Annotated in this window: 39 protein-coding genes (1 of these 39 running past the window's edge); 13 read left to right on the top strand and 26 right to left on the bottom strand. The window is 54.0% G+C overall.

What is annotated here, in order from left to right; translation table 11 throughout:
• The 12 genes from sdaAB to B1748_RS31850 form a co-directional block, all read right to left on the bottom strand.
• A protein-coding gene (gene sdaAB / locus B1748_RS31905; RefSeq protein ID WP_087572011.1) for an L-serine ammonia-lyase, iron-sulfur-dependent subunit beta crosses the window boundary here: on the bottom strand, nt 1-117 show its beginning. It extends 564 nt beyond the left edge of the window; only the first 117 of its 681 coding nucleotides appear in the window; it begins with the start codon at nt 115-117; its stop codon lies off the left edge, out of view.
• A gap of 37 nt (nt 118-154) precedes the next feature.
• The gene (locus B1748_RS31900; RefSeq protein WP_179215923.1) at nt 155-4,834 is read right to left on the bottom strand and encodes a DUF4962 domain-containing protein; all 4,680 of its coding nucleotides are present in this window, start codon (nt 4,832-4,834) and stop codon (nt 155-157) included.
• Nucleotides 4,831-5,916: a M14 family zinc carboxypeptidase gene (locus B1748_RS31895; protein WP_087572009.1), complete on the bottom strand. Its 1,086-nt coding sequence runs from the start codon at nt 5,914-5,916 to the stop codon at nt 4,831-4,833. The genes B1748_RS31900 and B1748_RS31895 overlap by 4 nt, the downstream gene beginning before the upstream one ends.
• A gap of 16 nt (nt 5,917-5,932) precedes the next feature.
• A complete protein-coding gene (locus tag B1748_RS31890) occupies nt 5,933-6,802 on the bottom strand; it encodes a carbohydrate ABC transporter permease (RefSeq protein ID WP_087572008.1) in 870 nt (289 codons plus the stop codon).
• 16 nt (nt 6,803-6,818) lie between these two features.
• A complete protein-coding gene (locus tag B1748_RS31885; protein WP_087572007.1) occupies nt 6,819-7,739 on the bottom strand; it encodes an ABC transporter permease in 921 nt (306 codons plus the stop codon).
• Nucleotides 7,740-7,826: 87 nt separating this feature from the next.
• Nucleotides 7,827-9,350, bottom strand: a complete 1,524-nt coding sequence (locus tag B1748_RS31880) for an extracellular solute-binding protein (RefSeq protein ID WP_087572006.1) — start codon at nt 9,348-9,350, stop codon at nt 7,827-7,829.
• A gap of 144 nt (nt 9,351-9,494) precedes the next feature.
• Nucleotides 9,495-11,732 (bottom strand): AraC family transcriptional regulator, encoded by a 2,238-nt coding sequence (locus B1748_RS31875; protein WP_087572005.1) that lies wholly within the window; start codon nt 11,730-11,732, stop codon nt 9,495-9,497.
• Nucleotides 11,733-12,133: 401 nt separating this feature from the next.
• Nucleotides 12,134-12,457 (bottom strand): type II toxin-antitoxin system PemK/MazF family toxin, encoded by a 324-nt coding sequence (locus B1748_RS31870; protein WP_087572004.1) that lies wholly within the window; start codon nt 12,455-12,457, stop codon nt 12,134-12,136.
• Entirely contained in the window at nt 12,458-12,697 is a 240-nt protein-coding gene (locus tag B1748_RS31865) for an AbrB/MazE/SpoVT family DNA-binding domain-containing protein (protein ID WP_087572017.1), read from the bottom strand.
• Between the two features lie 440 nt (nt 12,698-13,137).
• Nucleotides 13,138-14,256, bottom strand: a complete 1,119-nt coding sequence (locus B1748_RS31860) for a TolB family protein (protein ID WP_087572003.1) — start codon at nt 14,254-14,256, stop codon at nt 13,138-13,140.
• An 80-nt stretch (nt 14,257-14,336) separates the two neighbouring features.
• Nucleotides 14,337-15,797, bottom strand: coding sequence for a sensor histidine kinase (locus B1748_RS31855; RefSeq protein ID WP_179215922.1), 1,461 nt, complete (start codon nt 15,795-15,797; stop codon nt 14,337-14,339).
• Nucleotides 15,787-16,482 (bottom strand): response regulator transcription factor, encoded by a 696-nt coding sequence (locus B1748_RS31850; RefSeq protein ID WP_087572016.1) that lies wholly within the window; start codon nt 16,480-16,482, stop codon nt 15,787-15,789. Before B1748_RS31850 ends, B1748_RS31855 begins: the two co-directional genes overlap by 11 nt.
• A gap of 263 nt (nt 16,483-16,745) precedes the next feature.
• Between B1748_RS31850 and B1748_RS31845 the strand changes: the two genes are divergently transcribed.
• On the top strand, nt 16,746-17,360 hold the full coding sequence (locus B1748_RS31845; protein ID WP_087572001.1) for a TetR/AcrR family transcriptional regulator: 615 nt from the start codon (nt 16,746-16,748) through the stop codon (nt 17,358-17,360).
• Nucleotides 17,361-17,457: 97 nt separating this feature from the next.
• A complete protein-coding gene (locus B1748_RS31840; RefSeq protein ID WP_087572000.1) occupies nt 17,458-19,866 on the top strand; it encodes an MMPL family transporter in 2,409 nt (802 codons plus the stop codon).
• 185 nt (nt 19,867-20,051) lie between these two features.
• On the opposite strand, the gene B1748_RS31835 is transcribed toward B1748_RS31840, so the two are convergent.
• The 5 genes from B1748_RS31835 to B1748_RS31815 form a co-directional block, all read right to left on the bottom strand.
• The gene (locus B1748_RS31835) at nt 20,052-21,335 is read right to left on the bottom strand and encodes a DHHW family protein (RefSeq protein ID WP_087571999.1); all 1,284 of its coding nucleotides are present in this window, start codon (nt 21,333-21,335) and stop codon (nt 20,052-20,054) included.
• 41 nt (nt 21,336-21,376) lie between these two features.
• Entirely contained in the window at nt 21,377-22,783 is a 1,407-nt protein-coding gene (locus B1748_RS31830; protein WP_087571998.1) for an MBOAT family O-acyltransferase, read from the bottom strand.
• A 179-nt stretch (nt 22,784-22,962) separates the two neighbouring features.
• Complete coding sequence (locus tag B1748_RS31825) at nt 22,963-23,982, bottom strand: zinc-binding alcohol dehydrogenase family protein (RefSeq protein ID WP_087571997.1); 1,020 nt, start codon at nt 23,980-23,982, stop codon at nt 22,963-22,965.
• Nucleotides 23,983-23,990: 8 nt separating this feature from the next.
• Nucleotides 23,991-24,953 (bottom strand): aldo/keto reductase, encoded by a 963-nt coding sequence (locus tag B1748_RS31820; RefSeq protein ID WP_087571996.1) that lies wholly within the window; start codon nt 24,951-24,953, stop codon nt 23,991-23,993.
• Nucleotides 24,950-25,801 carry an amidohydrolase family protein gene (locus tag B1748_RS31815; RefSeq protein ID WP_087571995.1) on the bottom strand — a complete coding sequence of 284 codons (852 nt, stop codon included), beginning with the start codon at nt 25,799-25,801 and terminating at the stop codon, nt 24,950-24,952. Before B1748_RS31815 ends, B1748_RS31820 begins: the two co-directional genes overlap by 4 nt.
• Before the next feature lie 128 nt (nt 25,802-25,929).
• Between B1748_RS31815 and B1748_RS31810 the strand changes: the two genes are divergently transcribed.
• Nucleotides 25,930-26,796, top strand: a complete 867-nt coding sequence (locus tag B1748_RS31810; protein ID WP_087571994.1) for an AraC family transcriptional regulator — start codon at nt 25,930-25,932, stop codon at nt 26,794-26,796.
• 48 nt (nt 26,797-26,844) lie between these two features.
• A complete protein-coding gene (locus B1748_RS31805) occupies nt 26,845-27,741 on the top strand; it encodes an AraC family transcriptional regulator (protein WP_087571993.1) in 897 nt (298 codons plus the stop codon).
• 69 nt (nt 27,742-27,810) lie between these two features.
• Here the strand turns inward: B1748_RS31805 and B1748_RS31800 are convergent, their stop codons facing one another.
• From B1748_RS31800 to B1748_RS31790, 3 genes are all read right to left on the bottom strand, one after another.
• Nucleotides 27,811-28,488, bottom strand: coding sequence for a DUF4166 domain-containing protein (locus B1748_RS31800; protein ID WP_087571992.1), 678 nt, complete (start codon nt 28,486-28,488; stop codon nt 27,811-27,813).
• Nucleotides 28,472-29,425, bottom strand: coding sequence for a DoxX-like family protein (locus B1748_RS31795; RefSeq protein WP_087571991.1), 954 nt, complete (start codon nt 29,423-29,425; stop codon nt 28,472-28,474). The genes B1748_RS31800 and B1748_RS31795 overlap by 17 nt, the downstream gene beginning before the upstream one ends.
• Before the next feature lie 140 nt (nt 29,426-29,565).
• Entirely contained in the window at nt 29,566-30,471 is a 906-nt protein-coding gene (locus B1748_RS31790; RefSeq protein ID WP_087571990.1) for an AraC family transcriptional regulator, read from the bottom strand.
• A gap of 151 nt (nt 30,472-30,622) precedes the next feature.
• Here B1748_RS31790 and B1748_RS31785 point away from each other — a divergent pair, with 151 nt between their 5' ends.
• Nucleotides 30,623-31,534 (top strand): DMT family transporter, encoded by a 912-nt coding sequence (locus tag B1748_RS31785; protein ID WP_087571989.1) that lies wholly within the window; start codon nt 30,623-30,625, stop codon nt 31,532-31,534.
• The gene (csaA, locus tag B1748_RS31780; RefSeq protein WP_087571988.1) at nt 31,521-31,853 is read left to right on the top strand and encodes a chaperone CsaA; all 333 of its coding nucleotides are present in this window, start codon (nt 31,521-31,523) and stop codon (nt 31,851-31,853) included. The genes B1748_RS31785 and csaA overlap by 14 nt, the downstream gene beginning before the upstream one ends.
• A gap of 400 nt (nt 31,854-32,253) precedes the next feature.
• On the opposite strand, the gene B1748_RS31775 is transcribed toward csaA, so the two are convergent.
• The 3 genes from B1748_RS31775 to B1748_RS31765 all read right to left on the bottom strand — a co-directional run bounded on the left by B1748_RS31775 (nt 32,254) and on the right by B1748_RS31765 (nt 39,335).
• The gene (locus B1748_RS31775) at nt 32,254-36,942 is read right to left on the bottom strand and encodes a hypothetical protein (RefSeq protein ID WP_087571987.1); all 4,689 of its coding nucleotides are present in this window, start codon (nt 36,940-36,942) and stop codon (nt 32,254-32,256) included.
• Nucleotides 36,943-37,330: 388 nt separating this feature from the next.
• Nucleotides 37,331-37,993 carry a response regulator transcription factor gene (locus tag B1748_RS31770; protein ID WP_087571986.1) on the bottom strand — a complete coding sequence of 221 codons (663 nt, stop codon included), beginning with the start codon at nt 37,991-37,993 and terminating at the stop codon, nt 37,331-37,333.
• A gap of 1 nt (nt 37,994) precedes the next feature.
• On the bottom strand, nt 37,995-39,335 hold the full coding sequence (locus tag B1748_RS31765; protein ID WP_087571985.1) for a sensor histidine kinase: 1,341 nt from the start codon (nt 39,333-39,335) through the stop codon (nt 37,995-37,997).
• A 183-nt stretch (nt 39,336-39,518) separates the two neighbouring features.
• On the opposite strand from B1748_RS31765, the gene B1748_RS31760 reads away from it, so the two are divergent.
• Nucleotides 39,519-41,894: an alpha-L-rhamnosidase-related protein gene (locus B1748_RS31760; RefSeq protein WP_087571984.1), complete on the top strand. Its 2,376-nt coding sequence runs from the start codon at nt 39,519-39,521 to the stop codon at nt 41,892-41,894.
• Between the two features lie 152 nt (nt 41,895-42,046).
• On the opposite strand, the gene B1748_RS31755 is transcribed toward B1748_RS31760, so the two are convergent.
• Nucleotides 42,047-43,201: a glycoside hydrolase family 88 protein gene (locus B1748_RS31755; protein ID WP_179215921.1), complete on the bottom strand. Its 1,155-nt coding sequence runs from the start codon at nt 43,199-43,201 to the stop codon at nt 42,047-42,049.
• Nucleotides 43,202-43,452: 251 nt separating this feature from the next.
• On the opposite strand from B1748_RS31755, the gene B1748_RS31750 reads away from it, so the two are divergent.
• The 6 genes from B1748_RS31750 to B1748_RS31725 all read left to right on the top strand — a co-directional run bounded on the left by B1748_RS31750 (nt 43,453) and on the right by B1748_RS31725 (nt 56,911).
• Nucleotides 43,453-45,678: a helix-turn-helix domain-containing protein gene (locus tag B1748_RS31750; RefSeq protein WP_179215920.1), complete on the top strand. Its 2,226-nt coding sequence runs from the start codon at nt 43,453-43,455 to the stop codon at nt 45,676-45,678.
• A gap of 200 nt (nt 45,679-45,878) precedes the next feature.
• Complete coding sequence (locus tag B1748_RS31745) at nt 45,879-46,796, top strand: ABC transporter permease (RefSeq protein WP_306299352.1); 918 nt, start codon at nt 45,879-45,881, stop codon at nt 46,794-46,796.
• 16 nt (nt 46,797-46,812) lie between these two features.
• Nucleotides 46,813-47,688, top strand: coding sequence for a carbohydrate ABC transporter permease (locus tag B1748_RS31740; protein ID WP_087571980.1), 876 nt, complete (start codon nt 46,813-46,815; stop codon nt 47,686-47,688).
• Between the two features lie 129 nt (nt 47,689-47,817).
• A complete protein-coding gene (locus tag B1748_RS31735; protein WP_179215919.1) occupies nt 47,818-49,497 on the top strand; it encodes an extracellular solute-binding protein in 1,680 nt (559 codons plus the stop codon).
• A 232-nt stretch (nt 49,498-49,729) separates the two neighbouring features.
• Nucleotides 49,730-55,579, top strand: coding sequence for a polysaccharide lyase family 8 super-sandwich domain-containing protein (locus tag B1748_RS31730; protein ID WP_179215918.1), 5,850 nt, complete (start codon nt 49,730-49,732; stop codon nt 55,577-55,579).
• Nucleotides 55,580-55,717: 138 nt separating this feature from the next.
• A complete protein-coding gene (locus tag B1748_RS31725; RefSeq protein ID WP_087571977.1) occupies nt 55,718-56,911 on the top strand; it encodes an S-layer homology domain-containing protein in 1,194 nt (397 codons plus the stop codon).
• Between the two features lie 30 nt (nt 56,912-56,941).
• Here B1748_RS31725 and B1748_RS31720 read toward each other — a convergent pair whose 3' ends face one another.
• Complete coding sequence (locus tag B1748_RS31720; RefSeq protein ID WP_087571976.1) at nt 56,942-57,313, bottom strand: hypothetical protein; 372 nt, start codon at nt 57,311-57,313, stop codon at nt 56,942-56,944.
• Between the two features lie 164 nt (nt 57,314-57,477).
• Nucleotides 57,478-57,671 (bottom strand): zinc ribbon domain-containing protein (locus B1748_RS31715; RefSeq protein WP_143810420.1); only part of this gene is annotated, 194 nt, incomplete at its 5' end.

Genomic DNA, 57,671 nt, shown 5'->3' with positions numbered 1-57,671 from the left:
TTGCCTGCCGAACAGTTGCCGGGCCGTGCGCCCAATGCGCACCGCGCCGGCGGTATGCGAGCTGGAGGGTCCTACCATGCTGGGACCGATAATCGAGAAGACGTCCTTGAAACGCATAATCCCCTATTCCCTCTCTTTGCCTGCTGGCTCACATCTATGGCTGCTCATACATAAACACATAGTCAAATAAATACGTTCCGGTATAGCGGGTCGCATTCATCCGGAATCCGTTAACCGAAGCAAAACTATTATTGTCGAGAAAAGGGATGTCCTTGACCTGATAAACCCCTTGCTGCCGATCCAGTATGCCCGGAGCGTCGACCGCTCCTTCATAGTTTTTGAGAGATTCCGCCTGTACGGTCAAATCGTAAGTGTGCGCAGTTGTATCTACGTCCATACGGACCGTAACCCATTCATCGACCGGTAATTTAAACAAGGTGCCAGAAGACGGAATGGCCCGGAATACCGTCCCGCCATTCACCGTATCCCAATACGCAAAACCACCGTTCGACAGCCCCGTAAATTTGGCTGCAGCCTGTGTGCCGCTCAGGAAATCGATATTGTAATTGCCTGATGCGTGATTCGCTTGCAAAAACTTGAATTTTGTTTCCATCGTCACGATTCCGCTAAGCGTTGCCCGTCCGCTGCTCACAATTTGGGGGAGCGCTTCATATTCATTCGCCGGGTTGTAGCGGCCATCGTACAATCGCAGAGCACGGTTTCCGACGTACGATTGCTCCACATTCTCGACCGTTACCTCGGCTCCCGTTCCCGTTGCGACTGTATAGCCATAGGCGCCACCGGAGAAAGGCCCTGTCGGCCAATCATCATAGAAATCGAAAATGCCATTATACGGATTTGTTGCAGGCGTATCAAAGTTGAGCGATGGGCCTCCCGTCGAAATATTGCCACTTCCGTCCATGGCCTCCACGGAAAACGTATAGCTGGCGGACGGCGTCAAATTCATTACATCGTAAACGGAATTCGAAACTGTGGCGATCAGTTGTTTTCCCGCTGATCCGGTATGTTGATAAACATGGTAAGACAAGGAGGCCATATCGCCGTCCTCGGCACCGGACCAGTTCAGTCTCGCCATCGTCGGCAATAATAGATCCGTTTCAAGCACGGCGCCGGCTCCCCATACAGGCGGAGCTGTATCTTCCGTGACGATTTCAATATTTGTTGCCGCCGAACGATTGCCGCTTGTGTCAACCGCATAGATGGCGACAGCATAGCGTCTTCCCGGATCCAGACCGGTTATGGTGTACACTCCGGTATCAGCCGTCACTTGTCCATGTGCGGTTCCATCCAGCATGATCACATAATGAGAAACCGCAACGTTGTCGCTCGCACTGTCCCAGCTTATGGTAGCTTCTTCGTTTTCGGCGGATTCCACTAGAACATTGCCTGGCGTTGACGGCGGAATGACATCCGATGAAGAAGGCGCCAAGCCGATCCAATCCAAATTCATTTGCCCGAACGTATGAGTTAATTCCAATTCAATCGGCCCCGCCGTCAACTCTTTGTTCAGGCGAACCCTCAATCCTCGCCAGCTCTCCGGCGTCGTTCCGTAATCGGCGGTCGGCTCCGCTTCAAAATAATAACGCTCTCCGTCAATCTCCGTATAACGGGAAGTTTTTTCTCCCGGCTTGAGATCGTAACCGGCTACATATTTAAGCACCAAATCGTAGACGCCATTTTGCGGCACCTCCAGCTTCCAACGAATCCGCTGGCCTGGCATAAGCCAATTGCCCATGCCTGCTCCGCCCGACAGAAAAGACCGCGTCGTATAGATGGAAGTATCTCCGCCGCTTGTTGCCGTAAAGGTCTCCGCTTCTTTCCAAACAGCCGTATGATCCCTTAACAGATCATAGTTTTCGTAAACGACCGTTTCCAGCGGCGCACCAAAACTTTCCGTTTCCAGCTCAAGCGCTCCCACGGATTCTCCAAGCAGCATAATTGCGGCACCTTCCTGCAAATAAACCAATTCCGGCCTTCCAAAGCTTTCAAAAATCAAGGTATCCGGCGCATCGACCAGCCGATAAAAGCCTGCATCGACATCAATCATCCCCCAGGAGACCGTTCGCCCGTACAAATCTTTGGCCGACTTGAGTTCAATATTGCGGCTTACCCCGTTGACGACCACCTCCAGCGAGCGGTCGGGCAGCGGACGGGATAGCTGATCCGTGCTTAGCTTGAACTGATGATCCCCGTTTTCTATCGTCACTTTCAACTTGTTGTCATTCTGTTTCCAATACACGCCGTATTGATTAAGCGCCTTGTTCCGGTTTCTGTTCGGCAACGCACTGCCGTCCGTATGCCGTAAGCTTACGGAATCGGGAGCGTATAATTCGACTGTAGCGGCTTCCGCAACCGAAATAGACAAATCGCTGGCGTCGTAAGCAACTGTTACCGGCTTGTCACTGGCGATCAATTCGATTCCCTCATGATGCAAACTTGTTCCTTCCACTAACAGCACGCTTCCGTCATCCCGAACAGACGCAGCAACCCCGTCAAACTCCACGTCTCCGGCGTCCACAATTCCCGTCTCCGTCAAACGAACGTAAACCGTGGTTCCTTCTTCAAAATCAAGCTGTACGTAATTTCCATGTACGGATGACTGGACGGTAGGTGCGGGACTGTCCAGCCGATAAGGCTGCAGGCTCGAAACAAGCGTTGTGGCCGTAATTTCTTCGGTTGCGAACATGGCATGCTGCTGATCCGGCTTTGCGGCAAAACGTCCGCCAGGGCGCACCTCGACGCCGGCATGATTAAGAAAACGATCGGTGACAGTTGCAGTCAATTCGCCGGGCGAATGAAAGCGCAGCTTGAGCCCGGCTTTTCCTTTGGTCGCCAGCGCTCCTTTGCCGTCAGGATCAAGCGTAAGCCGATCGTCGGCATGGAAGTTGAATTCGAATTGGGTACCGTTGCTATCGTTTGTTTCCAACTGATCGATGACGACAAAATGATCCGGCCTCACATACACAATGTGGCGTTTCGCCTTTTCTAACGTTCCCTTGTACGCGGCAGTTGCGTCCCCGCTTGTTGCATCAAATGCAGGATGGGTGACAAAGCCCGTAATACGGCCATCTGCATCAATATCGTGTACGGGCTGGCCTTGCTTGCCATCGAACGTGATGGCGTTATGCGCCAAGGTTTGCCTCGTAAACCCGCCATGATGAGAGGTATTGTATTCATCATAATACCCGCTATCCACAGCAAGCGATTCTCCATATGCGTCAATAATAAAGCTGTTCTGATCTGCATGGCTATGATTAAAGCTGCCATAAGGACTCGATTTGAAATATAACGAAATCCGTTCCGGATCATATAGTTCGGAATGCATAGACACCCAGCCGGTATCATCAAACTTCGCCGCCTTGGGCCAGGTGATGGGCGGAACCGCTTCCAAATCGTCGCTTCCAAAAAAATAATCATACATATCGCCAAGCGGCGGAGTGCCTACTGCCCGTGCTCCCCATTGCAGCACCGGGTCATCCAGCATATCTGCCAAGCGGTTCAACAGAGAGACATTGTAACCTCCGGGCTTGGCTTCGCTGTCGTCCCCAAATGTCCCGCGCGGCGAGCCATGCGGAAACATATAAAGCGGAAAACGCCCTTCGTTCCGCGAATACGCTTTTTCGTACAAATTAAATCCGGTTGCCGACAACAAAACATCCATAAAATCTTTGTTAAAAATGCTTGATACGCGCCAATAACCTGTGCCTTGCGCCCAACCTCCTTCTTCTCCTCCCCAGGTCGGCAACAAATTGATATAGGAAGGTACGACGGCGTCAAACCAGGCTTGCGCCTCCGGCAAATCATGCAAGAGCGCAACGGCCATTACGCCAAGAAAACCGTATGAAGTCCAGCCATGCGCGTTGTAGGGAAAATCAACAATCGGCGTCCCGCCTTCAACCAGGTCGGCAAACATGATATTTCCCCGAACTTTCAGCATATTAAGAATTGTCGTTTTGTCGGCTGGCGAAAGTATATCGTAAATCCAGTCATACACCATCGCCGATCGAAAGCTAATTACCCGATGCACTTGATCCGTGCTCGAATAACCAGTTGCGCCGTATGGATCCCACGATGCAATATTAAGCAGCTGCGCCCGCGCGCTCTGACCGTACGCTTCTTCCCCGGTGATCAAATAAATAAAAGCGGTGTCAAGCATCCGATTCGCATCGCGAGTGCCGTCGTTTCGGGTAGCCGCCGTTGGCTCCGGCGGCAGCGGCAAATTCATGTAAGTATTCGCGTTAGCCAGCTTGTTCTCATAAACGGCCGCTCCGGTGCCGTCAGCCAATGATCTAAACGCCTCCAAGGTGTCTGCCGTCGCCCAAACACGCGGATGTCCGGTCGGTACCAATTGACGTAATTGATCTACAGGCAATACCGGGAACGGTACGGCATCTTGGGTAATCCGAAATTGACGCGGCTCCGTCCAGACGGAATAAACGCCGTCTTTTTCGTAACGTACTCGCCAATGCCACGTTCCGTTACGGAAAGTAAATGGGAAGTTATAATAGTTTACACTCAGCTCCTGTTCGTAATTGACAATCGCAAAACTCTCATGTTCGCTAACCTGCAACTCATATTTGTCCGCATCCCGAATGTACGGCCAACTGAAATCCGGCGGATTTTGTGTCGTCACCAGTTGATCGGCAGGGCGAAAAGGAACAACAATGCCCGAACCATCGGGCCAAGTCCATGACGTTTGTTGCTGCGAACTTGCGCTCGATGCTTCTGCCAATGGAGAAACAAGCAAAGTAAAGAGGATTGCAAACGCAACGACAACCGCGGATCCTTGCCGCTGAAAGCGATGCCCATTCATTCCCATTCCCTCCTATTTCGCAATAGATAATCGACCGCGCCTTCCAATAGCCCCAGATGAAGATCGTGAAGTTGCTCATAGGTATGCGGATTTTCCGCTATGCCATGCGGCGATTCAAACGTGCAAGGCAATGTGGCTCCTACGTGATAACACATGCTCGTCAAGTTAAAGGGCGCCACACTGTCCGGCGATTCGCCTTCTGCCTGAACCGGCGGCACGCTTCCCGGACGCGCACCCCGCCTCAACATCGCAGGATACGCAAAATCGCGGGCAAACGCCTGCTGCGCTTGCTGCGTAAACACCGGCACATAGTTTAGCGGCATAAACGCCGGGGAAGCCAACTGGTAGCTATGCAAATTTAGCAGCAAATCCGGACCTTCCGACGCAACAGCCGAAAGAAGCGCCTGCGTAACAGCGCTCATCGGAGCCGGCCACTCATCATGCATCAGATTGATGCCGGCATCATCGAAATAAGCGCCTAGCAAGCCAACATCCCCTTTCATAGGATGTACCCCTTTGGAAGGACGCCAGGTATAAGACGTCCCGTCCTGACGCGTACCTTGCCCGTATTTGGTCATCTCGGCTTGCGGCCATCCGCACCAGCCCGCATGCGGCACCCGGCGACGCCCATCCGGATTGAGCAGCGGGAAGATAACGATGCGCAGCGCTTCAAGCCTCCGCTGCAATTCCCGGCAATCCCGGCCGAGCAAATCGCGTCCTTGCTCAATAATTTCCATTAGCTGCAGAGCGGCAATCATGCCTTCCACTTCATGCCCATGGATGCCCGCCAATATCATCAATACCGGAAAGCGCCGTTCCCGCTTGCGAATGTACGCGTCCTCCGACCCGGACCCGATCGCGGAATTAAAATTTGCGCGGCCGCGCAGCTCCGGTTCACTTTGACCATAAGAAACTCGATAAATGGCGCTCCCGCCGGAAGAGACAGCCAATTGCGCCGTCTCGCCGCGGCGAACGCGCTGCTGCACGTAATACTCAATGTTCTCGGTCGCGGTCCGCCACCACGCTGGCGGCTCTTTGGGCTCTATGGCGCTTTTAGGCAGATTTCCGTTAATAGACGACATAAATACGCCTCCCTCGTTACCCTTTGATTGAACCAATCATAATGCCGCTGACAAAATACTTCTGAACAAACGGGTATACCAGCATAATCGGCAACGTGGAAACGATAATAGTGGCATACTTCAATGCCTCGGGCAATACGGCCTCCGCATCGCTTCCTCTAGTGATGTTGTCCCCCAAGTCCAGGCCCAACATAACGATGTTCCGCAGGAACACTTGCAACGGAAACAAAGATTCGCTGCGCAAATACAACAAGGCAGAGAAGAAATTGTTCCATATTCCCACTCCGTAAAACAGGCCGATCGTAGCCAGAGACGGCAGCGATACGGGCAAAACAAGGCGGATGAAAATGCCGATATCATTTAGCCCGTCCATTTTCCCGGATTCGATCATTTCATTAGGAATGGCCTGAAAAAATGTGCGCATCAGAATGAGATACCATACGCTGATCGCGCCAGGCAAAAGCATTGCCCACATCGTATCGACAAGACCGTAGCTGCGCACAACAAGGAAGGTCGGGATCATGCCGCCATTAAACAGCATCGTCACCAGCAGCAAAACCATGATCGGCTTGTTAAAGACCATATGGCGGCGCGATAGCGCATAGCCGGCCATCGTTGTTAGCATCAGCGACAAAGCCGTTCCGGCCACCACGTAAATCAGCGTGTTTTTGTATCCGATCGCTATGCGCTTGTCGTTCAGCACTTGCACATAGCTGTCCAGATTAAAACCTTTGGGCCACAGCGATACTTCGCCTCGCAGGACATAGCCGGTTCCGCTCAGCGAAACATTGATCATGTACAGAAACGGCAACAATGTCACGGCAACAACAAGCATCAGTAAAAACGTTCGCACCATGGTGTACGGGTTGAATCTGTATATTTTCATACCTGGTTCCCCTTCATTACCATAAACTATTTTCGGTCAATCGGCGGCTAATCGAATTTGCAACGAGCACAAATACCAGACTGACCAGCCCCATGCAAATATCCACTGCCGTTCCGTAGCTGAAATTACCGCCTATAATGCCCATCCGGTATACATAGGTGGTAATAATATCCGCTGTTTCATACGTAGTTGGATTGTAAAGCAAAAAAACCTTCTCAAAGCCGATTTCCAATATGCTGCCAACGTTTAGAATGAGCAAAATCACAATGGCTGGCACAAGCCCCGGCAACGTAACATGCCATGTTTGCTTCCAGCGGTTTGCGCCGTCCATTTCAGCAGCCTCATACAATTGGGGATCAATCGTAGTTAACGCCGCTAAATAAATAATGGAGCCCCATCCGATGCCTTGCCATACATCCGAGGCGACATAAATGGTTCGAAACCATTCCGCCTGCATAAGAAAATTGATCGGCTTGAGACCGAACGCTTGCAGCAATTGATTGATGGGCCCGCTTGTCGGGGAAAGAAACATAACGACCATTCCGCTTACAACAACGGTTGAAATAAAATGCGGCAAATAACTCACCGTCTGCACGAAACGTTTGAATGCCTTTTTTCTGACTTCATTTAAAAGCAATGCAAGAATAATCGGAGCCGGAAATCCGAACAACAGCTTGTATCCTCCGAGCAGAAACGTATTTCGAATGATTTCATAGGCATCCGGATTGCTGAAAAACTGTTGAAAATAACGCAGCCCCACCCAATCACTGCCCCAAACACCCTTGCTTAAGTTGTAGCGCTTAAAAGCAACAACGATGCCAAACATCGGAATATACTTGAATAACAGCAAATACAATAAGGTCGGTGCCACCAGCAACAATAAATATTTATCACGGATTACTCGTCTTACCACAGCAAGATGCCTTATTTCTGTCATGATATCGCTCCTCGACTTTCACGCTTCGGCCATTGCGGATTGCCCGATAATTTGCCTCGCAACCCGCATGGCGAACAGAACGGAAACTTAGCTGCTTTGCCGGTTCCAAGCCCGTTCATAGATGTCTACAACTTCCTGTAGATTCAGCTTCTGCATTTCCTGCACATACTGATCCCATTCGCTCAAGGGCCTGCTTCCAATAATAAACCGACTGATGTTTTCATCGAGATGCTTTTGCAAGTTGGGCAAATATTGAGCAAGCAGCTCCTCTTCCTCCAACGTAAAGTTAGGCGGCAAATGCATCGCCGGATCCTCATATTGCTCGCTCAACATATAGCTGTCCTTCTCCTTTTCGTCCACTAACGCCAGCAGCGCATCCGGATCAAAGCGGATAAAAGAACCGTCGGTCATAATGCCGTAATCCACTCGCAAATCGGTAAATTGTGCGATCCCGTCAACAAAAGTTTTTTGACCGTCGACAAGCTCGTAAGTGACGCCTTCCTTGCCCCAGCTTAACAACTGCATGCCTTCATCCGAATACATAAAATCGATTAATTGCAAAGCGCCTTCCAGGTTGCTTGCCTGCGCGTTGATCCCAAAGCCGCTAAGCGAAAAATGGTTGGGGATATAGGGTTTGCTCTCAGATCCCGCTATCGGAATCAAATACTCCCAATATCCTGCGGTGCCTTGATTGTTGACGATTTCTTTCTGACCGATAAACTGAATGGCGATAAAGCCCTGATTGTTGTTGATATAGCGCAGCCAAGCATTATAGTCCATCGACAGCCAGTCCGGAGGAATCAGCTCATCCTCGGCGAATCGGTTCATCCATTCGACCAAAGTTTTGAACGAATCTTCGGTTGGTCCGTATCGCACTTCTCCCGTGTCCAGATCGCGGTAAACACGGTTGGTTGTTCCGAAGGACGGGGCCATTACGGCCAACGTGCTTAATCCATGACGGAACATAAGCGGATACGAGTCCGGGTATAGTTCCTTCAGCTGCTTGCTGACTTCATACAATTCTTCCCAGTTGGTCGGTTGTTTCAGTTGATGCTGTTCAAAAATGTCCTGGCGGTTAAACCAAATCCGATAATCGGTAATTTGCGAGCCAAACCGCGGAACCAGGTAAATTTCCCCTCCTGGCATCGTCACAGCTTCTTTGAGTTGCGGATTCTCCTCAAAAAACTTGACCAGGTTAGGGAGCTTATCCAAATGCTCCGCGACATTAAGAAATGCTCCGTCTCTACCAAGGGTGTTGATATCCGTGCTGCCAAATGCAACATCGGCCAAGGTCTGAGAAGCTACCGCCAAATTTAAAGCCTCCTGCCGACCTCCAACCGCCAAATCCGCTTTTACGCGTATGCCGGTCTCTTCTTCAATCCAGTCCCATATCGGCCAATTCTCCTGAAACGGCCAAGCCTGATTGCTTTCCATAAATACGCTGACCATTTGCGCTTTTTTTGTTCCCCCGGATTCGCTTGTTGCCGTTGGCGTGTTTGCCTCCTCCTGTCGATTCTGATTGCCGCTACTGCATGCCGTTACAACCAAAACGACTGTCAGCAAAAACAGCCCCGCTGCCCAACCCTTTTTTCTCATCGCGTTTGTTGCCAATTGTTACTCCTCCTTTTTTAAAATCGCCTTCGTTAACAACTCTAGCGACAAGTCCGCTTCCATGAAATCGGCAGTTTTTTATCTCTATCGCCGTTTCGCAGATCAATCAGGCTCAGATAAAAAAAGTGACACACGCATTGAAATTTAGGAATTCTCCCTCGATCCGTCCGCTTGCTCATGCATTTGTCGACGGTAATCTCCCGGCGTCAAGCCCGTCCACTTTTTAAACATGCGGAAAAAAGAATTGCTGCTCGTATAACCGACCCTTTCTCCAATTTCCTGCACCTTCAGCTCCGTCAGTTGCAAAAGTTCCTTCGCTTTCTCAATACGTACTTGATTCAGATATTCCAAAAAGTTCATTCCGCTTTTCCTCTTGAAATAAACCGACAAATAACCCGAAGACAGCTTAAGCCGCTCTGCCATTCGCTCCAGCGTCAATTCTGCAGCGTAATTCTCCTGAATATAATGAAACACTTCTTGCAAAATCGGATCGAAATCGTCCTTCCGTTTCTCGCAAATAGATTGCAGCGAATCCAGCCATCTCGAAAAAAAATGCAAATAATCGTTTTGCTCATAACATTCGCTTAATTGTTCCTCCACCCCGTACAACGCCTCTAATTCCAGCCCTTGCGCCAGCATGCTTCGATTGACGCGCTGCACCAGACTGAAGGAAAAATCCCTGTAATGTCGGGCGTTTGCCTGATGGCGTTCCAAATAAGCAATCATTTTATACGTCCATTTACGGATTCCAGTAATATCGCCGCTTTGTAGAAACACATGGAGCTCCTGATCCTGCTGAAAGGTATACGGAATTTCTTGCCATTGCTGCTCCTCGTCACGCAAAATCTGCGTTCCCAGGCCAAGTTGACGCATAGCGGCGATTTGACGGATCCGCTCATAGGCATAGCTCACTTCACTGAAATAGCGATATTGTTTTCCCAACACGATCGTGATGAGATACGCATCCCGATCCAGATCGAATATATGCTTCAAACCTTCAAGTTTCTCATAGTAATCCTGCTTATCCTCCGTGGCGAATATCAGAGATACAACTTGGTTGGACTCAACCTGAAATGTCAAATGACGTTCTCCCCAAGTATCGAATTGACAAGCAATAAATTCACGGATGTAGTAAATAGGTTTAGCTTCATCCTGAGCAATCTGTTCGGCGAATTCCTGGCGATATTCAATTTCGAACAAAAGAATGTGAAACGGCTCGTCGATCAACTGCATATCCTGCAAGGCCGAAAAATCATCATGAATGCGCCTCGCCTTGTTCGCAAAAGCGTGGGATGCCAGCCGTGACTGCTGTGATTGCAAATCTTGCTGGATTTGCAATACTCGATTTCCGATCAAACTGAATTCCATGATGCCGCTATCCTTTAATTGCAACGCCTCTCTTGATTTCAGGGCTTCCACAATACTTTTTACAGGTTGATGAAAGCGGCGGCTAAACCAGAAGGATATCGTTAACCCTATTAATAGAGACAGAAAAATCATGCCCGCGATAAAGAGATTGATTTGCTTCATTTCCGAACTCAACCAAGCGCTTGGCACAACATGCACATAGGTCAGTCCGCTAAATTCGCCTTTTTGATGAAAAAAATAACGATCCCCGTCTTCCAAATAATCATCGGCCTTCAGCAATTCGGCAAACAATTCCGTCGACATATCAAAATTCGAGAAGATAATTTCGCCGTTTCCATCGACAATCATTAGTCGATCGTTGATCGAGGTTTGGTAATGATTGAGCATTTTTTGAGTGTCGAAAAAAGCAATGCCGTACATCTGCGGATACAAATGATTTTTAACCAGCATAGGTACCAAACTTTTATCCGCTTTGATTAACTGATCGCCTCGTTTGGAGTCAAAGTTTGCCGCGGGAAGGATATCAAAAAAATGGGTAGCCCCAGCATACTTTTCCCAAGACGGGTAGTCATATTGCTGATGGATCATGTGATGGGCAAACATATCTCTTGCATCCTTCACTCCCCCGATTTCCACGGCCATCATATGCTTGGAGTAAATTACGATCAGGTTTTCCAGATAAGACTCCTGTTGGAGCAAAACCATTTCACTAATCGAGCGGTACAACTTGTGCGCGGAATAATAATCGAATTTTTGCTCACGGTAAAGTTGAACCGCGGTCGGATTGGATAACAAATCTCCCACTAGCGTTTTCACGGCTTCCTGCCAGTTTCGCTCATATTGAGTGACCGTCGTCTGTAAATTCACTGCATTATATTGCAGTATCCTTTGCTTAGTCTGGTGTTTGAAAATCTGCAGAACGCTTCCGTTCATTACAGTAAGGACAATGATGACCAATAGGAAGCTCAAAAGTAATTTAGCAAACAACGAATTAAAAAATATGTGCTTTTTCATCTGCTCCCCCCATTCTAACTCCTTCCTTGACAGCAACTCTCACAAAAGTTCTATCTATCTTAGTGTACTTATAAATGCGCGTAAACACCCAGTTATTTAGATAACTGTCACTTTTGTATGTCCATCGATGTTCGATCGCAGATCAATACTATAAAGTTAAAACAATACCTCTAATACCACTGTAAGACGAGCAAAGAGCCATCCCTCGCAGGATGGCCCTTCCGTGTCACCGTATCACTCTACCGAACCTTTTTAACAGGTATCCACTACTCGACATCAACTATTAGGCGCAGCATCAGCGTTGGATGCCAACCATGGATTCATCTCCCTCCTTCAAGAGGAGGGAGAATTCTCGAATTGATCTGTTAGAACGGCGAATTTATCTACAAAATGGAGCCAACTTACAAAAAAGTGCGTATTTTATCCAGGCACTCATTGACTACTTCTTCGGGAGCTTTACCGACGACATCTATACGCCGTGCTCGCCAATCGAGATTTTTGACCTGGTCCGTCAAAATCACCCCGTTAAATACCAATCCCTCAGGCAACATCACTTCATACCCCCATCCTCTTACCGTATGAGTGATTGGACAAACAGAAACAAAACCAGTCGTTTCATTAAATGGTTTTGGAGACAAAACGATTGCAGATCTTCTCCCAGCTTGTTCATGACCGGTTTGGGGATTGAAGTTTATCCATACCAGATCTCCTCGATCCGCACTCATCTACATCATTTCCTTCCCTTCTATACCGAGATCAATTTCGTCGTGTCGATTTTCCGGCTTGCATTGCGCCAACAACTCTTCCAATGTGGGCTTTTTCTTTTTTGGTATCACGATGAGCGTGTGATCATCACCCACAATCAAATCAACTTCCGATCCCTGGCCTATCGCTATCCTTTCAGCTATTTGGCTAGGAATTCGAATACCTAGACTGTTCCCCCACTTTTGCACGGTCGTCGACATGGAGACATCCTCCTTTTTTTGATTTCTTTCTTGCATTCTATCACACCTCCAGCTCAATGTATATACTAGTATATACACCTAAATAAAAACTGATACCATAATAGATGAGTCATTTATCCCCATATTTTTGATAATCATTAACGGCCCTATTCTTCTGGTATAATATTCAATAAAAAAAAGAAAAAACGAGGTGTTCAAGATCATGTCGGAAGACGTTCTTATCGGGGTTGACGGGGGCGGAACTCATACAAGGGTCAGGAGCAATTTTATGTACAATGGACCAATTGAATAAACCGATCACCGAAGAGGTACTGCACAATTTACGGAGCAGCACCCATGTACGAAAATAATGTTGTGGTCGGGGTGTAGATGCTGCACCCCGACCACTGCTCTCGCCAGGCGATCACGAAGTTCGTAGACTCCGTTTCCCCGTATTATTATTAGTGCGACGTACGAATCTCGACGACGCTGCTTTCGTAGCCGCTGCCGTTCCACACCGAGTAAGACAACGCGTCGCCGGACGGGCTCCACGAGGTGTTTGCCACGTTTTCGACGTCGGCCGCGATCCGGGTTACCTCGTCGGACAGCAAATCGTGAACGTACAGGCCCTTGACTGTCGCGCCGCTCACCTCGGCTTGCATGCCGTATGCAATCAGCCGCTGATCCGCCGACCAGGAGATTCCGCCAAGCTCCGCTCCTTCCGCAATCGTCTTCGCGTTGCCTCCGTCCAGATCGCAGAGCAACAGCTTCACCTTGGAGCCTTCGTATTGTTCCACCAGCAGCTGCTTCCCATCAGGCGAAGGAATGACGTTGCTCACGGCGCCCAATCCCATGTCCTTGATCGCTTTGGTGTCCAGATCCAGCACTCTTAACGTCTCATTCGCATTGGAGTTGTACAAGACCTTGCTGCCCAGCTTGGCGACGAGGAACAATGCTCCTTCTTCCTCCAGCTCCGGCATCTTTGCAATGTCTCCGCCCTTGGTAGCCGTGAAGGCCCCGCCGGCGTACGAGGCGCCAATGACGCTGCCATCGTCCGTCCACCTGGCGCTCATAGCCCCTCCGATGGGTTCGCCGGATAGACGGAACGACTTCAACGTCTCCAGGTCCATGACATAAAAAACGGGATCGCCAAGCGTGTACTCTTGGTAGATCAGTTGTTTTTTGTCCGGCGACAAGCTGGCCGCTCCCAAAAAGACGTTCTCCTGTTCTTTCAGCGGCACGAGTTCTTTCGTCTTCAGATTAAACTTGTACAGACTGCGCGGGTAGGAATCCGACAGCTCCGACAGCTCCATCTTCGCCAACTTCTCGTTTTCCCTGGATATAATGACCGTGTCCTCGTCCACCCAGCCGAATATATCCACCTTCTCGTATCGCTGTATGCCCCCTATCGCAATGGCCGGTCCGGCCGCTGGAGTCTTGCCCCCATTATCGATGACGGTGATGGTTTTCCCTGGCTCCCGAATGATCTCGCGGTTTCCTCCGTCATCCTCGCTGCAAGCGGTTATTGTAAGCAGCAATGCGGGTACGCATGCCATGATGGCTAATTTTGTTTTGTTCAATGTGATCGCCTCCTTGATGCTTACAATACCAACCATTTGTTGCAAATGAACGAAGAGTTGTTTCCAAGTTGTAAACAATCTTATCGGGTTTGAATCGGGAACGCGATTCGAAACGTCGTGCCGCTGCCATCCGACTTCGCGATGGAGATGGCGCCTCCCTGCGTCTCGGCATAACGCTTCGCGAGCGACAGGCCTAGCCCCGCGCCGCCATGCTCCCTTGATCGGTTTTTGTCCACTGTATAAAACGCTTCGAAAATTTTATCCGCTACCCCTTCCGGAATGCCGATTCCCGTATCGGAAATTTCGATGACGACCTCATTGTCCAAGGCGACGTTGCTGACGCGGATGCGGCCGTTTGCCTTGTTGTATTTGATCGCGTTGTCCAGCAGGTTCGCCAGCACGATATTCATGTAATCCTTGTCGGCTTCTATATAAGCTTCGCGCAAGTCCGTCGTAAGCGTAAGCCCGAACTTGTCCATCTTTCCCTTAAGGCCGTCCAGCACCGACCCAATCGTTGAGGCAACCTCGAGCCGTTCCTTGCTGTATTCAAAATCGTACTTCTCCATCGCCGATAATTGCAGCACTTTCTCCACCATCTCGTAGAGCCTCTGCGTCTCGCCCGCAATGTGGGTTTTGGCCGTGGTCAGCAGCTCCTCGTCGTCGGGATACATGTCGAGCAGATCAAGGTAAGCTTTAATGGAAGTCAACGGCGTCTTGAACTCATGAGTAACGTTGCCGATAAATTCCTTCTGCTGACGGTCCAGCTCCGACAGCTTGCGAACCGCAAGCGACAGCTTCTCCCGCTCCTGGTCCTTATCCCGCATCGTGAGCATAAGACGTTCGCTCATGGCGGCAATGCCGGCTCCAAGCTCGCCGATCTCGTCCCTGCGTTTGATGACCGGTACCCCGAACTGTCCCTCCCGAATACGGCCTACCGTATCGTTAAGCCTGATGATGCCCCGAGCGAACGAGTTGAAATACAAGTAAGCCAATAAAAAGCTAAGCACGAATACGCCGGCTCCGATATAGATGAACAACTGCTTGATTTCGTCATAAAAGGCTTGATGGTCGCCGAGGGAATAATAGAACTGGACGACGCCGACCTGCTCGCCCAACACCCGCAAAGGGGTCAAATAATACATGGAGTCCCCTTCCACCAAGTAAGCCGTCTTGTTCTCCAGCGCATAAGCCAGCGTCTGCTTGACGCTCACGGATGGCGGAGTCGCGGTCCTCCTGCTTGTAACGGAGCCGCTCCCATCGTACAAGACGACCGGTTGCCCGCTGACCAGCTTCTCCAGTTGCTCGCCGAACTCCGCGCCTTTGGTTTTTAGATAAGTCTCGGGCACTTTGCTGGATGCCGCCATGATGGACTGGTAGAGATAGACGTTCGCCGTGTCGGCTTGCTGCGCGAGGAGCCCCTCCGTCTGCGCGCGCTGATTCCGTTCGATTCCCTGCAAGACCAGTAGGCTGAGCACGATTACCGTAAGCAACAGGAGACCGGCGAGGAACAGACTGAACTTCAGCTTGATGCTAATTCTCACTGTATCCTCCGGACGCCTTGTAGCCGATGCCGTGCACGGTTTGGATGATCTCGCCATGATCCGGTCCCAGCTTCTTGCGAAGCCGTTGCACATGGATATCCACCGTACGCGTACCGCCGTAATAGTCCATTCCCCACACCAGGTCCAGCAATTGCTCCCTTGCGTACACTCTGTCGGGATTCGAGACCAACAGCGCCATCAAATCAAATTCCTTGGGCGTCAGCTCCAGCTTCTGTTCTCCCGCGACAACCGATCTTCTTGCGACATGCACCTTCACTCCGCCAAGCTGGGTCTCTCCCGGCTCCTTCTTCTCGCCGACGGCCTGCATCCGCCTCAGCAGGGACTTGAGCCGCGCGAGCAGCTCCCGCATATCGAAGGGTTTCGTCATGTAATCGTCAGCCCCGAGCTCCAGCCCTAGCACCTTGTTTACGATGTCTTCCTTGGCCGTCAGCATGATGACGCCGATCTGTCCCTTATCCTGCAGCTTCTTTAGCACGTCGTAGCCGTCCATGCCGGGCAGCATCACATCCAGAATAATGGCGTCGGGCCGAGTTTCGCTTAACCGTTTCGCCGCCAGATCCCCGCGATCGATGACCTCCACCGTATACCCTTCGCGCTTTAAGGCATAGGCGATAGCATCCGCGATCGCTTTTTCGTCCTCGATGACCATGATTGATTCATGCATGGCATTGTCACCTGCCCCATGTCGTTATCGTCTGCTTCTATTATAAGGGGTTTCCGGCTGGAACCAAAATCCATCTTAGCAGATAAACGTATACTCTCGACAATGTGTCAGAGGCTAGAACAATGAGGCTTGGATCGTGAAACGTTCACAATATATTAAATATTTGCCCATTGTGCAATATTGCTCATTGAGCAAACTCGATGTTATATTGGATTCAGACTTCTATGAGATGGGCGCTTGATGAGCGGAGGTGACTGAAAAGAATGAACAAATCAAATTTGCGCGAAATCAAAAAAGAAGCGACGGGGCACGCTCTGGCGGAAGCCGCATTTCAGCTGGCGCTGGAACGCGGGATGGACGGCTTCGTCGTGGAGGATATCGTCCAGCGGGCCGGATACTCCCGCCGCACGTTCGCGAACTATTTCTCCTGCAAGGAAGAAGCAGTCGCTACGGCGTCGGTGCCGTATCACGACATCAGCGAATTCTACGAGCTGCTGAACCGGATGCCCGACTCCACTTCGCCCATCGACGCCATGTACCAGTTCGTGAAGATGCAGCTGGCGGAGGAATCCTTGCGCCGAATGAAGCAGCTCTTTACCCTGTCCAAAAGTTACCCCAACCTGAAACCCTACACCCTGGGCGCTGTTCACCTCTTGCAGCGGGAAGCCCAGAATCTCTTGACCGGCTTGTTCAGGGAGACGCATCCTCCCGACTATACTTACTTGCTCGCCGGCTCCGTATGCTCCACCATTGTGCCGCTGCTGGACGGGACGCTTCGCGTATTGCTGCCGGGAGAATCGCCCGACAACGATCCCGAAGCGCAATCCTTCGACGAATACTTCGATACGGCGTTCCGTTACTTGCGGAATGGCTTCTAACGAGGTAGTCCAAAGGTTATTGAACCGAATAACGTTTGACGTATTCGGATGAAATCTATTCAGCTCAAACTCAGCTATTAAAGGAGACACTAACTGCATGTCCAAATTATTGTATCGTATCGGCAAATCCGCCTTTGGCAAGCCTTGGGCGTTTATCGCGGCATGGATTCTGATCATCGGCATCGTCGGCGCCATGCTCGGCATCAACGGCATGAGCGTCAGCTCCGAGATGAAGATTGAAGGCACGGAGTCGCAGAAGGTGCTCGACAAGCTGGAGCAAGAGCTGCCGGAGGCGTCCGGCGGCCAAGCCAGCGTTCTCTTCACCGCGCCTGAAGGCGAGAGACTCGACACGCCGGAACGCATCGCGACGATTACCGAGACCGTGGGCAAGGTGTACGAGCTCGAGTACATTATTAATCCCGCCGAGCTGGCGGCCGCAGCCGGCGCGGACCTGAGCGCAGGGCAAGCCGCGCAAGGCGGTGCCCAGGCGGGGGCCGCTCAAGGCGCAGATGCCGGCGCAGCTGATGCGGCGCAAAATGCTGCTCAGGGCGCTGACGCCGGCGCTGCGGCAGGAGCGGCCGATGCGGCTAATTCTGCAGGCGGCGAACTCCCTCCTTACATGCCGCTCATGATCAACGGGATGCCTGTACCAGGCGTGTTGATCGCAACGGACGGAAGCATCGCCCTGTTCCAATTCCAATTCACCGTGCAGCAGAACTCGCTGCCGCAAGGCGTAACGGATACGGTGGTCGAAGCCGTTACCGAATCCGTCGACGGAAGCGGCATTACCGCGCTGCCAAGCGACTCGCTAAAGGCTGTCGAGGTCCCTATCGGCATTAATGAAGTGTTCGGGCTTCTGATCGCCGCCGTCGTTCTCGTTATGACGCTGGGCTCGCTCGTCGCTGCCGGCCTGCCTATCATCACCGCGCTCTTTGGCGTAGGGATCGGCGTCGGAGGCGCGTTCGCCCTCTCCACCTTTGTGACGATGACATCGTTCACGCCTGTTCTGGCCCTCATGATCGGACTGGCGGTTGGCATCGACTATGCGCTCTTTATCGTAAACAGACAGCGCCGACTCATCTTCGACCAAGGCCTGACAGCCCGCGAAGCCGCCGGCCGCGCGGTCGGAACGGCAGGCAGCGCCGTTTTCTTCGCCGGTCTGACGGTTATCATCGCCTTGTGCGGCCTGCTCGTTATCGGCATTTCCTTCCTCAGCATGATGGCTCTCGTCGCTTCGGTTACGGTGCTTCTCAGCGTGCTGATCGCTCTTACGCTGTTGCCGGCATTGCTTGGTCTGATCGGCGAACGTATCTGCTCCGATAAGGCACGCGAGAAAAACCGTTCCAAAGCGGCAGCCAAACAACATGGCGTCGCCGACGCATGGGTAAAAGGCATCGTGAAGTTCCGCTGGCCGGTAATCCTTGCGGTAATCGTCTTGCTGGGCGCAGCGGCGATCCCGGCAGCGAAGATGGAGCTGGGCATTCCGTCCGGCGCCAGCGCGAACCTGGATACATCCGCCCGCCAGAGCTACGATGCGATTTCGGCCGGTTTCGGAGAAGGCTTTAACGGCCCTCTGCTCATCGTCGCCGAGCCAAAGGATTCCGCAGGCGTCATCGCTCCGGAGGTGCTCGGGGGCATCGTGCAGGAAATTCAGAAAAACGAAAACGTATCCGTCGTGCAGCCGATGGGGATGAACGCGGAGGGCAACATCGCCATTCTCAGCCTGATTCCGAAGACGGGTCCTACGGACACGGCGACGAAGGACCTCGTGCAGGAGCTTCGCGCAAAAGATTCCGCAATCGCCGCCAACTACGGAGTAACGCTCGGAGTTACGGGCTTCACCGCCATTAACATCGACATGTCCAGCAGGCTTGCGGAAGTATTCCCGACCTACATCGGCGTTATCGTGATCCTGTCGTTGATCATTCTGCTGCTCGTCTTCCGTTCCATTCTCGTTCCGATCAAAGCGACGGTCGGCTTCTTGCTTAGCGTGCTTGCCACGTTCGGCATTACGACCGCCGTATTCCAATGGGGATGGGCGAGCAATCTGTTCGGCGTGGATACCGGCGGACCGCTTATGAGCTTCATTCCGATTCTCGTGACAGGTATTCTGTACGGACTCGCGATGGACTATCAGGTGTTCCTCGTCTCCTCCATGCGCGAATCGTACGTGCATGGCCATCGCGGCAGAAACAGCGTCATCCATGGCTACGACCAAGCCAGCCGAGTCGTTGTCGCGGCCGCCGTCATCATGGTTGCCGTATTCGCCGGCTTCGTCCTGACGCATGATATTATGATCAAACAGATCGGCTTCGCGCTCGCGCTTGGCATTCTGATCGACGCGTTCTTCGTTCGTATGGCGCTGGTGCCGGCCGTCATGGCCATCTTCGGCGACAAAGCCTGGTGGCTGCCGAAGTGGCTCGACCGCCTGCTGCCGAACCTCGACGTCGAAGGAGACAAGCTGATCGCCGAGCTGCAAGCCAAAGAGGGATCCAAAGCTCACTAGGCAGCTCGCAGACGCCGACCGTTCAAGGACTGGCGGCATAATAAGCTGCGGGTATGGCATTTCAACCGGTAAAGACGGTCAATCGGGCTCCCCCAAAGCGCACAAAGAAGCTTCCACCCAAAATCGGATGGAAGCTTCTTTTTTATTCTACTAACTATCAAGGCAGAACCACTCGCGGGGCCCAATCATTCCGCTTTCTTCTCGAAAGCGTAATTGCCACTAAACAGATTATCGTCGTGAAAGGCGATAATAAGCATATCGTAATGCTCTTGGGTGAGCACATCCCGCAAACTGAACTCCGTATAATACCGATTGTCCAGAACGGTCAGCTTGTTGAAGTGTTGGGCCAAGTATGGCGTAAGCGGGTTCATAAACGAATCCTTCAGCAGCAGGACATTCAAATCATTATTCGCTTGCGAATTCTCATATACGATTTTCTGGCGGTCGCCCCCGAAGATCGCCCCGTAAGTATAGGTGCTTCGACCCCGCTTGAATCCGTAAAACTCGTCAAACGATTTGATCGTCTGTGAACCGTCCTTGTTAATGACCTCGAAATGCGAGAAGGAGAAGGGGATTCGAGGCTCGTAAATGATCGTTCGGTCGGCTTTCTTCGGATTGATCATTTCGTTGATCTGGATGTTATAGCTGCCCTCGAACGCGCCGTCCGTTAATTGAGAGATGTGGATATCGTCCAACGCCATAGGCTCATCCGAGAAGATAGGCGACCTGCCCGAGATTTGTTCAATCATTTCCTGATAAGCGGTGAAGGCGCCTCTTACATTCCAATGGTGGTCGGTTTCCAAGTACATCTCCTCCAGCTCCGCCTTCTTAAACGTATCGAACTTGTTCCCGATATCCACGACATTCACCGAAGAATCCAGCTTGGATAAAAAATACTGTTTGGACATGCTGTAAGCATCGGTTTTCAAATATGCGGGATACAGATGCATTAATGCTTTCGTTCTCGACGGATTGAAGACGAAATACGTTTCGGTTCCTTGCTCTACAGCAAATTTCACCGCTTCGTTCAATTTTGCGGTCGCGGAGTCAATCTGTTTGGTAAAGACGTTTTTGCTGGGAACAGGAAATATCCACTTCTTGTTGATCAGCACAAGCTTCGACACAATACGTGAATCCGTCACAATCGTCCCATTCTCCGAATTCGGCGAAGGGGCAGGACGGAGCAAATTTTCGAACAGCATCGCGTTGAACACCTTGGAGTTTTGCTGCCGTTGATACATCTTCACCATCTCGTCGCGAAGCACAATCTGGTCGTTCGCATATTGATTCATATCCTCGAAGAAGCTTCGCGAGAAGAGCAAAGAGGCTCTGAACGCCGGCAACTTACTTAACGTTCTCTTCTCGCTAGCCGAGAAGCTGTTGTCCGGCATGACCACGCTGGCTATAGAAAATCCGAATATTATGGTAAGGAAGGCTCCGATATAGACACTTGCTAACTTTCTGTTCAAGTTGATACTCCCTAATAACTTTGATTTTGTTGGACATCACGCTAAAATCTGAAATACAAGAACGGATTGTACGTCGAATTAACCAGATACAATATCACTTGCGCAAATAAGAAAAAGCAGAAAATCAATGAAACAACTTCGCGTACAATGCCCATCGAAGGATGAAGCTTCCGTTTCTGCAACAGCGGATATACCGGCATGGCTACAATAACCGCAATAGCGAAATAGAACCAGTTCAAAGACAGCAGCGACAATGCCTGGGCATCAAAAATCTCTTTGCCGCGAGAAGAAAACATTGCGGCCAGGTAATCTGTTGCGTAGCTGAAATTGTCGGCTCGGAAGAACACCCAGCCAATCATCACAAGCAGCAGCACCAGCACATGATTGAACGGATAGAGCTTGGACAGCCACTTCTCCAGATAGAATTTCTCCAAAGCGATAAGCGCCCCGTAATAGATGCCCCAAGCCATGAAAGTCCAGCTGGCTCCATGCCAGAACCCCGTCAAAGCCCACACGATCAGTAGATTGCGGCACAGCTTCCACTTCGACACTCGGCTTCCACCCAGCGGGATGTAGACGTAGTCCCTGAACCAACTGCCGAGAGAGATATGCCAACGCCGCCAGAACTCCGAGATGCTTTTGGCGATATAGGGATAGTTGAAATTCTCTTTGAACTCGAATCCAAACATTTTGCCCAGACCGATCGCCATATCGCTGTAGCCCGAGAAATCAAAATAAATCTGCAGCGTATACGCTATAATGCCAATCCACGCACTGCCTGTGGAAAGGTCGGATGTCGATGTCATAAATATCGTGTCCGCTACGGCGCCGAGCGGGTTGGCCAGCAGAATTTTTTTGGACAAACCCAGAATAAACCGTTGGATGCCTTGGGCGAATTGAGTGGAGGAGAAGACGCGGCGGCTCAACTGCTTGGCGACATCGTTGTAACGGATTATCGGACCCGCTACTAGCTGCGGGAAAAAGGTAATATATAACGATAATTTGAACAAATTCCGCTGGGCTTGCTCTTGTCTGCGATAAATATCAATGAGATAGCTCAGCGCATGAAACGTATAAAAGGAAATACCGATCGGAAGCGGAATCGTTTGTAGATGAAAATCCGTATGCAAGGCGGCATTGACCGCATCAACGACGAAGTTGGCATATTTGAAAAAACCCAAAAGCCCGATATTGACCGCAATGGCGGTAGCAAGTATATAAACCCTCTTCTTATCGCTGTTCTCCGACCGATCTATCCAAATGCCATAGCCGTAGTTGATAAGAATGGATGCGATCATGAGAAATACATATCGAGGCTCGCCCCAGGCGTAGAAGATCAAGCTGAAAATCAATAGAATGATATTTTTATATTTGAACGGAAAAGCGAAGTACAAGACCAGAACAAGGGGCAGAAAATAAAATAAAAAGATGACTGAACTGAAAACCAAGACGTGCTTCCCCCTAGATTGAATAAATCATTAATTGTCAACTTCCTGACGATCCCAAGTGTAAGAAGGTTGCGGCCAAACCTCAACTTCCGAACCTGGCAAGAAGACATCGGACAAATAAACCGAGCTTGCCCGGATGATATCCGTGCAAGCTCGGTTTTTATTGGGTCATAACAGCGTTATACTTCTACAACGGCCTTGATTACCTTCGACGCCGGATCCAGCCAATCGCCAAACGCTTCGATCATACCTTCCAACGACGAACGATGCGTAATAAAGCGGCCCATGTCCAGATAACCTTGCCCGACAACGTCGAGCACATGCTGAAAGTCGGCCGCCGTCGCGTTGCGGCTGCCCATCAGCGTCAGCTCCCGCTTGTGGAATTCGGGATCCGAGAAGGCGATCTCGCCTTTTACAAGACCGACGAATACCAGCTTGCCGCCATTGGAGACCAGCTCGAACGCCTTCTCCATGGACTTAGAATTGCCCGTAGCGTCGAATACAACGGCGGGATATTCGCCGTCCGTAAGCGCGGCTAGCCGCTCCTTCGCGTTCGGCGCCAACGCGTCGATCCGCTCGTCGGCCCCCGCCCACGAGGCGCAGAAGTCCAGCCGCTCCCGCGAGATGTCCATCGCGATGACGCGGGCGCCTGCATGTTTGGCGAAAGCCATGACGCCCAGCCCAATGGGGCCGGAGCCGATAACGAGCACCGTGTCGGACGGCCTGACGCCGCCTCGTCTGACCGCGTGCGCTCCTATGGCTAGCGGCTCTACTAGAGCAGCTTCGTCCAGCGACAAAGAATTCACGTTCAGCAGATGGGACACCGGCACGGAGATGCGTTCCCTCATTCCGCCATCCTGATGTACGCCGATGACGCGCATCTCCGCGCAGCAATTCGTCTGACCGCTTCGGCAAGCCCGGCACTTGCCGCAATGCAAGTACGGAATGATCGCCACGCGATCGCCTGCCGACAATCCGCGGTCGTTTCCGCCTATGGCTTCAATAACGCCGGACAGCTCGTGACCCAGTATACGCGGGTACTGGAAGAAGGGCTGTTTCCCCTTAAACGCATGATAATCCGTGCCGCAGATGCCGATCCTCCGAATGGCGACGATGGCATGTCCTTCCGTCAGCTCCGGCTCGGGCAGATCGTCCCTCATGCGGAACGACTCCATTTCCTCGCATACGATTCCCTTCATCTATGTCCCTACTTTCCCTCTGTCATAAACGATCCCGTCGATTCGTTGTAGCGCGGCAGACCGCTGTTCCAAGTCTCGTTATGCACCGGCTTCAGCACATCAAGCACCTCGGAGAGCAGCTCCGGATCCATCGGCTCGTCCGTCCATGCCGCGTTTCTCGCGATATTAGCCGGGTTGGCCGTACTGACAAGCGTTGTGGGGATACGCTCCTCCGCTGTCGAGAACTGAATCGCCAGCTTCGCGATGTCCTCGCCCCGTTCCTCCACGAGCCGAGCCGCTCTCAGGCATGTCTCCTTGAGCTCGGCGCTTGCGGGATGCCAATCCGGAGTGCCTCTTGTGCTCAAAAGCCCCATTGAGATCGGGGAAGCGTTAACCAATCCGACGCCGCGCTCCTCCAGCAGCGGCAGCAGTCCCAGCAGCGAAGTATCGTTCAGCGAATAATGGCAATACGAGATGATGACATCCACGTCGGCCTGCGGCAGCATTTGCTCGAATAGAGCCAGCGGAAGTCCGCAAATGCCCGCGAACCGGATTTTGCCTTCCTCCTTCAGTCGTTGCAAGGCAGGAATGGCTTCGCCCACGATGATGTCCGGTTCCACGAACTCGATGTCATGCAGGAACAGCATATCGACGTAATCCGTATTCAGGCGCCGCAGACTTTCCTCCAGGCTCGACTCGATCCGCGCTGCCGAGAAGTCGAACGCGTTCTCGCCGTACCTGCCTGCTTTCGTGGACAAGTAAAAGCGGTCCCGCGAAGTCTGCGCAATAGCCCGGCCCAGCACGGTCTCGGCCTTCGTCGCTCCGTAATACGGCGATACGTCGATCAGATTAATGCCGGCGTCCAATGCCGCATGCACCGCGCGAATTCCTTCCGTGTCATCCGTCCGACGGAACACGGAGCCCAGGGAAGAAGCGCCGAAACCAAGCCGCGACACTTCGAGGCCGGTCTTGCCGAGCAAACGATATTTCATCGCGATCCCTCCGTCTCTTGCAGCTTGTAGAATCGTCTTGCGTTCTCGCCGAACAACTTGGACCGCGACCGCTCTCCCCAGTCTTTCGGCAGAGCTCCCTCCAGCAGACCGACAACCTCGCCGTAACTTGCCGCAAGCAGACACACCGGCCAGTCCGTACCGAACATCACTCGATCCTCGCCAAAGACGGCCAGAACGTGGTGGATATACGCCTCGAAGTGCTCCGGCCTCCAAGTCCGATGATCGGCCTCCGTCACCATGCCGGACAGCTTGCAGTACAACCGGGGATGAGACGCCGCCCGCTCCATTTGCTCCGTCCACGGCTGCAGCGTCCCCGCCGCAATATGCGGTTTGGCGATATGGTCGATGACGCCCCGCAGGTTCGGAACGGCATCCAGCAGTTCAAGCAGCGGGTCCAATTGATCGGCTGTCACCAACAGATCGACGGGTACGTCCAGCTCGGAGTAAAAACGCAGCGCCTCCACGAAAGGAGGCTCCAGTATGCGCGTGGCATCTGGCATATCTTGAATCATGATGCGGAAGCCGACGAATTTGGAATACTGCCGGAACCGCTCGTAATGCTCCTTGTGAGCGGGATGGAATAGATCCAGCCAGCCCACTACGCCAAAAATGTTATCCGAACCGTCTGCCAGAGACAACAAATATTCCGTCTCCTCAAGGGTGGGTGCCGCTTGAACGACGATGGTGCCGGCCACCCCATGCTTGGCAAGCTCCGGCTCCAGGTCCCGAGGCAGGAAATCCCTGTACAGAACCGGTAGCTCCGGCGTGATCCATCCGTAATCGTCCCGGGACATCGTCCAGTAATGCTGATGGGCATCAATGCGCATGCTGCAATCACTCCTCTCTTCTCCCTCTATTGTACGAACGCCAATCGGAAAATGAAATGTCGCCGCATTGCAATAATATGTCCGATTTTGATATATTGAGGGCAATAACCGGATTGGAGGCTTGCCTCTTGCAGCCTGTTCGCAAACCGTTCCATCTCGATCCCGTCTTTCCATTCGAGCTTGTCTACAAGGGAGTACGCTATTCGGACAACGAGTGGCCGGACCATCTGCATGACCTTTACGAGCTTGTATACATCCACGAAGGCACGGGGTCCTTCTTCATCGACCATACCATATACGAGAAAGGCCCCGGCGACCTGTTTCTCATTCCCGGCAATACCGTGCACCGCGCGTTCCCGTCCGCCGACGAGCCCATCGTTTCGACCGCGTTGTTCTTCTCGCCTCCACTCGTGGAGGCCGACTCGCTCGGCGATCGATACGAGCCGCTCCAATGCTACAACATGGCCAGGGGGCAGAAGCGCTACAAACTGACCCCGGCGGAGACCGATCATGCCGGCATCGAGCTTCTGCTCCGCGCAATGGCGGAAGAGATGGCCCGCCAGGAGACAGGCTACCGACATGCTATCCGGCTCCATCTGCTGCGCCTCTTGCTGGAGCTCGCGCGGCTGCCTGCCGTACACGCCGCCCCCGCCGCGGCCTCCGTCGGCTTCGGACCTGCCTGGATTCGGCAGGCGCTGCGCGACATGAACCGCGATCCCGTCGGCTGCGGAGGACTTGCGGAGCTCGCGGGCCGCGCGGACGTCAGCCCCAGCCACTTCGCCCGCGTCTTCAAGGGGCTGACCGGCATGACCGTGACCGACTACGTAAACGCCAAACGGCTCGTCCGCGCCAAGGATCTGCTGCTGTCGACGGACGACAACATCGAAGATATCGCAGCGGCTTGCGGCTTCCTGGGCATGCGCCACTTCTACGAGCAGTTCAGAAAGTTAACGGGGTTAACGCCAAAAGCTTATCGGGATCAAATGAAAGCCTGATCGATCATCAATCAGATAAATGGATTTTGAAGCGAGGAGGAGATACAAGTGTCCAGCTCCTTAGACGAGACGCGGCAGCTTTACGAAAAAGACGAGGTCACGAACAGCTTTCTGAAACGGCATCCCGTTCATTGCGAGTTTCGAACCGGGAAATTGCCCCGCAAGCGACTGCATTTTCACGAAGGCTGCGAAATCTACTTGTGCCTCGGCGGCAGCGGCTCTTATATCGTCGAAGAGAAGCTGTACCCGCTCCATGCCGGGACGCTTACGATTATCGGCCCCAACGTCGTGCATCATCCCTACTCTGGAGAGGATTCGTTTAGCCGCTATATTTTGACGATAGACGAAGCCTATCTGGCAACAATGGGGCAGCTATGCGGATGGAAGATAAGCCCCTTCGGCCAGTTGCTAGGGGGCTCCTCGACAAGCAGCCACTACTTTCTGACGGCGGCGCAATCCGAGCGCGCCCGCTCGGCGGCGGCGGGGCTGGCCGAGCTTCTAAGCTCGCCGGATCCGCTGCGCGAGCTCGCGATGCTGCATCGCCTGACGGAAGTGATGCTGCTGATCGGGGAGCTGCAGCATTCGCCGGCGGAGCAGCAGCTCGCCAGCGGCGCGAACGAGCGGCTTATTCAGGAGGTGGTCGCCTGCATGGCCGCGTCGTACCGCGACCAAATTACGATCGACGGCTTGCTGGAACGGTTTCCCGTGTCGCGTTCGAAGCTGCTGCAGCTCTTTAAGGCGACAACGGGCTTTACGGTGACGCAATTGCTGACGGAATATCGGCTTAATCAGGCGAAACGGCTCCTCGCGGGCACCGACTGGCCGATGACGGAGATTGCCGCTCAATCGGGCTTCGGCGATCTGTCCCACTTTTACCATGTATTTCGAAGAGAGAGCGGCATTACGCCGAGGCAATACCGCCAGAAGGCGTTGGCACCAAGGTGAAACGGCTGTCTCCGTCCGTTCGCGGCTAACCAGCCCCTTCCCCGCTCCATTCGGGTCTTGACCGCTCAACTACTCCCGAAGCTCCTCGCGCAGCGGCTTGACGTCGAGCGGAATCTCGCCCTGCTCCGTCTCCGCCAGTCTCGCCTGGAACGAACCCTCGTACTCGAATACGGTGCCGATCAACGGATTATTTACTTCGACCGAAATCCGGTAACAGTCTGCCCGATCATCGTACCATTCGCAGACGTCGGCGATGCCGGTCAGACTTGCAGGGAATCGGAATTGCAGCAGTCCTTCGTAGAAGCGCTGCTCTCCCGAGCGAATGCGAATGCCCCCGTTGGGAGCTGCCGATATTTGCAGGTCGACCGCGAGATGCTGCTTGGTGCCCAAATAATCGACGATCCTCCCGCGACTATCGCTATAGATCATCGTCGCGTCGAAACGGCGGATGGCGTTCGGAAACTTGAAGGAACGAATCCATGTCACCGTCTCTCTCCCATAACCGTCCACATAAGCGTAATTCTCGATTGTAAAGGGGATGTCGCGCCCTCCCTGAGGAAACATGATATGCCGCTTCGTTCCCGCATAGAGAGGCAGTGCCGCCAGCTTGGCGTAACGGATTCGCTCCATCGTTCCTCGGCCAACGGACTTAACCCGGTCTGAGCTGCTAAAGCCGAAGCGCTCTCTTATGCGCGGGTGCAGCTTGGAGAAGTCGGCGCCCAGCGCCTTCTCATAGATAGACTTCATGACTGCCGCCTCCTTTCTCCGCGCTGACCTCATCCTCGTTCCTCCGACGGCAACGGCCGGCCATCGGTACGCCAGACGCCGTCATAGCGGCAATGATCGCCAATGCCAGCATGGGAACAGTCAGCACAAGGGGATTAAATGGCGATAACAGCAGCTCCGGCGTTCCGGCAATCGCCGTACCCCCCAGCAGGACGAGCAAGATAGATTGGCCGACATAAACCGCTCTTCTTCGATGCCATAACGCTATCGCAATCCCCATGCCGATCTCCGCCACTCCCAACAAAGGCAGCAATACATGCTCCAAGTTCGGGAACAAGCCGGTCGCCCGATAGAGTTGAAGCTCCCCGCTATCCGGACTGATCAGCTTCGGCAGAAGCCCCTCGTACAGCCACAGGAGAGACAATACCGCTACGCACGCATAATGAATGACCGCTCTCTGAATCGTAACGGCCGGCGCGATGCCGCGCTCTAACCAGATGCGCAGCATATCGAAGCTCCAGGCGGTCGCATAACCGAACAACGGACGGAATGCCAGCCGGTCCAACAGCCGGCCGACAATCCCGAACCTCGTCGTATAATTGAACTTCGTGCTAAAGGTTACTCGATCGCCGTCCGGCTTGTACCGCCAATAGCCGCCGCCCCGTCGTATAAGCGAAATCGGCTGCTCGGATTCGAATACGAGCGTGGAGAGCGCGCCTCCGGTTGCGATTGATCTGGAGCTCCTTGACTCGCCAGTGCCCGCGATTGCAATCCCGAAGCCGATGCGAGTACGGTAGAGAAACCGTTGCGGAGAGTTCTCTCCTTCTTTCGGAAGATACGTAATATCGGTAAAACGCAAATCCCATTGCCGGTGCAAGTTCGGCTCCTGGGTGTGACTCCATATAGCATCCATATCGGCCGCGATATCCAGTTCCACGTAGATCGGCGTCGTTCTCATATGCGCTCTCCCCTGTTCTTCCCTTCACGCGGGTTGTTGCGCTAATTGTAACGCCAGTCGGCCGAACGCGGCAGTTCCAACTATCGTAGGTCCCCAACCCGACAAGGGTACTACGTGGCGTAGTACCCTGCAGTATGCTATCAAGCTCGACCAGTCTCCTTCTGCTCGTTTTTAATGTTACGGAATTCCTTAGGAGTCATATCGCAATGCCTTTTGAAAGACTGGATAAAATGATTGACGTGATTAAAACCAACTCTCCTGGCGATCTCGGTTACGGAAAGATTCGTGGAATCCAACAGCTCGCGGCTTTTTCGGATGCGGTACTTAACCAAGTAGAAGTAGGGCGTCATGTGAATGCTTTTCTTAAAGCCGCGAGTGCACTCCGACACGCTCAGATGCGCGGCCTCGGCTATTTCCTTCAAGGTTATACTGGCCGTATAGTTTTGGTGAATAAAGCTAAGCATTACTTGCAGTCTTTCTTGTTGAAGCCTGTTATGTTTGGAGGCCTCCTCCGCAGGCAATGTCATATTTGAGACAAGAATCATCCATAACTGTACCGTTCGAATGGAGATCTCGTATTGCCATCCCCAGGCTTTTTGCTTCTCGAATTCCTGCTTCATATCCCACAGCATGTTCAGAATCTGATTATGCCACTCCGAATCCCCCCTGATTATCAATGACAGTAAAGAAGAATGAGTAACCGGATGCACGTAAAGTTGCTCCATAGCGCTGTCCGGGTAGAAGGCGAGCAGCTTCTCCGGGAAGTTAAAGCTGACGTATTCGCCGCCATGGGTTAGACGGGAAACGATATGCAGCACGCTTTTATTGATAAATATGGCTTCTCCGGTCGACAGACGATAATCGATGCCGTTAATTTGTATGGTCATCTTTCCTTTGGTCACCAGGGTCATCTGCAATTCTTCATGCCAATGCAGATCGTTGATTCCCCTGCCATCGGGAATCGATCTTTCGTTCGTATGCGTGTACATAATGTACGGAAAAGCTTCGTCCGGATATTGGATGGTTTCGTGCAGTGGTTTCCCCACGCGGCCGCAACTCCTTTATTTGACGATATTTCTATATTAATTAAAGATATTATTGCACGAAATCAAAGCCTGTGATGATATTATTATATTCAGCTTAAGCATACCTTAACAATTCCGTGCACAGGCAATTGTTCTAGCATCTGGAGGAACCATGTTTGCATGCAATAAACTTTCTTCGTCCCGTTCGTTTATTTTGTTGTTCGTCAGCATCTTGTCCGTCTCTTTCTCTTCCATCATGATCAAGTTTTCGGATACGCCCACATCTGTGGCCGGAATGTACAGATTGTTTATTTCCGTGTTCATCATGCTTGCTTTTGTGCCCTGGAGATCGTTTCGCACCTTGAACTTGAATAAAAAAGACTGGAGCATCGTAATTCTTGCCGGCGTCCTGCTTGGCTTGCACTTCTTATTCTGGATGGAATCGCTGGTCTATACCTCTGTTGCAAGTTCTATGGTAATCTTATCCTTGCAGCCGTTATTCGTCATGATCGGCTCGTATGTATGGTTCAAAGAACGGGCTCGTCTGCTTACCGTGATTTGCCTGATCGTTGCGCTTTTGGGTTCGATCGCAATAGCTTGGGGGGACATCGGGATTTCGAGAGCAGCTTTGATTGGAGATGGATTATCTTTGCTAGGAACGCTCTTTGTGTCGGCCTATCTGCTCGCCGGGCAGCAAGTCAGCCGCAAAATCCCTGCCAATGCGTACAGTGTCATCGTGTTTCTGATCGGCGGCACCGTCATGCTCGCGTACAATTTGGCGAATCAAGTTTCTTTGACGGGATACGACTCGTCCGATTGGACTTACTTTTTAATGCTTGCCGTTATCCCCACTATTTTCGGACAATATATTTTTAATCTCCTGCTGAATTCGATCGGGGCGACTACGATCTCGGTCGGCATTATCGGTGAACCGATCCTTGCCATTTTTCTTGCTTACCTGCTATTGGGAGAAACCATATCGTTCTTTCAGTTTTTAGGCGGATTATTGACATTACTGGGCATGGGGTTGTATTTTTGGTCTAAATCATTAAAAGTGAGGGGAATAAAAGTTGGCAGTCATTGAAGATTTTATGAAGCTCGATATTCGTGTCGGAACGATTGCGAAGGCGGAGTTTTTTGCGGAAGCGAGAACGCCTGCTATTAAGCTCGAAATTGATTTCGGGCCTGAAATTGGAATAAAAGCCTCCAGCGCGCAGATTACAAAACGGTATACAGCCGAGGAAATCGTCGGGAAACAAGTCATATGCGTGGTTAACTTTCCCGCCCGGCGCATAGCAGGGTTCAAGTCTGAAGTATTGGTGCTCGGAGGAGTCCCGGAAGAAGGGGATGTCATTCTATTGAAACCGGATATGATCATGCCGAATGGAACTGCGATTGGTTAATGGCGAAGTGTAACTAACAAGAATCATCCCGTTCAAGGTGAAACGGCTGTCGCCGTCCTTTGGCGGCGCAGAAAGTTTCATTCCGAGAACTAGAGGCCAAGTAGAAAAACTTACTGATACTTTCCTATATTTGAACAAAATCACCTGCTCAAGAAGGCGGCAATAGACCAAAAGCCAGAAATGGCGGTGAAGGGATAACGCCCTAGCACCGCCATTTCTTCATTTTTGACGTTTCATTCATCAAGTGAGCTATTTCAACAAGCGAACAATCTTAATTTTGAGACAGCCACTTTCGTATAGATTTTCAATTTTAGATCCATATGCCAATACCGGCTGGTTCGGCATTGGTCGTATCAATCAGTCTCGGCCGTCGCATTGAACCGCGGCGCGCTGCGTGCTGCTATTCGCCCAATGGAGCTCCGTTTACTACCACAGTCTCCGCTTCGCTTGTGACCGTGCCGGCATAGTTAGCGAGCTCCGCCCGATAGGCATACACGCCCGGAGAGCGGCCGTGCAGTTCCGTCGCAACCGACTGCCCCATCGGTGATTGATCGGGCAGCGCCTGCGTATCGATCAAAACTCCGTTCTCAAAGAGACGGTACGTCGTTCCGTTGCGTCCCCACCACATATTCATGGTAACGGTATATTCGCCGCTCCCCGCCCAGTTGTCGTGGGAGAGGACGAAAGGCGCGGGCGATGCCTCCGTCACCTCGACAATTACAGTAGGGGTCACGGTCTCGCCGAATGCATTGGCCAGACGAGCATGGTAGCGGTAAGTTCCGTTCGCCCTGTAGGTCACAGACGTAACCGCCGTCTGAGCCGCTGGCGAGTTCATGGTTAGCCACTGCGTATCGATCAGAACCCCATTTTCATAAAGCTGATATAAGCCGGCGTTGTTGCCATACCACAAATTCATCGTTACATCGTAGAAGCCGTCCGCCATGCCGCCTGTTCCCTGATTGTGGGAGAGCTCGGCACTCGCGGGAAGTGGCGCCGCATCGGGCGCGAACGGATGAATGGCCAACTCGATCTCATAGTCGTTGTAATCCCGGTACGGCACCTCGAGGGTCGGCGCGATTACCAGGACCGTCTGATTGTTGGCCCGCATCTCATTGCCGCTGATGACACTGTCCAGCACCAGAGCCGAGCCGTTCGTCTTATGCTTCAGCACGCCGGTCACCCGGTACCCGCTCAACGTGTTGCCCGCAATGGCGAAAGGAAAATCGGCGGCCGAAACAACCATGCGGTTATGGCCTGAAGCCCGTCCGGCGCTGATGACCGACAGGGCGAACGGCTCAAAGTTTCCGGGCTTAGGCCGGGGATGAATCGTCAGCGTAATGGCGTAGCTCTGATAGTTGACCAGCGGCACCTCGTCCGTCGGTCGAACCACCAGCACGGTCGTGCCGTTAGGGCGCACTTCATTGCCGATTATGGTGCTGTCCAGCTCCAGCGCCGGCCCGCTGGCAGGCGTCAATGTACCGGTGACGCGCAAGTCTTTCAGCAGATTCTCGCTGACCGCGAACGGGAACGCATCAAGATCGACGACAAACCGCAGACGTCCGCTTCCCGTCCCCGAGGTGATCACCGATAGCTCGATCGGCTCGAATTGCCCCTCTTCCGGAATCGATACGCCCGGACTCGCGAAGTCTGTCGGATGCAGCGTGCCGCCGCCCAGCGACTCGTTCTGTCCACCCTTCTCCGCCGTCAGTTCGTATGTAAAGACGGCATTAGGGTCTTCCACCTTGATAAGAAATTCATAGGGGTATCCGACCTTCTCGGCGTTGCTTGTCGTATTGCCCACCTGATAGCTGATGCTCACTTTGTCGGACTTGTCGTTCATATCCGATACATACACATACGCGTAGTAGCTATCCGGCTCGAGTTGAATGACATGCCCCTTGCCGCGAGTATGCTCGCTTACCGTCTGGCGCAGGTTGTTGGAATACTCGACATCCGTCCTCGCGTAGCCCGGCGCCTGCATGCCCGGAATGCTCAGCACGACCGAACGAATCCCTTTGGCGGGAATCTCCAGCGTGAATTGCCCATCTACTACAGCCACCGACGATTCGGTGCCGTCAGCTTCATAGACGGTTGCCGTACCGGAATACGTCGCTCCACCCGGCACTTTCTCGCCCAGTTCAATCACCGTCTCGCGCGGCAGGTTGCCTTCATTCATCAGCGCAAGACCAAGCTTGCCTTCTTTGCGCGCGGCCAAATAATCGATTTCCACGGAATCGGGCTCGATAATGCCGCGATCCAGCCAGAGCCACATCTCTTCTTCCTCGTAAAACACGCCAGGCGCATGTCCGTATTGATTGGAAGCAAAATAGGCATATCCCGATTGGTACAGGGAGGGAAATGCTATGCTGCGCTCCGACTTTGCCCATGCGCTATTGATGAGAAAATCCTCCAGCATCGAAATAAACACCGGAATATGATGCCAATAAATCGATGTATAATCCGGTCCTGTATAGGGATAATCAGCCTTCATCGTGTGAAACAGATACCTGTCCTGATAATAACCGGGATAATTCCCATAACGTCCGACAATAGCGTTGCGAGCCATCGTTTCGAAGTATGAGTCTCCCGTGTACTCGGACAGCTTGACGAGCATGCCCGCCCAATTGTTCATGGAGATCACATTGCCGTGTCCCGGCGTGCGCGGATGCTCCGTTCCCAGGCCCGCCTTGGCCGGCAGCCAGCCTGGCGCGCTCTCCAACTGAAGCGGCGGACCCGCTTCCTGCGGCGGCTTCGCTTCCCCGTCGACGTTGCCCAGCCGCCATTGCCGATCGCCGTGCCACCAATAATTGAAGCGCTCGGCGAACAAGGGCCGTACAGAGGCCGTCTCCGGGATCACCGTATAGTTCGTAGTCGCATAATCGGAATGATAACCCGTCGTCCAGATACCCGTTGCCAGCAAGCGCCCGCTGTCCTCCGCCGCATCGAGATACTTCTGTTCGCCCGTCGCCTCGTAGGCAGCCAGGAAGGCGGCCACCATCGGAATATAATCGCCGTATACAAAGCTGTTCACAAAGCGAACCTCGCGGTTCGCGCCCACATTCGGATACGAGGCCAGATATCTGTCCGCCAGCGCCTTCGTGCGAAGTAGATGCTCGGGGTCGCCGGTATACTTGTACATCGCCATCTGATCGGTGATTCCCTTGAGATTGACCGTCTTCGCGTCCGTGCGTACGGCCGTATCCAGCAGAGACGGCATACGACCCTGCGTCATCTCATACAACCCGCCGAACACTGCGGCGGAATAATTGGCAACCGGCCCGCCGATCGGCGCCGGCGACGGCGCATAGGTGGAGCCGCCCTGGCTGCCCGTCGTTTTGAAATGATAATTCAGCCTGCTAAGCATGAACGCCAAAGTCGGCACGGCCCGCTTGTCGAGTATGTCCTCGTCCCCCGTCAGCAAGTACCGCTGCACCGCCGTCATGGCGTTGGCAACCGTGGTCATATCCCGCTCTTCCATATTGTAATGCGCCATATTGACCGGGTCCCAGCCCCCGTAATCGTCATCCATCATCAAATCGGTGGCATTATAGATCGCTTCGTTGACGGAATGAAAATAATTGGTGCGCAAATCCGTGAAGTTGTACATCTCCCCGGTCACATGCTTGAACGTGTCGTACCAGGACGCGAAACGATTAATAATGCGAAAGGAAACCTCGTAGCTGTCGCCCGCTTCAAACAGGCTGTCCGCATTGCCGAACATCGGCGCGACAAGCTGCGGCCGAATATCGCCGTCCTGGTCTCGCAGCACGAGGCCGAAATGCGATGTATCCGGGTAGGCGTAGTCCTGAGGCACGCTCTCGGGGTCCATCACCACGCCGGAGGTCAGCACCTTGCCGGGAACCCTGGATTGGCTGCCCGTGTAATGCAAGGTAGCCATCGGCGTGAACAGGAAACTTTCCGGTATCATCACCGGCCGGTCGGGCACGGTCTTCTTGACGTAGAGCAGCGGCGCCGTCACCGTCTCGTAATCCTCATACGCCACGCCGTCGCCGCTGAACAGCAAGAAGGAATAGGCGCCGTCTTCGGCAAATTCGGCCTGCACGGTCACCTTCGGATCGTCCGTTAGGTCGTCCAGCTCGAACAGCAGCTTCAGTTCGGCCTCCGCGCTCGGGAAGCTCAGTTCAATCTTGTCCGCGCCCAGCACGGCAAAGTCGGAAGGAATGAACCAGATCGGCTGGCCGGTGCGAAAAAAATCGCTAGTCAGCCCCGTCACCTCGGACCCGTTAATGAGGACCCGCTGAATGACATTGGCATATTCGTCCGTAATGCCGCCCATCGTGCTATGAAGAGCCGCCATCATCAAAACGCCGAATTCCTCGTTCCTCTCCTTGACGAGCAGCCACTGGCCATTATCCTTGACATAGATTTCATTCTGTACAAGCGCGCCTTCGCTGCCCTGCCCCTGATAGAAGACGACTTTAACGGAATCATTTTCGATGGCGGCCGTCTTCGTTGGCGTAAACGCCCCCTTGGCCCACGCCGGGAATTCCGCGGAAGGCAGCTCATCTAACGGATTGTAAGGCTGAACAATCTGCAGTAGTTCTTCCTTGTCCTCCGGCGGAACCAGATCGAGATCGTCGCTCAGAAAAAAACCCTCGCTGCGCGCGTAAAACCCGGAGGTGTCATGCAGCTCCAGTTCATGCACGCCCTGCTCCAACTCATAGATTCCAACCTCCGTCCAGCGGAAGCCTTCCTGCCCATGGTTGCCGAACATTCTATTAGCCAGTACGCCGTCGACTCCAACGTGGAATGTGCGGATGCCTGGCGAGTTGGTGGCAAAATCGCGATCGCGTACCCATAGGCGGTACTCGCCCGCATTGGTGATATTCACTTCCGCAACGGCCGGCACGCCGCCGGAACCGTTCGCCTCCCCGATCGAGGGGGCTGTCACGCGCCCTTGAAGAAAATCTCCGCTGAGCGTCCATGAACCAAATGATTTGAAATTATACGGGGTAATGTAATAATGGTTAGCATCTTCTTCTGCGGAAACGGCACCTGACGCTCCGTGCAGAGCAATCAGACAAAAAGCCGCAGCCAGAAGCTTGATCCACAATCGCTTGTTGCGCATCGTTAGCCTTCCTCCCTTCAAATCTTAGCCGTTGTTGGCGGCAAACCTTAGAAAGCGGTTACAAATCTGGTGTCAAGCAACTCCTTGAACATGATTAAGTCTATACGGCCGAGCCCGCTCCATCCCCCCATTAACCTATAAATTTGTCACCTTGAACCACTGCCGGCAATGATCAGGCCAAGAGCATCGCATCTCTTGACCCTAATATATAAAAAAAATCGGCTGGAAAAAATCCAGCCGAAAATAGATTTGGTCGGAACAGATCAAGAAGTTTGCCGAACGAATGGTCGTTCCAGGGCAAGATGCATCTGGTGTATCTTGGATGACTCCGACCTTCCTGCCGCGCTCCATTGCGCTTGTCAGCCTAATGGCGGCAACCCGCAGAAGACTAACGCTTGTCTCCCCTTCGGAACAATCCCTTGCGGCGTACCAATTCCACGGCTTCCTTGCTGCTCCGAACGCCAAGCTTCTTCAACACTTTGTTGACCTGATTTTTAAGCGTGCTCTCCGCCTTGTACAGCTTCCTCTCGATTTCCGACTGCGTATGCCCCTGCTCGATAAGTTCGAAAACCTCGCGCTCTGCCGGCGTCAACGCCCCGAGCTGCTCCTCGCGCTTCAGCCTGGCGAACTCCTTCAGTAAGGCCTCCATGGCCGCCGGATGGCGGTAAGCGGTTCGAATCGCTGCCGGAAGATCTCTGTAGCGGGACTTCTCGATGTAATTGACGGCCCCGGCGGTAAAGGCCTGCGTCATGACGGCTTCATCGGTTACGGATGTCAGCATGATGATTTTGGCCGCATGCGACTGATGCAGCTCAAGAGCGGCGTAGATCCCCTCGTGTCCGCCTGCCGTCAACTGGATGTCCACCAGCGCTACGTCAAACGGCAGCGTATCCGCCAGTTGCAGCGCTTCATCCGTTGTCGTTGCGGCGCCGACCACGAGCATGTCGGTTTCGTTATTCAAAAAAGCAGAGATAGCTTTGATCCAGTCAAGATCGTCCTCCACAATCAATATTCGAATGGGACCGCTCCCGCCGTCCGTCTTCCTCTCCATTTTACCCGCCTCCATTCTGCCGCAAGACCTTCTTACGCGGGAACACGAGAGATGCCGCCACTCCGCCCGATTCCTTGCCCGAGAGCTCCGCCGATCCGCCGTGCGCATGCATCACATTATAAACGTACGAGAGACCCAGACCGTAATTATTCGCTCCATTTTTGGTGCTATAAAACGGTTCGAACGCCCTTGCCGTTTGCGATCGCGTCATGCCGGGACCATTGTCGCCAACCGACAGCGTGACGTTTCGTTTGCCCGCGTTCAGAGCGACCTCCACTCTCCCTCCGGGTGAAGGAGACGCTTCTATCGCATTCGCCAAGAGATTGCCGAGCGCTTCTCTCACATGCACAGGGTCGCAGACTACGGTCGGAGCGCACCGACAATGAATTTCTACAAGGACTTGGGCCCGCTCGGCGCGTTCGCGGTAGTCCTCCGTGACCGAGCTCGCCAGCAAGTCGAGCCGAACCGGCTCCTCCCGAAGCTCGATGGCCTTCGTGCGGCCATGGAGCCGTTCCACCATGGCGCGCATATGCTCCGAAGATCGCTCGATAATCGCCAGATGCTGCTGTACCTCTTCGTCGACGCCAGGCGGCAGCGAACGGCGCGCATTGTCCGCGCTAATGGCGATTTTGCCGATCTCGTTCTTAATCGTATGATTGAGCAGATTCGTCCCGGAGCTCGCCGCCTTCATGGCGCTCTCCAGAGGATCGCGTTCGAAGCGCAGCCTTACGCCCAATACACCGTAGGCGAACGCAAGCAGCAGCCCGGCCGCCAGCGAATAGGAGATGAAGGCGGCCACATAACCGAAGAAAGGAAAGTCCGGTGCAAACGTCCTTGCTACATAGATGAACATCAGAACCGCCAGCAACGTAGGTACGAACAGCAGCATCGTCAAGAGACGCTGTCTTCTCTTGCGGGCATCCTTTTCCCGCCATAACGACATGATGAGCAGCCAACAGGCTATCAAATAATAGGGCCCGCTCCACAGCAGGAGCAGCCAGTCATCCCTGCGCGTTGCCTCATCGCCCAGACCGGCGGCAAGCATAACCGGCACCGGCAGGAGCAGCAGCCCGGCTAGAAGAATATATGGCCTGCGGGATCTGTCAAACACGCCGGCATACGACATGGCGAACATCAGCACCCCATAAGGCGTAACCGTTACGTTGAGGAACGCAATCGCGCCAGCCGCACCGTGCAGTCCCGCCTCTTCGACCGTATCCGCCACCCCTCCAATGGACGCGAAGAACAGAAAGAATGCCGCCCACCGGTTCGTTCGGCTTTGAGGATCACTTGCCAGCAGCACGATAGCCGCGACGAGCAATGCAAAAAAATAAATTAACATCGTATCCCATCCCGGGTTATTTATGTCCTAAACGTTTAACGATATAGTATTCGGGAAGTACTCCCCAACTCCTGCCTCTGTTCGTGGATGGATGGCATGTTAATCCCCTAGAAAAATGTATATTGATGTTCCCTCTCCGCAACAGCTATGGTTAACCTGCTAGCTCAATGAGGAGGAGAGTTTATGAACCAATTCAACATAAAACCGCCGCCTTGGCAGCAAACCCCGGATTGGCCTTGCCGCTGGATAAGCTGCCATGAGGCCGGGCCGGCTCCGTTCGTTGTCATGTATCGGTGCACGTTTAACTTAAAGGAATCACGCCGCGTACGCATCAATGTATCAGGGGACGAAAGGTACGAGCTGTATTTCGATCGGGACCGGATCGGCCGAGGCAGCGAGCGCGGTGATCGCATCAATTGGTTTTACGAAACGTATGAGGTCGAAATCCCCGCCGGCGAACATCAATGGCTTGCGCGCTGCTGGTCGCTGGGAGAACTTAAGCCATGGGCCCAGGTCAGCGTGCAGCCCGGATTCCTGCTAAGTCCCGAAGATGAAGCGCTCGCGCCTCTGATGGGAACCGGTGAGGCCCATTGGGAAACAAAGCCGCTGCCGGGCTATCGGTTCGTGCAGACGCCATCGGGTATTGGCACGGGCGCCAAGCTGGACATCGATGGGGCTTCCTTCGATTGGGACGCCATGTCGGGAGAAGGCGGCGGGTGGCTTCCCGCTCAAGCCGGAGAGCCTGTCTATTTAAAGTCGAATCAGCTTCACTTGTCATCGGTGCTGCGTTACATGCGCCCGGCGTCTCTGCCCGCCATGCAGGAGACATCCTTCCGTCCGGCCTCCGTAAGGTTCGTCGGGCAGGCCGGCATCAAGGAATCAGATGGACGCCCCGTTGAGGCAGCCCACGATTTGCCGGAGGAGCATTCGAGCTGGTCGGGCTTGTTTGCCGGGGGGTCGATGGAGATTTCGGCACATACCCGGAAACGGGTTGTCATCGATTTGGGAAATTATTATTGCTTCTATCCCGAGTTGACCGTGTCAGGCGGGCGGGGCTCCGTCATCCGGCTTCACTGGGAAGAATCCTTTTACGACGAAGCGCAGGGTCATCGGAAGACGAATAGGGAAGATATAGTCGGCAAATGGTTTCGAGGCATCGGCGATACGTTCCGTCCGGACGGCGGTGTCGGCAGACGATTCGATACGTTGTGGTGGCATGCGGGCCGGTATGCGGAGCTCATCGTGGAGACGGAGGACGAAGCGTTGCGTCTTCATGAGCTCAGACTGACGGAAACCCGCTATCCCCTGTCCATGGAAGGCTTCCTCTCTTGCCAAGATGAGCGTCTCGACCAGGTGGTTGCTGCGTCGTTCCGAACATTGCAAATGTGCGCGCACGAAACCTATATGGATTGCCCGTATTGGGAGCAGCTCATGTACGTAGGCGATACCCGGATCCAATCGCTTATTACCTACGTCAGCACGCTCGACGACCGATTGCCGCGCAAAGCGCTGGATATGTTCCGGGCATCCCGAAGCAATCATCTTGGCCTTGTCAACTGCGCATATCCGGATCAAGGAGGCAAGCATATCTCTTCCTTCTCCTTGTGGTGGGCGGCGATGGTCTATGACTACGCCCTCTGGAGAGGCGACCGCGAATGGGTGCGACTTATGATGGCCAGCGTGCGGGACGAGCTGGAGCGGCTTATGTGCAACCGTTCGGCGAACGGGGCGGTCAAGCTGCCGGTGTCGTGGAATTTCCTGGACTGGCCAATGTATCCATCGGGTGCCTGGAGCCATGGCGAGCCGCCGCATGGTCCGGACCGTTTGAATGCGGCCTACAATTTGCTGATCATTTATACACTCGAGCTCGTGTCCAAAATCGAAGACTACTTGGGCGAAACCGAGCTGGCGGCAAGAGCGCTCCGATTGGCCGAACAGTTGAGCGATACGGTCGAGCGGCTGTTCTGGAACGAGGAAAGGCTGATGTTTGCCGATGATACGGAGCATCTGCATTTTTCCGAACATGCCCAGGTGCTTGCCACCTTGTGCGGATCGTTAGCACCGGAGCTGAAACGCCGCCTCATGTCTTCATTCTTGCAGGCTGGCGACCTCATGCGGACCAGCATTTATTTCGATCACTATACGTTCGAAGCGTTGGCGGCCGGTGGCAAGACGGACGTACTGCTCGCGAGACTGGAGCCATGGCTTGGCATGGGAGAGCGCGGTCTTCGAACGACTCCGGAAATTTTCCTGGATCATAGCCGTTCGGACTGCCATGCATGGGGCGCCCATCCCATTTATCATTTGTACGCTAATTTGCTCGGCATTCGTCCGGCATCCATGGGTTTCGCGGCGGTTGAAATCCGTCCGCAGCCGGGAGCTTTAAGCTACCTTCACGGCAAGCTTCCTCATAGGAATGGCTTTATTGAGGTGAAAGTCGTCGCATCAGGGATGAAGTGGCTTGTGGAAGCCTCCCTGCCCCCGGGGTTGTCAGGCACGCTTGTTTGGGGCGATGAAACGTATCCCTTGCAAGAGGGCCAGCATGTCTTCCAATTTTAGGCAGCGGAGAAGTTATTCCGGGACTAGAAGCATTGGGCGGGCAAGGTGAAACGGCTGTCGCCGTCCTTGGCGTGGTAAAAGAAAACAGCGGCATCAAGGCACGATATTGTCCCCTGCTGCCACTGTCTGTTACCTCTGCTACGGCTATCTCCTTACCCCGCCGATACGCCTTCCACCCGCGAAACAGCCGGGCTCCAGAACGACTCACCGCCGTGCAGCACCTTGGACAGTGCCTCCATGTAATAGTAATCGCCATAGATGATCGGCGAATCGATGTTCTGGTTCATCGGCAGATTGCCTGTGCCGTGCAGCAGCAGTCCTTCTTCCGCGTCGTCATCCGCCGGTACATAGTTGCGGCTAAGCGACTCCAAAATTGCGAGCGCGTTCGCGCGATGCTCTTCGGCGCGTTCAACGCCGGCCGCCGCCAGCTCCAGCAGACCGCTTGCGGCAATTGCCGCCGCGCTAGAGTCGCGCGGAGCGCGTTCGATCGAAGGCAACCGGAAGTCCCAATACGGCACCAGGTCCTCCGGCAGGCTGCGGACGAAAAAGTCAGCTGCACGCTCAGACGCCTGCAAAAACTTTGCATCGCCCGTATGACGGTAGCTGAGCGCGAAGCCGTAGATGCCCCAGGCGGTGCCGCGCGCCCAAGCGGAGTGCTCGGCATAGCCTTGTCCTCCGGCCGCGCCGACCCGTTCTCCGCTTGCAGGGTCGAAGAATACGACGTGGAAGATGGAGCCGTCTTCGCGTTGGAACTGCTCCGCCGTCGTAGACGCGTGCGCCTCCGCGACATGGCGAAAGCGCGGATCGTTCAACTGCTCCGACGCCCAATAGAGCAGCGGCAAGTTCATCATGCAGTCGATAATCGCCCACCCCGTGCGCTCCGGCTGATTCCAGGCGCGGATAAACCGTCCCTTCGCATTAAATCTTCCCGCCAGAATACTGGCAGCCACGAGTCCCCGGTTGCGCGAGTCCGCATTCCCCGTCAGCTTGTTATTCGCCACCGCCGTTAGCGTCCACATAAAACCAATGTCGTGGCTCAACTCATCGTATCGCGACAAGAGCGGATCCAGCTTCGCCTCGCACTGCTCGGCCAGAAGCCGCAGCTCCGCATTCGGCTGTTCCCTCTCCAGCAGCCATAGCAGCCCTGGCCAAAAACCCGCCGTCCAATAGGTCGGCGACATCATGTGATATTGTCCGCTGGCCGATCCATGCGGGAAGCCCGCTCCTATTCGCGCGCTGGATCGGATGGCTCGCGCCTTTCCTTTTTCCCAAGCGTCAATTGCCCAATTCGGTTTATTCGTGACCATGTCTATTCATACCCTCCCAAATATTCCTAAATATAATCCTCTAAACCGGAATAAAACCCGGAGTGCGCAGCCCGGCTGAAAATCGTGCCCCTGCTGTACGTTCAACATACGCCGACTTGCCTCAGGCAGTCTATATACACTTTTCCGCGGACGCTCATCAGGCTTGAACAAATAAAGTATATTGCCTAAAATGATGTATATTGACAGCCAGCAGCCTGTCAAGCATGCTAGGCGCGGAAGGAGTCCTCAACATGAGAAAAAACTGGTTTAGACGGCTGCTGTTAGCCTATCTCCCCGTGCTCGTGCTGATCGTCTGTCTGTTCGCCTTCGTCGGCATCGTTCAACTAAACGATCTTGCCCAGAAGGAGGCCGAGCGATCAACGCGCATTTATGTGCAAAATTTGCAAAATACGCTTGAGATGTCGCTCCGTTCGACGGAAAGAATGATGCTGGAGACAATCTCCCGCAACCCGACCTTGACTTCCTTCGTCGCGATGGAGAGCGACCCGGAATTTACGATCGAGCTGTCCCAACTGCTCCAGAGCATGGTGAACACACATTCGTGGATTCATTCGGCGTACATCTATAGGGCCGGCGACGACGTGATCGTCAGCAACTTGACCAAGCTGCCCCTCGCTTCGTTCGGTGACCGCGAATTCATTCAGTCCCATCTAAGCGATACCGGCCGGCATCCCTGGAGCACCACCCGCGCCTACCGGACACTCTCGCACACGGAAAGCGAAGGCGCTGTCATCTCGATGACCAAGGGCGTGCCGATCAACATCTACGGACGCGCGCTGCTCGTCGTCAACGTAAGCCTCAGCGAGCTGCAAAATTTCCTGAGACAATACGGGAAGTCCGACATGAACTTCCTGCGGGTATCGGACAGCGGCGGAAAGACACTTTACGAAGGGAACGACGCCAGCTTCGGAGGCTTCGGCGAACAGGACTTCCGCTTGTTGTCCGAGTATACCGGCTGGACCTACCAAGGCGGTCTGAAGACCGGACGCACGGGCATGCTGCTGACCTATCTCGCAAGTCCTTATTTTATCTTGGGCTTCCTGGCGCTGGCGGCGGCGATCGCATGGGTCGTCTACATAACGCGCCGAAACTACAAGCCGATCGAAACGATGATGTCCCGCATCCAGCGATACAACGAACGGTTCGCGGAGAGCAAAGCCATCGAGCCTTCCAGCGATGAGCTTCATTATATTGAACAAACGTTAAGCACCATCATGGAGGCGTCGCAGGCGTACGAGAGCCGGAACCAGGAAAACAGCGAATACCGCAGGCTGAAGCTGTTGCAAGAGCTTGTCAGCGGAGAAGGATCGGTCGACAAGGACAAATGGGCGCAGGAGCTGGAGACGGTCGGCCTCGGCGCAGGGTTCGGCAGGGCGTATGTCAGCTTGTTCGAAATCGACAAATACGTGGATTTCATCAGCAAATATTCCCGCAAGGATCAGGGCTTGTTCAAGTACGCGCTAAAAAAAGTTATAGCGGAAACGGCCAACAACAAAGGATTCCTGGTCTGGCAGGAATGGATCAACAATCACCGGATGAGTGTCATTGCTATCGATGGACCGGATGCGCCGCTATCCGAGACGGACGTGCTTGCCGCCTACGACGAAATACGTTTATGGCTGGAGCAGCATCTGCATCTCACCGTAACGGCGGGTCTCGGCCCGGCCCTCTCCCGTCTGGAGGACATTGCAGCCTCCTATGAAACCGCGGAACGCGCGCTGGACTACAAGTCCGCGTTAGGCGGCAACCGCGTCATCAGCTATCGAGAGATCGAGCTGCTGCGACCCGACGATCTGTATGTCTATCTGCAGTACGTGCCGACGATCGCGCAGTCGTTTCGCTTTGGCAACGAAGACTGGAAGGAACAGTTGACCGGCCTTTTCGCCGGATTAAAATCGATGATGCTGCCCAAGGAAGAAATTGCCGATATTCTCACTTATCTGAATTATTACTTCCACTCCGAGATGAAGGAGCTTCCCAGCGACTATCAGCCTATCTGGAACGACGAATTCCGCTCCCTCCTGAGCGAGCAGGATGACACTCTGGAGACGTTGGACGAACTGGCCAGCTTCTACATTCGTACATTAAGCGATTTTGCGGAACGGCTGCAGGAGCGCAAGCAGCAAAAGGGCAACCAAGGCGTCGTTCACCGCATGCGGAGCTATATTGAACAGAATTTCAACAATCCCGACCTCTCTTTGCAATTGCTCAGCGATATGCTGGACATGAATCCGTCGACGCTCAGCACGATTTTCAAGGACGAGTTCGGCGAAAAGTTCGTCGTTTACGTGAGCAAGGTGAGGATGGAGCATGCCAAGGAGCTTCTGCGGACAACCGCCCTCCCCATCCAGGACATCTCCGAGCAGACTGGCTATCAGCATCAAATGTCGTTCATCCGGGCGTTCAAGAAAAACGTCGGCACGACGCCGGGCGAATACCGCAAGACGTACATTTAGCTTCATCGTAAAGAACGTGTCCCGAATTTATCGGGAGACGTTCTTTTTTTTGCCGCCGCGATTGCCTGTATATCTCGCAAAAAGATGTATATCGACAGCCGAATACCCGCTTCAGCAAGCATGTTAACCTCATGAAATCGTGTATATTGCCCAGCCTCGTTTCCCCGTCCTATGATTAAGCCACATTACATCCAAGGGAAGTGAGCATTATCAAAACACCTGTCTCGAAACGAATATGGAGGCAAAACATTCCTCTCTTTATTATGTTCGCCCCCATCCTGATTTTTTTCGCCGTTTTCAAGTATTACCCGATGCTCGGACTTGCGATCGCTTTCAAGAACTACCGGTTCATAGATGGCATATGGGGCAGCGAATGGATCGGCTTCGACATGTTCGAGATGATCTTTAATAACAAACAGCTGCTCGGTATCGTCTGGAATACATTTATGCTAAGCGGGCTCAGCATCGCAGCGGGGTTCCCGATCCCGATTATCCTTGCGCTGCTGCTAAACGAGATTCGCCGCGCATGGTTCAAGCGCACGATTCAAACCTTTGTTTATCTGCCGCACTTTCTGAACTGGGTCATCGTCGGCGGCATCGTCATCACGATCTTCTCTCAAAGTCCCGGCACGATCAATCAGGTGCTCGACAAGCTGTTCGGCTTCACCTTTCCGTTCCTGTACAACGAGACGTCCTGGATCGCCATCTTTATCGGCTCCGGCATATGGAAGGAAGCTGGCTGGAGCGCCATCATCTATCTGGCTGCGCTCTCGACAATCGACCAGAGTCTCTACGAAGCGGCCAGCATCGACGGAGCCAACAAGTGGCAGCAGATGACGAAAATTACGATTCCAGGCATCCTCCCGACCGTGTTCATCATGCTCATCCTCAAGATCGGACAGCTTATGGAGGTCGGCTTCGATCAAGTCTACGTGCTCCAGAACAATACGGTCGCCCAGATCTCGGAGGTCATCAGCACCTTTATGTTCAAAATGGGCATCCAGCAGGCGCAGTTCAGCTTGGCTACGGCCATGGGGCTGTTCGAGGCGCTCGTCGGACTGGTGCTTGTCGTCACCGCCAACTTTATCGCCCGACGCTTCGGCCACGGGTTATGGTAGAAAAGGAGCTGAAATCATGAGAAGCACCACCGGAGAAAAAATCTTTTACTTCTGCAACGCTCTCTTCCTGCTGCTAATTGGACTCAGCTGCGTGCTGCCGCTTGTGCATGTCGCCTCTCTATCCTTAAGCGATAAACATGCGCTGGCGTCCGGCTCGGTTGGCTTATGGCCCGTCAATTTCGATCTGTCTGCCTATAAAGCGCTGATTAACGAGACGCCCGTGCTGCAAGCGTTCCGCAACAGCGTCGTCATTACGGTTGTCGGCACGCTGCTGAACATGTTTTTTACGATATTGGCCGCTTATCCGCTGTCCAAACGCTATTTCATCGGCCGCCGCGTCTTCTCGTTCCTTATCATCTTTACCATGTTGTTCAGCGCGGGCATCATCCCGATGTACTTGCTGCTGAAATCGCTTGGCTTGCTGAACTCGTACGGCTCGTTATGGTTCCCGGGGCTCGTGAGTGTATGGAACCTGATGGTGCTGCGCAGCTTCTTCGAGGCGATGCCCGAGGAGCTGGAAGAAGCCGCTCGCATAGACGGCTGCTCCGAATGGCGGCTCATCTGGAGCATTATACTTCCGCTGTCCTTGCCGGCCATCGCCGCGATTTCGCTGTTCTACGCGGTCGGACATTGGAACGCCTTCATGAGTGTGTTGATCTATATCAGCAAGTCGGATCTGCATAATCTGTCGGTGCTCGTGCAGCAGATGATTATGAATCAGACGCTGATGCAGGAGCTGGCTAACGTGCAGCCGGATCTCGCCATGAGCCTGACGCCAGAGGGCGTCAAAGCTGCGGGTATCATCGTCATGGTCATCCCGATGCTGATTGTGTACCCGTTCCTTCAGAAGTATTTTGTCAAAGGGGTTATGATCGGGGCGGTCAAAGGCTAACCGTGATCGCCTTGCGCGGTTTCAGGTACAATGAAGGGAGGTGAGGCGGCTCCAGCAGCGGTACGGTTGAACAACATCTTTAAGGGGCATCATCGTTTGTCAATACATTATAGGGGAGATCAAATCGCCATGATGAAATCGAAATCGAAAGCGAAACAAACCATTCAGCTATCCTTCTCGTTGCTGCTTGCATCCAGCCTGGTGCTGTCCGCTTGCAGCGGTAGCAATACGAATAAGGAGACCTCGGGAGCAACGAACCAGCCTTCGACGAACGGAGGCGGCACGGCTGAGCCTAGCAAAGGGCCAAAGCCGAAAATTACGGTGTCGGTCTATGACCGAAATAACGTGCCGGAGGGCGAAGGCACCATTACGGACAACCGCTGGACGAAGTGGATTCAGGAGAACGCGCCGGTTGACGTCGAATTCGTGCCGATTCCGAGAACGAATTCGCAGGAGCGCTGGAACGTGTTGTTCGCCTCCGGCGAAGCGCCAGATCTGATTTTCGAATTTTCGAATGCGTTCATGAGGGAGATTGCCGACAAGGGCCAGCTTATCCCGCTGGACGAAGTGATCGAAAAACATTCCACCACCTACAAGAAGTTTTTGGAGGAAAACGAAATTATCCAAAAGCTGACGAAACATAATGGCGAAACGTATTTCTTTGGACGTCAAATCCCGATGACGACAAACCATTTCCTGTTGATTCGCAAGGATTGGCTCGACAAGCTCAATCTTCAGGCGCCGACGACGACCGATGAGTTCCTCGAAGTAGCCAAGGCGTTCACGACAGGCGATCCGGACGGCAACGGACAGAACGACACGCTGGGCGCGACGTTCCAGGCGGTGGACTTCTTCTACCAGTTGAACAACATTCCGGGGGATCCGGTTAACGCATATTTCCTGGAGGGCGGCGAGCTAAAACGTTCGTGGGATCGTCCGCAAGCCGTTCTGGAGTTTAAGAAGGCGATGTACGAGGCCGGCGTTGTCGACAAGGATATCTTTGCCGATCAGAACGGCGCCAAGGCGCAGCAGGATTGGCTTAACGGCAAGCTCGGCATCTGGGGCATGGGCGGCCTCGAAGGCGGTGGCGGCTACAACGCATACGAAACTTTGATGACGAACAATCCGAACGCCGAGGTCATGATTGTGCCAATGCCGGCATCCGAGTTTGGCACGTTTGCTCCGGCGGGAGGTACGCCGGTTCAGTTTACTGCCGCGATTAACGCAACGGCCAAGGACCCTGCTGCGGTTATGGCTTACATCGATTGGCTGAGCAGCGAGGAAGTCGCAAAGACGTTGATGTTCGGCATCGAGGGCGAGCACTACAAAATGGGCGAAAACGGCTGTCCGAAGCCGATCGACCCTGCGAAAAACAAGCAGGAGCTTAGCTACAACGGCGACATGTACATGCTGGCGAACACCGGCCTGATGGGCGAATGCGCCGAGTTTTCCAACCAGTTGGACCCCTCCAAGCCGCTTGACCAGGCTTATCTGGATCTGATCGCGCAAGGTCGCGAAGCGTACCTGTCTCCAGATCGTCCGCTCTGGAAGGAGATGGAGTTCTCCCCTTCCCTGCCGGCCGACATGCTCGTAACGACGAACACGATCAAGAACACGCTGACCAACATTTACACGAAAGCGATTGTCGGCGGTCCGTCCGAAACGGTCGAGAAGGCAATTGGGGAGGCTAAAGCGGCATGGGAGCAAGCAGGCGGCGCCAAAATCGACGAATTTTACGCCAAGTCTTATGCGGACAACAAGGATAATATCATCCACACGGACGAGTATTTCAAATACATTCGCAAGTAAGAGTCCAAACGGCTAGAGGCTCTATTGAGCCCATAACAAGTGGCAACGGGGGCGGAGGATAACTCCGTCTCTTGCATGCTTGCCTTTTGTACTCCTGTCCTTATGTCCTGCTACCGACACATCAGCCGGGGATCCATGCGATGCAACAGTCCATCCCCGGCAACTTTCATATCATTTCCGCAAGCGTTTACATCCCATCCGACAATCGGATTGATAAAGGAGAGGAATGACGTTGAAATGGAATTTTTTCAAATGGACTTCGGTGATGGTGGTCATCGCCCTGCTCGTTAACCCGCTGTTCTCCCCTGCCCCAGCCGCTTCGGCTAGCGGCGGCGAAGACGAATATGATGAGCTGCGCGCCAGGCTGCACGAAGAGCTCACCGGAGGTGACGACTTCGATCCCGCAGACCCCGATATCGCACCGCGTATCGCTAGCCTTGACGAATTTACCGAGTCGTTCTGGAACGTGATGGACACAAGCGCCGACCGCACCTATCTGTGGAGCGATCTCGCAAGCCAGATCGGACCCGACATGCAGTCCAACCATATATCCGGCAACTACGATCGGTTGCAGAAGATGGCTACCGCATACGGTACGAGAGGCTCTGTCTATTACGGGAATGCCCAATTGCGCGAAGATATCATTTCGGGCATGGATTGGATGTATGAGAACCGCTACAACACGAGCGTTCCCAAGCGGGGTTACGGCAACTGGTATGACTGGCAAATCGCTTCCCCTATCTCCATCAACAAAGTATCCATTCTCCTTTACGAGTACCTGACACCGCAGCAACTGGGAGACTGGCACGGCGTAATGGACTGGCAGGCATTGTCGCTTTCCCCGGGCAACGTAGGGGCGAACCGAGTGTGGTCTTGCAACATTCTGATCACAAGCGGCATCCTTATGAAGGACAGCGCAAAAATCCAGCTTGGCGTGGGTGCGCTCAGCCCGATCTTCCCTTACGTGACGTCAGGAGAAGGAACTTATCCCGACGGATCGTTCGTCATGCATACGGCACTCATTCCTTATAACGGCGGCTATGGCGTCTCGATGCTCGACAACCTGACGAAGGTCATGGCTATCGTCGCAGGCTCCTCGTGGGATATTACCGATCCGAACCTGGACAACATCTATGACTGGGTCTATAACTCCTTTGAACCGCTGTTTTATGACAACAGCATGATGACCATTGTGACCGGCCGCAATATCGCCCGTATCGATAACGGCGGATTGACCTCGATGGGCGCTTTCGGCTCCGCGGTCGTTCGGCTGGCTTACACTGCGCCTGATCCAGCCGATGCCGCAAGATACAAGGCAATGGTTAAGCAATGGATGCTCGAAGCGACTTCCGACGCACCCTACAACACCCTCGGCTCCATTCAGCTTGTGTCGCAGACTAAGGCAATCATGAACGATGCCTCCATCCAGCCACGCGGCGAGTTGGTCCTGAATAAGCAGTACCCCAGCATGGCGAGAGCCGTGCATCGCAGACCGGATTTTGCTTTCGCCATTGGCATGTATTCCGACAAGATCGGCAATTATGAGCTGATTAACGGCGAAAACCTGAAAGGGTGGCATACGGGCGCAGGCATGACGTATCTGTATAACGACGATGTGAAGCAATTTGCGGATGCTTTCTGGCCGACGGTCAACAGCCACCGGTTACCCGGCACGACGGTGCTTAAGGACAGCGAGACGCCGCCTCATGTCAAGAATGGCTCCAATTGGGTCGGCGGTACTGAAGTAGACGGTCTGTACGGCGTTTCGGGGATGCACTACGTCGATTCGCTTTCCTCCGTCTCCGCCCGCAAGTCCTGGTTCATGTTCGACGATGAAGTCGTCAGCCTCGGCGCCGACATTAAGTCGTCGAATGACACGGCCCCAGTGGAGACGATCGTCGACAATCGGAAGCTGAACGCAGACGGAACGAATGCGCTGACCGTAAACGGGACAGCGAAGTCCTCCTCGATTGGCTGGACGGAAACGATGGATGACGTCTCATGGGTGCATCTCGAGGGCAACGCTGCTGGCACGGATGTCGGGTATTATTTTCCGGGCGGAGGCGTTCAGTTGAACGGGCTGAGAGAGTCGCGCACCGCGAACTGGTACAGCATCAACAACTACTTCACCGATCCCGTTAAGGATCCGGCCTACTTCGAGGATCTTACACGCAATTATATGAATCTTTGGTTCGACCATGGAACTACGCCTAGCGGCGGTTCCTACGCGTACGTCCTGCTGCCGGGCAAGACCGCCGCAGAGACGGAAAGCTACTCTTCCAATCCCAATATCGAGGTTTTGGAAAATAGCGCAGAGGCGCAGGCAGTCCGGGAGAACCGCCTCGGCGCCATGGGCATCAACTTCTGGCAAGATGCCGCGAAGACGGTTGCCGGCGTGACGAGCAACAAGAAGGCCTCCGTCATGCTTCGCACGGACGAGACCGGGACGGAAATATCGGTATCCGACCCCACAATGGCGAATAAAGGAACGATCGAGCTAACGCTCGATATGGAGTTGGGATCGCTCGCCTACATAGATCCCGGCGTGAGCGTCGGAACGGCTGGCTCCGCAACAACGTTGTCAATCTACGTGGACGGCGCCGGCGGAAAGAGCTTTAAGGCGCGATTCCGCGCGCCTGGCGAGCCATCCGTCGGACCTGAGGCTCCGGCGGAACTGGCGGTTATCGGAGTAACAGACCGCTCCGCCACACTGAGTTGGAGCGCCGTAGAGGGCGCGGACGACTACCGGCTGTATCGCGCCGAAGCTGCAACGGGCCAATTCGTGTCCGTATGGGGTCTTTCTGCCGGCGCCACATCCTACACGGATACGGGACTCGCGAGCGGCAATAATTACCTGTACAAGGTTGTGGCACTGAACGCGGATGGCCTCTCGGCGGACTCGAATAGCTTGTCGATATGGACCTTGCCAGCAGCGCCTACCGCCCTTCGCATAGTGAGCGCCACGGACGATGCCGTCGAGCTGGCATGGCAAGCAGTGTCCGGCGCTGACGGCTACGACGTATCCCGTTCGGAGTCGAAGGACGGACCGTTCGTCTCGCTGAATGCTGCCCCGGCGTTGGGCAACGCATACACAGATTCCGACATCCTTAGCGGCGTGAATTATTATTACCGGGTGGCAGCCGTGAACGCGGGCGGCGTATCCCGTCCAACTGCCGCGATTCCATCTCTGTTCGGGCTCCAGGCTTACCTCATTGACGAGAACTTCGACGCGATGAGCCAAGGAGACCTGAGCGGCCAGAACGGCTGGATTGTGAACACTGGCGGCGATCCCGTCAACTCGGTCGTCGTGCGGCCCGTAGAGGGCTCCTCGAGCAATCAGTTCGTAAAGATGTTCACCAAGGTGGACAAAGGCACGTCTGCTGCGGAGAAAACGTTTGACGTTCCGCTTAGCAGCACGCTGATCGCAGAAGTGACGGCCATTGCAGACGACTCGAATTGGAAAAACGCGCTGATTTTGGCGGACGGCACCTTGGCTTCGAACAGCACAGCCGCCCACGTTGTCATCGAGAAAGGAAAAATGTGGGGGTATAATGGCGGGACAAAAACGGATATTATGCTCGGCATCGAAGTTGGCGTCCCTTATCGTATCAAGGTCGTCGTAGATACAGCTGCGCGCAAATTCGACGTATATGTCGACGATGAATTGCGAGTATCGGGCTGGAGTTATCGCTATGCCGGCGTCGGAACGATCGACACGCTCGTCATCGGCAATTCCGGCAACGCAAACAGCTCCTTTAGCTTCGACGACGTCAAGGTATCGTATATCCCGCATGCGCCAAGCAACTTGCAGGCTGCGCCATTGTCCGGTTCTTCCGTTAGTCTGACATGGAACGCGGTACCGGGAGCCGAAGGCTACCGGCTTTACCGGTCAGAGAATCCTTCCGCCGGCTTCCAGCGTATCGGCGGGGACATTGCCGCCCTTAGCTTCACGGACGAGGGGCTGAGCGGGGATACCTCCTATTTCTACAAGATCGTGGCGTTTCACGGAGGAGCCGTATCGCGGGAGTCATCCGTCGTGTCGGCTTCCATAGTACCAGATTCCTTTCCAGCCGACATTCCGGCTTACGTGATCGACGAAAGCTTCGACGGCTTGCCGCAAGGCGAGCTGAACGGCCAGAACGGCTGGCTCGTCGGCAACGGCGGCGTAGCTGTCAATACGGTGACGGTACAGAATGTAGCAGGCGGCGGAAGCGGCAAGCAGGTGTTGATCTCGACCGCTTCGTCGCAAGGCAGCGCGGAGGCCTATGCCCTGTTCCAAGCGCCGCAGGGCAGTCTTATTACGGCAGAGGCCGAATTTACAACGGGGGACATCAACTGGAAAAATGCGCTGATTCTGGCCGACGGCAGCATGACCTCCAACAGCTCCGCGGTGCATATCGTCCTACAGAACGACAAGATCTGGGGCTATAACGGCGGGACCAAGACCGATATCATGGCATCCGCTCCCGCAGGAGCACTCTATCGGCTCAAGGTCGTCGTAAATTCGACGACGCGGAGGTACGATGTGTATGTAAATAACGAGCTGAAGGCTTCCGGATGGAATTACCGTTACAACGGTATTGGAACGATCGATAAGTTTTCCTCTTCCATTGGCGGCAACGCCAGCTCGATGACGCTGGACAACGTTCGCATCTCGTACGCGTTGTCCGCGCCGACGGGCATGCAAGCGATGGCATTATCGTCCTCGTCGATCGGCTTGACGTGGAGTGCCGTACCGGGAGCGTCGAGCTACCGCGTGTACCGGTCGGCAGCGGGTGCTTCCGATTACGAATGGATTAGCCCGGCAGGATTAAGCGCGTTGTCATATGTCGACGAAGGGCTATCCAATGGCAGCTCCTACGACTATCTGACCGTCGCGGTTTACGGCGGTGCCGTCTCTCCGGTATCCGGAATCGTAACGGCAACAACCGAAGCCGGAAGCGAGCCGGAACCGGAGACTCCGGCCGTGACGCTCACAGCGACCGCATCAGCAGCCCTTGGCGGGGAAGTCGGGCTTGCAGTCGGCATCAACGAGACTGAAGTTGACGGCGACTCTGCCATTATCGAAGCGATCTTGACCTATGATCCCGCAGCGCTTACATTCGCCACGGTTGAGAATATCGACAGCGAGCTAGAGCTGGATCCGGCAGCGATACTTCTGCCGCCAAACGGCTTCCAGCTGCTGGCGAGCGGCGTTAAGCCGAATCAGGGCGAGATTCTCGTCGTGCTTGCGCAAACGTCGTCAGGCGTCGTGAGCGCGGGAGAGCTCTTCCAGCTTCGAGGCACGGTTAAGGACGATGCGTCTGCCGGAGAGACGCATGTGCGGATCGCTTCTCTCCAGCTGTCGTCGGAAGGCGAGCTGATCGAAGCGAACACAGAGCAAGCTGCCGCGACGATCATAATCAAGCTTGCCGATACGTCCGCTCTCGAAGCGGCAATCGCGACGGCCGGTGAGCTGCTTGCGGCAGCGTCTCCGGGCTCGTTGCCGGGGCAATATCCGCAGAGCGCCTTGGATGCGTTCGCCGACGCGATCGCGGCTGCCAAGGCAGCCGGGCAAAACGACGGTCTGACGCAAGACGGCATCGATGCCGCGCTAACCGCTTTGCAAGCCGCGGTCGCGACGTTCCAGAACAGCGTGGTGCCGCCGCCGCTGCCCGTCACGGACAAGACGGCTCTAGCCGCAGCGATCCAGCGCGCGCAAACAAAGCTTGCCGCATCTGCGGAAGGCGATAAGCTTGGGCAATACCCAGGCGATGCAGTGGACGCTCTGGAGGCGGCGATCTCGACCGCTAGGATCGTCCACGGCAACGCGTACGCGACGCAAGGCGCAATCGATCATGCACGTGCGGCAATGGATACGAAGGTTGTCGACTTCGCTGCCCGAATCGTAACTCTCGTGCCGGGACAGACCGCCGTCACCATCCGCGACCTGTCGCTGATTGCCAAATATTACGGTATCACTAGCGACGATCCCTATTGGGAGCTCGTCGACAAAGCCGACTTGTTCGGCAACAGACGCATCTCGCTCGTCGAGCTAGCCGCCGTCGCACGCATGATCGTGTCGGATTGGCTGGCGGAGTAAGCTGCTTTCGGTTGCAGGATTGCCGTTCGGCCCAGGTTCCAATGAATGAAAGAAGCGGCTCGAGTACTGTATTCGCGCCGCTTCTTTCTCTCCGTGCTTGGAGCACGATACACTATTTGTCGGAAATGAGGCTCATACATGAATAGGATCACATTTTTGTTTGCTCCGCTGCTCGCCCTACTGCTTGGAGTGAGCGCCAGCTTGCAGGCAAGTGTCGCTACCGCGGCGCCAGACGATGGACGCCCCGTGACCAACCTGCTACTATCTCAAGCAAACACTAAGGCCATGCTGCTGGCGCAAGCAAACGCTGGGGCTGGGCCGCTGGCGTTGCCTGATACGCATGCTAGCACGACCTCTGCGAAAGCCAATGCGGACGCCCGGTTCCGATTGGACTGGAGCATGGTAGACGGTCGTATCCAAGTCGCCGTCCACGCCGATCGACTGGAAAATCTCTACGCGTATGAACTGGATATACTCGTCGCTCCGGATAAACTGAAGCTGCTGGATGCCGTCATGCCCACCAAAGGCTTCTCGCTTGCACCCAAGCTCGTCGGCAACACGTTAAAGCTAGTCTTCACAAAGATAGGCAACGTAACAGGTCATGCGGGCAGCACGACACTCGCTCAGCTAACCTTCGAGCGTATTGGCGCTGGAGATGCGAAACTGACGATCTTGAACGCCTCTCTGGTCGACTCCATGCTGAGCCAACTCGACTTGCAGCCAGCTGACGCGACAACCGTCATCCCGGCGCATGCGGGAGGTTTTGCATTTACCGATATAGCAGGCCATTGGGCGGAGTCTATCGTGAAAGCGGCAGCCGCGCAAGGCTGGGTCACTGGCTACGAGGATGCTAGCTTCCGGCCGGACCTCCCCGTATCGCGCGCGCAGCTCGCAGCGCTGCTAGTCCGTGCTTATGGGCGGACAGCCGACGGTAGCGAGCTGAGCTTCTCCGATTCGGCGTCCATCGCAGCTTGGGCGAAGCCTTATGCGGCAGCCGTGCAAGCCGCCGGCTTCATGAACGGCTACGACGATGGCAGCTTCCGGCCGGATCGCCCTGTATCGCGCGCGGAGCTATCCGTCGTAATCGCACGCGCGCTTGGACTTGAGCCGGCATCGGGATCGCAAGCCGCTTCGCCGGACTTCGCCGATGCGGAGCTCATTCCGACTTGGGCGCGTCCTGCCGCCACAGCCTTGCAGGAAGCCTCCATTATGCGCGGCAGAGGCGGCAACCGTTTCGCGCCGCTTGAGACGGCGACCCGCGCAGAAGTGTGCGCCCTTATTTTGAAGGCGTTGGATAATCGAGAAATCCCGGCTTCCGGGCTGCGGCTGTAAGCGGAGACGCTATATCGATTTCCCTGCAACTTAACCTGCCTTCATCGCCCGCAAAATTTCATCAGTCAACGGGATGATACATGTTTCTTCCATATCAAAATGACACTTAAGTATCAGACATGCTTGGGTAATGGGATGCGCCGTCTGCTTCAACCGCTCATATAACGCCAAGTTATGAGGCAGGGCTCCGCTGCGCAAAATATGAAGCGCGGCATCGCTTCTCTTCAGAAATGTTCTGAAGTAGTCCAGCGCAATGGCTTGATCATGCTCCAACAACGCCAGGGAAGAGCGCAGCTTCAGATCATTCTGGAAATAAAGCAGTGCGCGCAAGCTCGCAAAAAATTCTCGCGACTCCCACTCCGCATGGCAGGTCAAGGCATTTAATAGCGCCAGCGCCTTCACTATAAGTTCCGTAAGAGACTCGCTTGAACACTCCCGCCACCTTGAAGAGATGGGGGGATTCTTGGGTTATTGCTCCTTATGGAGCAAAATCGCATCGATATCTTCTTGCGAAAAATTCGTACGCCAAGCGATCCCTGCGGTTCCCGCAGTTCCTGTTTCTTTCGTTACAACGCCATTGCCTTTATATTCTGCGCCGCATTCCTGTCTCGGTCATGTACCGTGAAACAGACCGGGCAAGTCCACATGCGAATGCTCAAATTTTTCACCTCTGCATGCTTGTTTCCGCATACATGACAAGTTTGGCTCGATGGGGCAAATGTGGGCGCCTCCTTGATTGTTCGGCCATACCACTTCGCTT

The organism is Paenibacillus sp. MY03 (genome assembly GCF_002165585.1).
In the GTDB taxonomy this organism is placed as follows: domain Bacteria; phylum Bacillota; class Bacilli; order Paenibacillales; family Paenibacillaceae; genus Pristimantibacillus; species Pristimantibacillus agaridevorans.
Note: the sequence above shows the minus strand (reverse complement) of the source record. Positions and strands in the feature narration are given on the sequence as shown.

Coding starts and splice junctions, on each gene's coding strand:
- B1748_RS31900 (WP_179215923.1), bottom strand. CDS start 4,834: ATGAATGGGCATCGCTTTCAGCGGCAAGGATCCGCGGTTGTCGTTGCG.
- B1748_RS31895 (WP_087572009.1), bottom strand. CDS start 5,916: ATGTCGTCTATTAACGGAAATCTGCCTAAAAGCGCCATAGAGCCCAAA.
- B1748_RS31890 (WP_087572008.1), bottom strand. CDS start 6,802: ATGAAAATATACAGATTCAACCCGTACACCATGGTGCGAACGTTTTTA.
- B1748_RS31885 (WP_087572007.1), bottom strand. CDS start 7,739: ATGACAGAAATAAGGCATCTTGCTGTGGTAAGACGAGTAATCCGTGAT.
- B1748_RS31875 (WP_087572005.1), bottom strand. CDS start 11,732: ATGAAAAAGCACATATTTTTTAATTCGTTGTTTGCTAAATTACTTTTG.
- B1748_RS31870 (WP_087572004.1), bottom strand. CDS start 12,457: ATGAGTGCGGATCGAGGAGATCTGGTATGGATAAACTTCAATCCCCAA.
- B1748_RS31865 (WP_087572017.1), bottom strand. CDS start 12,697: ATGTCGACGACCGTGCAAAAGTGGGGGAACAGTCTAGGTATTCGAATT.
- B1748_RS31850 (WP_087572016.1), bottom strand. CDS start 16,482: ATGCATGAATCAATCATGGTCATCGAGGACGAAAAAGCGATCGCGGAT.
- B1748_RS31845 (WP_087572001.1), top strand. CDS start 16,746: ATGAACAAATCAAATTTGCGCGAAATCAAAAAAGAAGCGACGGGGCAC.
- B1748_RS31840 (WP_087572000.1), top strand. CDS start 17,458: ATGTCCAAATTATTGTATCGTATCGGCAAATCCGCCTTTGGCAAGCCT.
- B1748_RS31825 (WP_087571997.1), bottom strand. CDS start 23,982: ATGAAGGGAATCGTATGCGAGGAAATGGAGTCGTTCCGCATGAGGGAC.
- B1748_RS31820 (WP_087571996.1), bottom strand. CDS start 24,953: ATGAAATATCGTTTGCTCGGCAAGACCGGCCTCGAAGTGTCGCGGCTT.
- B1748_RS31815 (WP_087571995.1), bottom strand. CDS start 25,801: ATGCGCATTGATGCCCATCAGCATTACTGGACGATGTCCCGGGACGAT.
- B1748_RS31800 (WP_087571992.1), bottom strand. CDS start 28,488: ATGAAGTCTATCTATGAGAAGGCGCTGGGCGCCGACTTCTCCAAGCTG.
- B1748_RS31795 (WP_087571991.1), bottom strand. CDS start 29,425: ATGAGAACGACGCCGATCTACGTGGAACTGGATATCGCGGCCGATATG.
- B1748_RS31785 (WP_087571989.1), top strand. CDS start 30,623: ATGTTTGCATGCAATAAACTTTCTTCGTCCCGTTCGTTTATTTTGTTG.
- B1748_RS31775 (WP_087571987.1), bottom strand. CDS start 36,942: ATGCGCAACAAGCGATTGTGGATCAAGCTTCTGGCTGCGGCTTTTTGT.
- B1748_RS31770 (WP_087571986.1), bottom strand. CDS start 37,993: ATGGAGAGGAAGACGGACGGCGGGAGCGGTCCCATTCGAATATTGATT.
- B1748_RS31765 (WP_087571985.1), bottom strand. CDS start 39,335: ATGTTAATTTATTTTTTTGCATTGCTCGTCGCGGCTATCGTGCTGCTG.
- B1748_RS31760 (WP_087571984.1), top strand. CDS start 39,519: ATGAACCAATTCAACATAAAACCGCCGCCTTGGCAGCAAACCCCGGAT.
- B1748_RS31755 (WP_179215921.1), bottom strand. CDS start 43,201: ATGGTCACGAATAAACCGAATTGGGCAATTGACGCTTGGGAAAAAGGA.
- B1748_RS31750 (WP_179215920.1), top strand. CDS start 43,453: ATGAGAAAAAACTGGTTTAGACGGCTGCTGTTAGCCTATCTCCCCGTG.
- B1748_RS31740 (WP_087571980.1), top strand. CDS start 46,813: ATGAGAAGCACCACCGGAGAAAAAATCTTTTACTTCTGCAACGCTCTC.
- B1748_RS31735 (WP_179215919.1), top strand. CDS start 47,818: ATGATGAAATCGAAATCGAAAGCGAAACAAACCATTCAGCTATCCTTC.
- B1748_RS31725 (WP_087571977.1), top strand. CDS start 55,718: ATGAATAGGATCACATTTTTGTTTGCTCCGCTGCTCGCCCTACTGCTT.